Here is a 57,671-nt window from a genome sequence, read left to right as displayed (position 1 = left end):
CAAACGTCTTCGGATGGAACGATTAAATTCTTATTCCAATTATATGACGGGTATTCTATTGAAACGGTATTAATGCGACATGAATATGGAAATTCCATTTGTGTAACAACGCAAGTTGGTTGTCGTATTGGATGTACGTTCTGTGCTTCGACGCTTGGTGGACTAAAACGAAACCTAGAAGCTGGAGAAATCGTAGCGCAAGTAGTAGAAGTTCAGCGTGCGCTTGATGAAACAGAAGAACGTGTAAGTTCTCTTGTTGTTATGGGAATTGGAGAACCATTTGATAATTACGATAATTTAATGGGATTCTTACGCATCACTAACCATGAAAAAGGACTTCATATTGGTGCTAGACATATGACTGTTTCGACGAGTGGAATTATCCCGAAAATTTATAAGTTTGCTGAAGAAGAACTACAAATTAATTTTGCGATTTCATTGCATGCTCCAAACTCAGAATTACGTTCAAAATTAATGCCGATTAACCGTGCTTATAAATTACCGGATTTAATGGAAGCTATTAAATACTATGTAAATAGAACAGGGCGCCGTATTACTTTTGAATATGGATTATTTGGAGGAGAAAATGACCAAGTTGAGCACGCTGAAGAGCTTGCTGCGCTCTTAAAAGGTGTAAAATGTCATGTAAACTTAATCCCGGTAAACTACGTACCTGAACGTGATTATGTACGTACACCACGTGAGCAAATTTTCTTGTTCGAGAAAACGTTAAAAGATCGTGGAGTGAATGTAACGATTCGCCGTGAACAAGGTCATGATATTGACGCAGCCTGCGGTCAGTTGCGTGCGAAGGAGCGCAAAGAAGAGACGAGGTGACGAGATGAAAGCCGTATTTCTATCGGATAAAGGAAAAGTTCGTCAACATAATGAAGATAGTGCAGGAGTTTTTCACAATTTAGATGGAAATGTTTTAGCGGTAGTAGCAGATGGAATGGGAGGTCATCGAGCTGGTGATGTAGCTAGCTCGATGGCCATTCAATTATTCCATGATTATTGGAAGCAAACGCATAATATGAATGAACCGAAAAAAGTAGAACAATGGTTACATACTAGTGTTGGGATTATTAATGAGCGCATATATGAATACGCTCAGCAAAATGTAGAATGTAATGGTATGGGAACAACGCTTATAATAGCTGTTTGTACAACAAGTTTTGTGACGATAGGGCATATAGGAGATAGTCGTTGCTATATGGTATCAGAAGGAGAAATGACGCTTGTAACGGAAGATCATTCGCTTGTAAATGAGCTTGTGAGACATGGTGAAATTTCAAAGGAAGATGCAGAGTATCATCCGAAAAAGAATGTGTTATTAAGAGCGCTAGGAACAGAAGAAAAAGTTGGATTAGATGTTAAAACGTTGGTGCTTGAGGAAGATGATCAATTACTTCTTTGCTCTGATGGGTTATCAAACAAAGTTTCTATTGATGATATGCAACAAATTTTACAGTTAAATGAACAGCTTGAAGGTAAAGGGCAGCGTCTCATTCAATTGGCGAATGATCGCGGTGGAGAAGATAATATCACACTTGTTCTTATTGATTATGCGGGTTCGACAAACGAAAGTAGGTGAAGTGCAACGTGCTGATTGGAAAACGCTTAAATGACCGTTATAAGCTGCTGAAAATGATTGGTGGTGGCGGAATGGCCAATGTATATTTAGCTCATGATGATATACTTGGCCGAGATGTAGCGGTAAAAATATTAAGACTCGACTACTCAAATAACGAAGAGTTTATTAAACGTTTCCATCGAGAAGCGCAGTCTGTTACAACGTTGTCGCATCCAAATATTGTGAATATGTATGATGTCGGAGAAGAAGATGGTATATATTATCTTGTCATGGAATATGTACCCGGGCAAACATTGAAGCAATACATAATTGAGCGAGGTATGTTACCTATAGGAGAAGCTCTTGATATTATGGAGCAGTTAACATCCGCCATGGCACACGCCCATCATTTTGAAATTGTGCATCGTGATATAAAGCCGCACAATATTTTAATTCGAGCTGATGGAATAATAAAAGTAACAGATTTTGGAATTGCGACAGCTACAAGTGCAACAACAATTACACATACAAATTCAGTACTGGGTTCAGTCCATTATTTATCACCAGAACAGGCACGTGGCGGGATAGCAAATAAACAATCGGATATTTATTCTCTTGGAATAGTTATGTTTGAATTGTTAACAGGAAGACAACCGTTTTCTGGCGAATCTGCTGTTGCTATAGCTTTAAAACATTTACAAAGTGAAATCCCATCACCAAAAAGATGGAATGAAAATATTCCGCAAAGTGTTGAAAATATTATATTAAAGGCAACTGCAAAAGATCCTTTCCATCGATATCAATCTGCCAATGCGATGAAGCGAGATATTGAAACTGCGCTATATCCAGAGAGGATAAATGAGCAACCATTTTACATACCAGAAGATATGGAAGCGACGAAAGCGATTCCGATTATTCAACAAGAACAATTATTTGAAAATGTAAGTGATGAAACGATTGTTTTAAAAGGGAGTAAGGTGGAAGAACCGATAAGAGCAGAAGCAGCTGAGTTAGATAAGAAGAAAAAACGGAGTAACAAGTGGCTTAAAGTTTTAATTTCAACATTTTTATTTTTAGCAATAGGAATAACATTAGCGCTTACGGTTATTCCAGGATTATTTATTCCGAAAGATGTGAAAGTTCCTGATGTGGCTGGTATGAAATACACGACAGCTGTAAATACGTTAGTAGAAAAGGGCTTTGAGGTGACGGAGCCTAATATTGTATATACAGATGATGTTGAAGTTGGGGATGTAATAAAAACGGAACCTGTAGCAGGAAGAGTCGTAAAAGAAAACGCTAAAATTACTATCTATCAATCAGGTGGAAAAAAGAAAAGTAAGATGGCGAATTTCACAGGGCAAAACTTTGAGAGTGTAAAAGCTGAGTTAGAAGAAAAATATAAACAAGTTACAGTAAATTATATTGAAAATGATAAGCCGAAAGGTGAAATTGTAGAGCAAATTCCGACGCCTGATCAAATGGTTATAGAAGCGGAGCAAGAACTGAAAATCTGGGTAAGTAAAGGTCCTTATCAAATTAGACCAGGTGACTTTTCGGGGTGGACTGAAAATAGTGTAACTGGTTATTTGAATGAGAGAAAACTAACGTCAGATATAAAACGAGAGTACTCAGATTCAGTCGAAAAAGGACTTGTAATTTCGCAATTTCCAAAACCAGGTACACCATTAAAAGAGGGAGATAAAGTAACTATTATTATCTCTGATGGTCAAAAGCCTAAAGTGACTAAAACGGTAAAAGTGGACAATATCTCTATCCCATATGAGCCTGCTGTAACAGGTGAAAAAAAGCCGCAAACAATAGAAATTTATAAAGAAGACATGCAGCAAAAAATGGATAGACCGGTTGAAACGAGAACAATTACTGAATCAGCGACTATTTCTTTAGAATTTGTAATTCAAGAAGGTTCAAAGGGACACTATAAAATTGTACGAGATGGAGTAACGATTATTGATAAAGAAGTACCATATCCAACTCAATAATAGTGAAAGTCTACTTATTATTATTGCCTGTTATGCTGTCTACAAAGTGGACGGTATAGCAGGCAAAAATATATGATTCAAAAAGCTAGTAAAGTGATGCAGCTGTAAATATTTTTTTGCATTTAATGGAAGATTTAATGTATATTAGCGAAAGTATATATGGTAGGTTTTGAAATCGTTATTTGGAAAATTTAAATCCATTCATTTTTAAATTCAGCATCACCTTATACAAAAAAAGGAGAATTCTATGCCAGAAGGAAAAATTATAAAAGCTTTAAGTGGGTTTTATTACGTGCAGCATGAAGAAGGGGTTACGCAATGTCGTGGGCGAGGTGTATTTAGAAAAAATAAAATTACACCACTTGTAGGAGACCAAGTTGTTTTTCAGGCAGATAATCCAACTGAAGGTTATGTGCTTGAAGTGTTTGATCGAAAAAATGAACTTGTTAGACCTCCTATTGCTAATGTCGATCAAGCGATCCTCGTGTTCTCTGCAGTAGAACCAGATTTTAATCCTGGACTGTTAGATCGATTTTTAGTGCTGATTGAATATCATAACATTAAGCCAATTATTTGTATTAGCAAGATGGATTTAGTAGATGAAAAGATGAAAGCAACTGTTGAAGCTTATGCGAATGATTATCGTGAGATGGGTTATGATGTTTTATTTACTTCTATTAATACGTCAGAAAGTATTGATATATTAAAACCATACTTAGAAAATTGTGTTTCTGTTGTTGCGGGTCAATCTGGTGTTGGGAAATCTTCAATGCTTAATGTGCTACGTCCAGAATTAGAGCTGAAAACAAATGATATTTCCTCCCATTTAGGACGCGGGAAGCATACGACAAGACACGTAGAATTAATTGCAATTGGGAGTGGACTAGTAGCAGATACACCGGGTTTTAGTTCACTAGATTTCATTGATATAGAAGTAGAAGATCTTACATATTGTTTTCCAGAGTTGAAAGAAGCGAGCCAATACTGTAAATTTAGAGGGTGTACACATCTTTCTGAACCGAAATGTGCTGTGAAAGCTGCGGTTGAAGAAGGGAAGATTACAGAATATCGCTATAAGAACTATAAACAATTCGTAGAAGAAATTAGAGAGAGAAAGCCGAGGTATTAGTTATGATTAAAATTGCACCATCGATTTTATCAGCAGATTTTTCAAAATTAGGGGAAGAGATTAAAGATGTAGAAAAGGGCGGAGCGGATTACATTCACGTTGACGTAATGGATGGACATTTCGTACCAAATATTACGATTGGACCATTAATTGTAGAAGCTATCCGTCCAATTACATCATTACCATTAGATGTACATTTAATGATTGAAAATCCTGATAACTATATCCCGACTTTCGCACAAGCGGGAGCGGATATTATTACTGTTCACGCAGAGGCGTGTCCACATCTGCATCGTACAATTCAGTTAATTAAATCTCACGGTATTAAAGCGGGCGTTGTATTAAATCCACATACGCCAGTTTCAGTGATTGAGCATGTATTAGAAGATATAGATATGGTATTACTTATGACAGTAAACCCTGGATTTGGTGGACAGAAGTTTATCCATTCTGTATTACCGAAAATTAAACAAGTTGCAGACATGGTGAAAGAGCGCAATCTAGAAGTAGAAATTGAAGTTGATGGTGGTGTAAATGCTGAAACAGCAAGACTTTGTGTGGAAGCAGGAGCAAATGTACTTGTAGCTGGATCAGCAGTATACAATCAAAAAGACCGCGGTGAAGCAATTCGCGTAATTCGTGGGTAGTGATGAACTTTTATCCTAGTAAGGTATTCATAGGATAGGGTAAAAATATGTAAAAAGGCAATCTACCGAATGGCAGATTGCCTTTTTACAATGGAAGGGGAAGAAAAAATGATTATTCATATTTTGGCAGGAGGACCTTCGGAATATTGCGCAGATTTTGCTCGATATGAGAATGAGGAAGTAGTGTGGGCTGCGGTTGATAGGGGAGTATACCGTCTATTAAAGAAAGGGATTACCCCGGCTGTTGCGTTTGGAGATTACGATTCAGTTACTGAAGAAGAATTAGTATGGATGGGACAGCAAACGAACGAATTACATATTGTTCCGCGGGAAAAAGATCAAACGGATTTAGAAATTGCAATCAACTGGGCATTAGGACAGAAGCCGGCACTAATTCGTATTTTTGGTGCTACCGGTGGAAGACTTGATCACGGTTTGGCAAATATACAAATGCTTTTAAAAGGGTTAGAAGTAGAGATAGAAATGTGTATTGTGGACAATAAAAATGAAATAACAGTTAAAAAAGTGGGTACACATATAATTGAAGAAAATAAAAATTTTCCTTATGTATCTTTTGTACCAGTTACTGAAATAGTGGAAGGGATTACATTGTTTGGTTTTAAGTACCCTCTTACTAATAAAACAATAGAGTGGGGATCAACACTTTGTATTAGTAACGAACTCGTTGAGGAAAAAGGTACTTTTTCATTTACTTCTGGCATATTAATGTTGATAAGAAGCACTGATTGAAGAAACAATTTTGCTCCTTACATCATATAGTGACCAAGTGGAGTAATGGGGATTAGGAGGGAAACCATGAGATTTTATACAATTAAGTTACCTAAATTTCTTGGTGGAATTGTTCGTGCAATGTTAAATACCTTCAAAAAAGATTAAAAAAGCACCTATCACCGGTGCTTTTTCCATTGTTATAGTAAAAAAAGAGCCTATCGGCTCTTTTTTTTATTATTAAACACGTTCGATTTTGCCAGATTTTAATGCTCTAGCAGAAACGTAAACACGTTGAACTTTTCCGTCGATGCGTACGCGAACTTTTTGAAGGTTAGCGCCCCACTTACGTTTTGTAGCGTTCATTGCGTGAGAACGAGAGTTACCAGAACGAGCTTTTCTTCCAGTAATAGCACAAACACGAGCCATTTATATTTCCCTCCCTTGATACCTTACCATACGTAATTTTTCAATGTTAGTCTTTTATGCGATGCTAAAAACACTACTATAATTTAACACAACTAAAAAGAGAATGCAACACCGTAGAAAAAAGAAATCAAGAAAATTTACTTGACACTATATGTCAATGAAGAAAAGTTAAAATCCATAAAAATTGCTTGACATATTATAGTGGTACATGTTGTATAATAAAAATGGACTATTTTGCTCATCATAAAAAAGTGTAATTTAAAACATAAAATATGAGAGTGAAAAGAAAGAACGATGGAATTTTCTTTAAAAAGATTATATGATAGTAACTAAAGTAGTCTAGCTCACTTTCACCATTTATGAAGGGGGAAACGAGATGTCAATTGAAATTAAAACGAAGTACGGTCAAATTGATATTAGTACAGATGTAATTGCAACAATTGCTGGAGGTGCCGCGGTAGATTGCTACGGTATCGTAGGTATGGCATCAAAAAATCAGTTAAAAGATGGATTAACAGACATTTTACGAAAAGAAAACTTCACTAGAGGTGTTATTGTTCGTAAAGATGAAGATGAAGTACATATTGATATGTATATTATTGTGAGCTATGGTACGAAAATTTCAGAAGTGGCACATAATGTGCAGACGAAAGTGAAATATACATTAGATCAAACTGTAGGACTAGCAGTAGATTCTGTAAACATCTACGTACAAGGAGTTAAAGTAATAAACTTGTAATGTGCATTAAGGAGGAAAATCTGTGTCAATTCAAAAAATTGATGGAAAACGTTTATCACAAATGATCATGCAAGGAGCGAATAATTTAACAAATAATGTTCAGCTTGTTGATGCATTAAACGTATTTCCAGTTCCAGATGGCGATACCGGTACAAACATGAACTTATCTATGACTTCAGGTGCGCGTGAAGTGAAAGCAAATCCTTCACAGCATGCTGGTAAAGTCGGCGTAAGTTTAGCCAAAGGATTATTAATGGGAGCTCGTGGTAACTCTGGAGTTATTCTATCTCAGTTGTTCCGTGGTTTCTCTAAATCCATTGAACAAAAAGAAGAATTAACAACAGTTGATTTTGCTGCAGCACTAGAAGCTGGAGTAGAGGCGGCTTATAAAGCGGTTATGAAACCGATTGAAGGAACGATTTTAACGGTTGCAAGAGAAACGGGTAAATATGCAGTAACAGTTGCGAAAAAACAGCGCGACTTTGTTTTGTTTATGGAAGACGTTGTGAAAGAAGCAAACGCATCGTTAAATCGTACGCCAGATTTATTACCTGTATTAAAACAAGTTGGCGTTGTAGATAGCGGTGGTAAAGGTCTTGTAGTGGTATACGAAGGATTTTTAGCTGACTTAAAAGGAGAAACGATTTCTTCTGATGCACCGACGCAAACATCTATGAATGAGATGGTACGCGCAGAACATCACCGTAGTGTACAAAGCCAATTGAGTACAGAAGATATTAAGTATGGATATTGTACGGAGTTCATGGTGAAATTAGAGGCTGAAAAGGTGAAAGAGCATAATTTCTCTGAACAAAAATTCCGTGAAGATATTAGTGTATATGGTGATTCTCTACTAGTTGTGTCTGATGATGAAATTGTAAAAGTTCATATCCACGCAGAACATCCTGGAGACGCTATGAACTACGGGCAAAAATACGGTAGTTTAATTAAGATTAAAGTAGAAAATATGCGTGAACAGCATACTGCTTTATTAGATGAACCTGCTATGGTTCCTGAACAACCAGCTCAATCGAAAGAAAAACAACCATATGGTATCGTAACTGTGGCAATGGGGTCTGGTATTAAAACTTTATTTGAGAGCATCGGCGCAACGAAAGTTATCGAAGGTGGTCAAACGATGAATCCAAGTACGGAGGATATCGTGAAGGCAATTGAAGAAGCAAATGCTGAAAAAATCATTATTTTACCGAATAACGGAAATATTGTAATGGCAGCAGAACAAGCGGCATCAGTTGTAGATCAAGAAGTTATTGTTGTTCGTTCGAAAACAGTTCCTCAAGGTATGGCAGCAATGTTAGCATTTAACCCAGTTGGAACGTTAGAAGAGAATGAAGAAAACATGCAAGAAGCTTTATCTCATGTGAAAACAGGTCAAATTACGTATGCTGTACGTGATACGGAAATTGATGGTGTAGCAATTCAAAAAGATGACTTCATGTGTATTGCAGATGGAAAAATTGTATCTACAAATGCTGAAAAATTAGGAGCTGCGAAGCAATTACTAGAAGCGCTTATTGATGAAGATTCTGAAATCGTAACGATTCTACAAGGTGAAGATGCAACTGACGAAGAAGTAGCGGAGTTAGTTGAATTTGTAGAAGAGAAATTTGAAGATGCAGAAGTAGAAGTGCATGCTGGAAACCAACCAGTGTATTCTTTCATCTTCTCTGTAGAATAAGATAAGATTCGTTTTGAAAATAAATGGATTACTTACTTGCTAATGGATAAGAAGTAGTAATATGAAGTTTATTACTAGTTTTTATTCAAAAGGCTAGCATATTGAAGAGAGAAAAGAGCCTTGCTGCTAATAGTGAGGCTCTTTTTTACTTGTTTTATATAAGGGATTTGAGTAGTTTCTCTTAGAATGCCTATGATAGAATATATAAGGTGAAAGAGAGCGATTACAGATGCTAATTGGTACTCAAATAAAATGCAATAAAGAAAATAATGTGACGGGGTGTGAGAATCTTGAATGATGTTGTACAAGTTCCTGTTACGGATGTAAAGGGGATCGGAGGAGAAACATCTGAGTTACTACATGAGATGGGGATTTATACAGTTTCTCATCTATTAGAACATTTTCCGTACCGTTATGAAGATTATGCGATGAAAGATCTTGCTGAAGTAAAGCATGATGAACGTGTAACGGTTGAAGGGAAGGTTCATAGTGCTCCTTTGCTGCAATATTATGGTAAGAAGAAATCGCGTCTAACAGTTCGTGTTCTCGTCGGTCGTTATTTAATTACGGCGGTATGTTTTAATAGGCCTTACTATAAGCAAAAATTAACGTTAGATGAAACGGTAACGATTACTGGTAAATGGGATCAACATCGTCAAACAATTGCTGTATCAGAACTTCATTTTGGGCCAGTTGTACGTCAACAAGAAGTGGAGCCAGTTTACTCAGTAAAGGGGAAACTTACAGTAAAACAGATGCGTCGTTTTATTGCTCAAGCGTTAAAGGAATATGGAGATTCTATAGTCGAAGTGTTACCGGATGGTTTGTTAGGCCGGTATAAATTATTACCAAGATATGAAGCACTTAAGGCTTTGCATTTTCCGGTAGGACAGGAGGATTTAAAGCAAGCGCGTCGCCGTTTTGTATATGAGGAATTTTTCTTATTTCAGCTGAAAATGCAAACGCTGAGGAAAATGGAGAGGGAAAATTCAAAAGGGACGAAGAAAGAGATTCCGTCAGTAGAATTACAAGAATTTATCGATGCACTGCCGTTTCCGTTAACGGGTGCGCAGCGCCGAGTTGTAGATGAAATTTTAAAAGATATGACATCTCCTTATCGGATGAACCGACTATTACAAGGTGACGTTGGTTCTGGGAAAACAGTTGTTGCTGCGATTGGCCTTTATGCATCGAAATTAGCTCATTATCAAGGTGCTTTAATGGTTCCTACAGAAATTTTAGCTGAGCAACATTATCAGTCGCTTGCTGAAACGTTTTCGCATTTTGGTATGAAGGTGGAACTGCTAACAAGTTCTGTTAAAGGTGCGAGACGACGAGACATTTTAGCGAAGTTAGAACAAGGAGAAATAGATATTCTTGTTGGAACGCACGCTTTAATTCAAGATGAAGTTATATTTCATAGGTTGGGTCTCGTTATTACGGATGAACAGCATCGATTTGGTGTAGCGCAGCGCCGAGTTTTACGGGAGAAAGGTGAAAGTCCAGATGTATTATTTATGACAGCGACACCAATTCCGCGTACGCTTGCAATTACTGCATTTGGAGAGATGGATGTTTCAATAATCGATGAGATGCCAGCAGGGAGAAAGGTGATTGAAACATACTGGGCAAAACATGATATGTTAGATCGCGTCCTCGGTTTTGTTGAGAAGGAGATAAAAAAAGGAAGACAGGCATACGTTATTTGTCCTCTAATTGAAGAATCTGAGAAACTTGATGTGCAAAATGCTATCGACTTACATAGTATGCTGACGCATCATTACCAAGGGAAATGCCAAGTTGGATTGATGCATGGGAGATTATCGTCTCAGGAAAAAGAAGAGATAATGGGACAGTTTAGTGAAAATAAAGTGCAAATTCTTGTATCGACAACAGTTGTTGAGGTTGGTGTGAACGTACCGAATGCGACTGTGATGGTTATTTATGATGCAGAACGTTTCGGTTTATCGCAGCTTCATCAGCTTAGAGGGCGTGTCGGGCGTGGTAGTGAACAATCATATTGTTTATTAATAGCAGACCCTAAATCAGAAACAGGAAAAGAAAGAATGCGCATAATGACTGAAACAAATGATGGATTTGTATTGTCAGAAAAAGATTTAGAATTACGAGGTCCTGGAGATTTCTTTGGGAGTAAGCAAAGTGGCTTACCGGAATTTAAGGTTGCTGACATGGTACACGATTATCGAGCGTTAGAAACAGCAAGGCAAGATGCGGCGATACTAGTAGAGTCAGAAGCATTTTGGCACAATGATCAATACGCTGCCTTGCGTACGTATCTTGATGGGACAGGTGTGTTCCAAGGAGAGAAGCTCGATTAAAGGGAGTCAACAAAAAAATTGTTGCATTCTACTTTCAATGATTATATACTACTGTTAGTACCTAGTCATAAAAATGGATGGTGCGGTATGAAGAAAAGAAGAAGTAAAAAAGAAAGACAAGAATTATTACAACAAACAATCGAATCAAATCCTTTTATTACGGATGAAGATTTAGCGGAAAAATTTCAAGTGAGTATACAAACAGTACGACTGGATCGTATGGAATTGTCTATTCCTGAATTAAGAGAGAGAATTAAACATGTAGCTACAAAGCAACATGAAGAAGATGTGAAATCTTTACCGTTAGAAGAGGTTGTCGGAGAAATTATTGATATTGAATTAGATAGACATGCAATCTCTATCTTTGAAGTAAAGGTAGAACATGTATTTAAAAGAAATCAAATTGCCCGTGGGCATCATCTGTTTGCGCAAGCAAACTCACTAGCTGTTGCGGTTATTGATGAAGAATTAGCTTTAACTGCAAAGTCTACCATTCGATATATTCGCCCTGTAAAATTAGGAGAGCGTGTTGTTGCAAAAGCGCGTGTTGAAGACGTAGAGAATGATAAGGGACGGACGGTTGTCAAAGTGCGTAGCTTCGTTGGAGAAGAACTTGTTTTTACAGGCACTTTTGAAATGTATCGATCTAGTAATTATAGTGAGGAAGGTAACAACTTATGAAAATCGCAATAGATGCAATGGGCGGAGATCACGCTCCAAAGGCTGTAGTATTAGGGGCAATGAAAGCTATTAAGGAATATTCTGATTTACATATTACGTTAGTAGGGAAAGAAGAGGAAATTCGTCAATACTTAACGAGTGATGAACGAATTACTATTCTTCATACAGACGAAAAAATAGAATCGACGGAAGAACCAGTAAGAGCGGTTCGTCGAAAAAAACAAGCTTCAATGGTACTTGCGGCACAGCAAGTAAAGGATGGAGAAGCAGACGCTTGTATATCCGCAGGTAGTACAGGAGCTTTAATGGCAGCTGGATTATTTGTTGTCGGTCGTATGGAAGGAATTGAGCGACCAGCTTTATCGCCTACAATGCCAACTGTAGATGGAAAAGGTTTTGTTATGTTAGATGTTGGAGCAAATGTTGATGCAAAACCAATTCATTTATATCAATATGCAGTAATGGGATCTGTTTATGCTGAGAAGGTAAGAGGAATTGAAAATCCTCGTGTTGGACTATTAAACGTTGGAACAGAGGATGGAAAAGGAAACGAGCTTTCAAAGCAAGTATTTGCAATGCTTAAGGATGCGCCAATTAATTTCGTTGGGAACGTTGAATCGAGAGATTTATTGCAAGGTGTAGCAGATGTTGTTGTATGTGATGGTTTTACAGGGAATGTAGCGTTGAAATCATTAGAAGGAACAGCACTTGCGCTATTCTCTATGTTGAAAGAACAACTAATGAGTTCGTTTACGAGCAAATTAGCAGCGGCGGTATTAAAGCCAAAACTTATGGTATTAAAAGATAAAATGGATTATTCGGAGTATGGGGGAGCTGCATTATTTGGATTGAAAGCACCTGTCATTAAGGCTCACGGTTCTTCTAATGACCAGTCGATATTTAGTGCGATTCGTCAAACGAGAGAAATGGTAGCGAAAGAAGTAATTCCTACAATTTCAAGCGTAATGGAGAAAGAGTCACTCCAATAAGAGGAGGATTTGAAATGGGAAAAATAGCATTTCTTTTTCCGGGCCAAGGTTCACAGGCAGTTGGAATGGGTAAACAATTAGCAGAGAATAATAAAGAGGTTGCAAAAGTGTTTGCAAAAGCAGATGAGGTGTTACAAGATTCACTTTCAGAAGTGATTTTTGAAGGACCGCAGGAAAAGCTTACATTAACAACAAATGCTCAGCCTGCATTATTAACAACGAGTTTTGCTATTTTGACAGCTTTGAAAGAGTATGACATTACACCTAACTTTGTCGCTGGTCATAGTTTAGGTGAATATAGCGCTCTTGTAGCAGCTGGTGCATTAACTTTTGAAGATGCTGTATATGCTGTAAGGAAACGTGGCGAATATATGGAAGAAGCTGTTCCAGACGGGGAAGGTGCGATGGCAGCTATATTAGGTGCTGACCTAGATATGCTGAAACAAGTTACAGAAGAAGTAACAAGTGAAGGATATGCAGTGCAAATCGCTAATATGAATAGTACGAAGCAAATTGTGATTTCTGGAACGAAGCAAGGTGTAGAGGTTGCTTCTCAAAGAGCGAAAGAAAATGGTGCAAAGAGAGCAATTCCACTAAAAGTAAGTGGGCCTTTCCATTCTTCACTTATGAAGCCGGCAGCTGAGAAGTTCCAAAGTGTTTTAAATGAAATTACAATTCATGACACGAATATTCCTGTTATTGCAAATGTTACGGCGGATGTTATTACACGTGGTGCAGACATTCAAGAAAAGTTAATCGAACAGCTTTATTCGCCTGTATTATGGTACCCGTCTATTGAATGTATGGTGCAGCAGGGAGTAGATACATTTATTGAAATTGGACCTGGAAAAGTACTTGCTGGACTTATGAAGTCGATTGATTCATCAGTGAAAGCATATGCGATATATGATGAAGAGACATTAAAAGATACCATTTCAAATTTGAGAGGAGAAAACTGATGTTAAAAGGGAAGGTAGCATTAGTAACTGGCGCTTCACGTGGAATTGGTCGCGCGATTGCGATCGATTTAGCGAAACAAGGGGCAAATGTAGTAGTGAATTATGCAGGTAATGAACAAAAAGCAAATGAAGTAGTAGATAAAATTAAGAAATTAGGTTCTGATGCAATTGCGGTAAGAGCAGATGTTGCAAATGCTGATGATGTTACAAATATGGTGAAACAAACAGTAGATACATTTGGACAAGTTGATATTCTTGTAAATAATGCTGGTGTAACAAAAGATAATTTATTAATGCGTATGAAAGAAGAAGAATGGGATACAGTTATTAATACAAACTTAAAAGGTGTATTCTTATGTACAAAAGCAGTATCTCGCTATATGATGCGTCAACGTCACGGTAGAATTATAAATATCGCTTCGGTTGTTGGTGTTATAGGAAACCCAGGGCAAGCTAATTATGTTGCTGCTAAAGCGGGTGTTATTGGATTAACAAAAACATCTGCAAAAGAGTTAGCAAGTCGAAATATTACAGTGAATGCAATTGCGCCGGGCTTTATTGCGACTGATATGACAGATGTACTAGATGAGAATATTAAAGCAGAAATGTTAAAAGTTATTCCAGCTGCTCAATTTGGTGAAGCGCAAGATATCGCGAATGCTGTAACGTTTTTTGCTTCTGATCAAAGCAAATATGTTACAGGTCAAACGTTAAATGTTGATGGCGGTATGGTAATGTAATAAAAGAATCGATTTCACCTAGTTTTTTTGGTCAATATTTAATATAATATTTGAGGGGAGGTGAATGGAATGGCAGATGTTTTAGAGCGCGTAACAAAAATCATCGTTGATCGTTTAGGAGTAGAAGAGACTGAGGTAGTACCAGCTGCAAGCTTCAAGGAAGATTTAGGAGCAGACTCCCTAGATGTAGTAGAACTTGTAATGCAATTAGAAGATGAATTCGAAATGGAAATTTCTGATGAAGATGCTGAAAAGATTGCTACTGTTGGCGATGCTGTGACTTACATAGAGAGTCATCTATAATGCTTAAGTGAAGTCCCGTTTTTTAGCGGGGCTTTCTGGCTTATATCTGGAGGGACCTATGCCGTACCGAAAATATAGAGAAAAAAAATACGAAACAAAATATCGTGAAGCATTTAAAGTGTTTCAAGAAAAGATAGGTATTACGTTTACAGATGAAAAATTATTGATTCAAGCATTTACGCATTCATCGTATGTGAATGAGCATCGAAAAAAACCGCATGAAGATAACGAGCGTCTTGAATTTCTTGGAGATGCAGTATTGGAACTTACTGTATCGCAGTATCTGTTTCAAAAATATCCGACAATGAGCGAAGGAGAGTTAACAAAACTACGTGCAGCTATTGTATGTGAGCCATCTCTTGTTCGTTTTGCGAACGAATTGTCATTTGGTAGCCTTGTTTTATTAGGAAAAGGTGAAGAAATGACAGGTGGACGTGAACGACCAGCTTTATTAGCGGATGTCTTTGAAGCGTTTATTGGTGCCCTTTATCTTGATCAAGGGTTAGAAACAGTTTGGGAATTCTTAAAAGAAATTGTATATCCGAAAATTAATGAGGGTGCTTTTTCTCATGTGATGGATTATAAGAGTCAGTTACAAGAATTGATTCAGCGTGATGGTAGTGGCAATGTTGAGTATCAAATTTTGCAAGAAAAAGGACCAGCTCACAATCGAGAATTTGTGTCACGTGTTACGTTAAATAACGTAGCTTTAGGTCTTGGTAGTGGTAAGTCGAAAAAAGAAGCAGAGCAACAAGCTGCTGCAGAAGCATTGAAAAAATTAAAAGAACAACTATAAGGAATCCCCCTTTGAATGAGGGGGATTCCTTATGCATAGAATGAAACTTTCTTTTTGTTTGTGAATAAAAGGAAGGGAAATCCGTATGATAGCTCGTTTTTGTATAGATAACAGTTATAGCAACGGAGAATAGGAGGAAGGCCTTTCGTGTTTTTAAAAAGATTAGAAATAGCAGGATTTAAGTCTTTTGCTGAGCGTGTATCTGTTGATTTTGTCCCAGGTGTAACTTCTGTAGTAGGCCCTAATGGAAGCGGGAAAAGTAATATTACTGATGCGATTCGCTGGGTACTTGGTGAACAATCTGCAAAATCATTACGTGGTGCAAAGATGGAGGATATTATTTTTGCAGGCAGTGATACGAGGAGAGCGGTTAATGTTGCTGAAGTAACAATAACTTTAAATAATGAAGATCAACGTTTACCAATTGAATACAATGAGGTGTGTGTAACACGTCGTGTATCTCGTTCAGGTGATAGTGATTTTTATATTAATAAACAATCATGTAGATTGAAAGATATTATCGATTTATTTATGGACTCTGGTATGGGAAGAGAAGCTTTTTCAATTATTAGCCAGGGGAAAGTGGAAGAGATTTTAAGTAGTAAGTCAGAAGAGCGTCGAGGTGTATTTGAAGAAGCGGCAGGCGTACTGAAATACAAACTTCGCAAAAAGAAAGCTGAAGGGAAGTTAGCAGAAACACAAGAAAACTTAAATCGTGTACAAGATATAATTCATGAATTAAGTAGTCAAGTAGAACCTTTAGAAAGACAAGCTTCTATTGCGAAAGATTATCTTGAGAATAAAGAAGAATTAGAGAAAGTAGAAGCTGCGCTTATTGTACATGAAATTGAAGAATTGCATGAGAAATGGGAAGCGCTTCGAAATCAGTTTGGGCATAATAAAGACGAAGAAGCTAAAATGTCAACGGATTTACAAAAAAGTGAAGAAGAGCTTGAGGAATTACGAGGACAATTACAAGCGGTAGATGAGTCTGTAGATTCGTTGCAAGAAGTACTTCTTCTTTCTAGTAAAGAGCTAGAAAAACTAGAAGGACAGCGCGAGTTGTTAAAAGAGAGAAAGCAAAATGCTACGACGCATTGTGCGCAACTTGAGCAGTTAATTGTTGAATTAACAGAGAAAGCTAAAAGTTACGATGGTGAAATTGCGTCAAGTACAGAAGCTTTAATGCAATTTGTGAATGAAGTAAAAGAGTTAGAGCAAAAATTGCATGATAATGAGCAACTGCTTGCTACTTTTGCTGACAATTTAGAGGAACAGATTGAGAATTTAAAAGGTGACTATATTGAACTTTTAAATCAACAAGCTAGTCATCGCAATGAATTATCTATGATTGAAGAACAATCTAAACAGCAAACGTCTAAAAACGAGCGGCTGGATGAAGAGAATGCGAAATATGTAGAAATGCGTATGGAAATTACAGCGAAAAAGACGAAACTTGTAGAAAATTACGAACAAGTGAAAGAAAAAGTAGCTGGCATCCTCTCAAACATACAGAAGACAGAGGCGGCGCTCGGGAAATGTAAGACGCAGTATAGTGAAAATGAAACAAAACTGTATCAAGCATATCAATTTGTGCAACAGGCACGTTCTCGAAAAGAAATGCTTGAAGAGATGCAAGAAGATTATTCTGGCTTCTATCAAGGTGTACGTGAAGTATTGAAAGCTAGAGAAAATAGGTTGCAAGGTATCGAGGGTGCTGTTGCGGAACTGTTAACGGTACCTAAAGAATACGAAGTTGCAATGGAAATCGCTCTAGGTGCAGCGATGCAGCACATTGTTGTACAAACAGAGGAACATGCTCGTAATGCAATTGCATTTTTAAAGCAAAATAAACATGGGCGTGCAACGTTTTTACCGCAAGCTGTTATTAAAAGTAGGTCGTTATCATTTGAGCAATTACGCATTGTAAATCAACACCCATCGTTTGTAGGTGTGGCGGCAGAACTTGTGCAGTACAATAATAAATATGAAAATGTAGTTTCAAATTTATTAGGTACTGTTATTGTTGCGAAAGATTTACGCGGAGCAAATGAGTTGGCGAAACAACTGCAATACCGTTATCGCATTGTAACAATCGAAGGTGACGTAGTGAATCCTGGCGGTTCTATGACTGGTGGAGCGGTAAAACAAGCGAAATCTTCTTTATTAGGACGCCAACGTGAACTGGAAGAGTGGACTCGCAAGTTAACTGATATGGAAGAAAAAACAACGAAGTTAGAAAACTTTGTTAAAGCAGTAAAACAAGAGATTCAAGAAAAAGAAGTGAAAATACGCGAACTAAGGCAAACTGTAGAAGCAGAGCGTGTAGATGAGCAGAAATTAAGAGAAGAGATTAATCGTTTAGAATTAGAAGAACATCGTATTAATGACCGCTTGTCTATTTATGATTTAGAGATTGAAGGTTTTTTACAAGATCGAGTAAAAACACAAGGGCGTAAAGAGGCGTTAGAAGGGATTTTAACGAATCTTCAAGCTGATATCACAGAGTTAGATAGTAAAATTGTAGCTTTAACAAAACAAAAAAGTGAGCAACATTCTTCAAAAGAAAAAGTTCAAAAAGAAATGACTGAGTTAAAAGTGCTGGTAGCTGAAAAGCAACAACGCTTATCTAATCAAAAAGAAAAAGTTGAACGATTTACGAAGGAAAAAGAAGAAACGGATGCGACACTTGTAAAAACGAAAGAGGATTTAGCTTTCTTAAAACAAGAAATGACATCTAATTCAAGTGGTGAAGAGCAAATTACGAATATGATTGAGAAGAAAGCGTATGATCGTAATCAAACTTCAGAATTAATTCGCTCTCGTCGCGAACAACGTGTCTCGTTGCAAGAGAGAGTAGAACATTTAGAGCGTAATTTGAAAGAAACGACAGGTAAACATAAATATATTATTGAAATGTTGAAAGATCAAGAAGTGAAAATAAACCGACTTGATGTAGAGTTGGAAAATAGATTACAACATTTACGTGAAACATATACGATTTCATTTGAAGCGGCAAAACTAAAATATACAATGACAATGCCTGCAGAAGATGCGCGTAAGAAAGTAAAATTAATCAAATTATCCATAGAAGAGTTAGGTACAGTGAACCTAGGGGCAATTGATGAATATGAACGCGTAGCGGAGCGTCATACATTTTTACTAGAGCAGAGAGACGACCTAGAAGAAGCGAAAACGACATTGCACCAGCTTATTACCGAAATGGATGAAGAAATGAAAAAACGCTTTTTTACTACGTTTGAAGGCATTAGAATGGAGTTTCAATCGGTATTCTCTGAGTTATTTGGAGGCGGAAGAGCGGATTTAGTAATGACTAATCCAGGGGATTTACTAAATACGGGTATTGATATTGTAGCACAACCGCCAGGGAAGAAATTGCAGAACTTAGGTTTACTTTCAGGTGGAGAGCGTGCTTTAACGGCAATTGCGCTTTTATTTGGTATTTTAAAAGTGCGCCCAGTACCGTTCTGTGTACTAGATGAGGTAGAGGCCGCCCTTGATGAAGCGAATGTAGCTCGTTTTGCACAGTATTTAAAGAAATTTAGTGATGAGACGCAGTTTATTGTAATTACACATAGAAAAGGTACAATGGAAGAGTCTGATGTGTTGTACGGTGTAACAATGCAAGAATCAGGGGTATCTAAACTTGTTTCGGTTCGTTTAGATGCCGGAGAAGAACTTATTGCAAGTGAATAGGAAGGATGGGAAAGTATGAGTTTTTTTAAAAAACTAAAAGAAAAAATTTCAAAACAAACGGATACAGTTACAGAGAAATTTAAACACGGATTAGAAAAAACTAGAAATTCATTTGCGGATAAAGTGAATGATTTAGTGTATCGTTACCGTAAAGTGGACGAAGATTTCTTCGAAGAGTTAGAAGAAATCTTAATCGGTGCAGACGTTGGCGTCGCAACGGTAATGGAATTAATTGATCAATTGAAAGAAGAAGTACAACGTCGTAACATTCAAGATCCAAAAGAAGTACAAGCTGTTATTTCAGAAAAACTAGTAGGAATTTACAAAGGTGACAGCGATTTTAGTAACGAAATTAATATGCAAGAAGACCAATTAACGGTTGTTTTATTTGTTGGTGTTAACGGTGTAGGAAAAACGACGACAATTGGTAAACTGGCGCATAAGTTTAAATCAGAAGGTAAGTCAGTCTTATTGGCGGCAGGAGACACATTCCGTGCTGGGGCGATTGAACAATTAGAAGTATGGGGCGATCGCGTTGGTGTAGAAGTGATTAAACAAGGATCTGGATCTGATCCAGCGGCGGTTATGTATGACGCTGTACAAGCTGCAAAAGCACGTAAGGTAGATGTATTACTATGTGACACAGCAGGACGCTTGCAAAATAAAGTAAACTTAATGAAAGAGTTAGAGAAGGTGAAGCGTGTAATTGAGCGTGAAGTACCAGGTGCTCCTCATGAAGTATTGCTTGTTATTGATGCAACAACAGGACAAAACGGTTTAAGCCAAGCGAAAACATTCCGTGAAGCAACGAATGTAACAGGTATTGTTTTAACGAAGTTAGATGGAACTGCTAAAGGTGGTATTGTATTAGCGATTCGTAACGAAATTGATGTACCGGTGAAGTTTGTTGGATTAGGAGAGCAAATGGATGACTTGCAGCAGTTTGATCCAGAACAATATGTGTATGGTTTATTTGCGAACTTAGTAGAAACAGAAGAAGCGTAAGCGAAAGAAGCGGTATTTCCGCTTCTTTTTCTATAAAAATATATGATGTTAAGAAAAAAACTTGACACTCTTTTGGACTCCATGTAAACTAACTTATGTAAAGGGAAATCACTTAACAAAGGATGATCCAACATGCTCGAAAAAACAACGAGAATGAACTATTTATTTGATTTTTATCAATCGTTGTTAACGCAAAAACAAAGAAGTTATATGTCGCTTTATTATCTAGATGATTTATCTCTTGGTGAAATTGCGGAAGAATTTGATGTAAGTCGCCAAGCCGTGTATGATAACATTAAACGGACTGAAGCGATGCTTGAAGAATATGAAGAAAAATTAGTATTACTTCAAAAGTTTCAAGAGCGACAGCGACTTGTTGCAAAGCTAAAACAGCTAATCAGCGAAGAAGAGCATGTGAATGAAGAAATGAAACAAGTTGTTGAAGCTATCGAAAAATTAGATTAGGAGGGCGGCAATATGGCATTTGAAGGATTAGCCGACCGACTTCAACAGACAATGCAAAAAATCCGCGGCAAAGGAAAAGTTTCTGAAGCCGATGTGAAAGAAATGATGAGAGAAGTTCGTCTAGCTCTTTTAGAAGCAGATGTTAACTTTAAAGTAGTAAAAGATTTTGTGAAGCGTGTGTCTGAACGTGCTGTCGGACAAGATGTAATGAAAAGTTTGACACCTGGACAACAAGTAATTAAAGTTGTACAGGAAGAACTTACAGAACTTATGGGCGGAGAGCAAAGCAAAATTGCTGTTGCTAATAAGCCACCGACTGTTATTATGATGGTTGGTCTGCAAGGTGCGGGTAAAACAACGACGACAGGTAAGCTTGCGAATTTGCTTCGTAAAAAGCATAATCGTAAACCGATGCTTGTTGCAGCGGATATTTACCGTCCAGCAGCGATTAAACAGCTTGAAACATTAGGGAAGCAATTGGACATGCCTGTATTTTCTTTAGGAGATCAAGTAAGTCCTGTTGAAATTGCGAAACAAGCGATTGCAAAAGCAAAAGAAGATCATCATGATTATGTTTTAATCGATACAGCGGGTCGCCTGCATATTGATGAAGAACTAATGGATGAATTAGCGAAAGTTAAAGAAGTTGCGAAACCGGATGAAATTTTCCTTGTTGTCGATGCGATGACGGGACAAGACGCGGTAAATGTTGCACAAAGTTTCCATGAACAGTTAGGTTTAACAGGTGTTGTATTAACGAAATTAGATGGTGATACCCGCGGTGGTGCTGCATTATCTATTAAGGCTGTAACAAACACACCGATTAAATTTGCTGGTATGGGTGAAAAACTAGATGCAATTGAAGCGTTCCATCCAGAGCGTATGGCATCCCGTATTTTAGGGATGGGCGATGTCTTAACATTGATTGAAAAAGCGCAAGCTACAGTTGATGAAGAGAAAGCAAAAGAACTTGAGCAAAAAATGCGTACGCTTTCGTTTACGCTTGACGATTTCCTAGAACAACTTGGACAAGTGCGTCAACTTGGACCGCTTGATGAATTGTTAGGAATGCTTCCTGGTGCAAATAAAATTAAAGGGCTGAAAAATGCGCAAGTTGATGAAAAACAAATTGGGCATATTGAGGCAATTATTCGTTCTATGACTAAATTAGAACGAGAACAACCGGAAATAATCAATGCTAGTCGCAAAAAGCGCATTGCCAAAGGTAGCGGTACAACTGTACAAGAAATCAATCGTCTAATTAAGCAATTCGATGACATGAAAAAAATGATGAAGACGATGACGGGAATGCAAAAAGGCAAGAAAAAAGGACTAGGTGGATTGAAGTTTCCATTCATGTAAGGAAAAAAAGATGGCTCTGTTAAGAAAAAATACTTTACAAAGCAATAGTCTTTTTGCTAATATAATTATCTGTGTGAAATAAATTCGGAGGTGCTTTATAAATGGCAGTTAAAATTCGTTTAAAACGTATGGGAGCTAAAAAAACTCCTTTCTATCGTGTAGTTGTTGCAGATTCTCGTTCTCCTCGTGACGGACGTTTCATTGAGGAAATCGGAACTTACAATCCAGTTGCTCAACCAGCTGAAGTTAAGATCGACGAAGAAGCAGCATTAAAATGGTTAGGAAATGGTGCTAAACCATCTGATACAGTTCGTAACTTATTCTCTAACCAAGGTATCATGGAGAAATTCCACTTATCTAAACAAGGTAAGTAATTGAGGCAATGACTATGAAGAAGTTAGTCGAGACGATTGTCAAGCCTCTTGTCGATCATCCTGAAGATGTAAAAGTTACACAGGAACTTTGCAACGGAGAGATAAAGTATCGATTAACTGTACATCCTGAGGATGTTGGAAAAGTCATTGGAAAGCAAGGGAGAGTTGCGAAAGCGATTCGAATGCTCTTGTATTCAGTGGGACATCATAATGATGAAAAAGTAACACTGGAAATTCAATAAACGTAAAAAGGGCGAGGAGTTATTCCTCTCCCTTTTTTAACATTTAAATAGAGATTGCATGTTCCATCTATGAAATGGAGATGCTTAATTTATATAGAAACCAGGGGTGACATACTATTTATGACAAAGTGGTTTAACGTAGGGAAAATTGTAAATACTCATGGAGTAAGAGGAGAAATCCGTGTGATTTCTCGTACTGATTTTCCAGAAGAGCGATATAAAGTAGGAAACACGCTATACATATCGAATGAGAAAGACACAGACTATCTTCCAGTGAAGATAACTTCTCATCGCCAACATAAGACATTCGATTTATTAACATTTGAAGGATATAACAATGTAGATGAAGTAGAGAAGTTTAAAGGTTCTTTAATAAAAGTACCGGAAGAGCAGTTAGGTGAACTTGCTGAAGGTGAATACTACTATCACGAAATTATTGGTTGCAGCGTTGTAACGGAAGAAGGAGAAGCGCTAGGGACAATCAAAGAGATTCTCTCTCCTGGTGCAAATGATGTTTGGGTGATTAAACGTCCGAAGGGTCAAGATCTCTTAATTCCTTATATTGATGACGTTGTACTTCAAGTTAATATTGAAAATAAATTAGTAACCATTCATGTAATGGAAGGATTGCTATAATGAAAATTGATATTTTAACGTTGTTCCCAGACATGTTTACCGGTGTATTTGGATCTTCTATATTAAAGAAGGCACAAGAAAAGGAAGCGGTAAACCTTCGTGTTGTTAACTTTCGTGATTATACAACAAGTAAGCATAATAGCGTAGACGATTATCCTTACGGCGGAGGAGCTGGTATGGTGCTTACTCCTCAGCCTATTTTTGACGCTGTAGAAGATTTGACGAAAGAGACAGAGCGTAAGCCGAGAGTTGTCTTAATGTGTCCGCAGGGCGAAAGATTTACGCAGAAGAAAGCGGAAGAGCTTGCAGGGGAAGAACATTTGATCTTTGTATGTGGGCATTATGAAGGGTATGACGAACGAATTCGTGAGCATCTCGTAACGGATGAGATTTCTATTGGTGACTATGTATTAACGGGCGGAGAATTAGCTTCTATGGTTATTACTGATAGTGTTGTACGTCTCTTGCCAGGCGTGCTAGGGAATCATGCTTCACAAGTAGAGGATTCGTTTAGTACAGGTTTATTAGAGCATCCTCATTATACACGTCCGGCTGATTTTCGTGGTATGAAGGTACCGGATGTATTAATGTCAGGGAATCATAAAAATATTGACGAATGGCGACATAAGGAATCTTTGCGCCGTACGTATACGCGTAGACCTGATTTGTTAGATGATAGAGATCTATCTAAACAAGAGAAAAAATGGCTTGAGGAAATAAAGCGAGAGCAGTAATAACTTCATATATTTGCTATTGCAACAGGCCTAGTAATATGCTATTATAACATTTGTGCTACTGAAATCAGTAGCCGTATTAACGATGTTCCGCTGTAATTTATTAAGACTTTATAAGAGCATCTGTTTAAAGGAGAGAATTTAATATGCAACAATTAATCGCAGAAATTACAAAAGGCCAATTAAAAACTGACCTTCCTTCATTCCGTCCTGGTGACACTTTACGTGTACACGTAAAAGTTGTTGAGGGAACTCGTGAAAGAATTCAGCTTTTCGAAGGTGTTGTAATTAAACGTCGTGGTGGCGGAATTAGTGAAACATTCACAGTTCGTAAGATTTCTTACGGTGTAGGTGTTGAGCGTACATTCCCAGTTCACACGCCAAGAATCGCGAAAATCGAAGTACTTCGCCGTGGTAAAGTACGTCGTGCTAAGTTATACTACTTACGTAACCTTCGCGGTAAAAAAGCACGTATTAAAGAAATTCGATAAGACATGTATGGGAGCTTGTAAATGCACAAGCTCCCTTTTTCCAATCTATATGAAATTTTGGTATAATACGAACAGCTTACATAACCGTGGAGGGGAAATGCATGAAAAAAGAGAAGAGTTCACTTTGGGAATGGATTAAAGCAATTTTGATTGCTGTTGTATTAGCTGGTGTTATTAGACAGTTTTTCTTTGCGCCAATTCTCGTAGACGGGGTATCGATGGCACCTACTTTACATGATCGTGATCGAATGATTGTAAATAAAATTGGTTATCACATTGGAGATCCAAAACGCTTTGATATTATCGTATTTCGAGCAACAGAAGATAAAGATTACATTAAGCGCATTATAGGCCTACCGGGCGATGAAATAGAGTATCGTAATGATAAGCTGTATGTTAACGGAAAGGCTTATGAGGAGCCGTATTTAGACAAGCAGAAAAAGCAAATTGCTGACGGACCGCTTACATATGATTTTAATCTTGAAGAAATGACAGGCAAGAAAACCGTTCCAAAAGATCAATTATTTGTTTTAGGTGATAATCGTCGTTTTAGTAAAGATAGCCGTTCAATCGGTACGATTTCAATGGATCAAGTAATTGGTAAAGCTAATATGTTATATTGGCCGTTAGAAGACGCACGTATTGTGAAATAAATGAAAAAGAAGGTGGCAACATGGTAATTCAATGGTTTCCAGGGCATATGGCGAAGGCTAGACGCCAAGTAACGGAGAAATTAAAATTAATTGATGTTGTAATTGAACTTGTAGATGCTCGATTACCATTATCATCTCGAAACCCAATGATTGATGAAATCATTACACATAAGCCAAGGCTTGTTGTTTTAAATAAAGCGGATATGGCAGATGACCGTTTAACAAAACAATGGATCGCATATTTTAAAGAAAAAGGTCATATGGCAATTTCGATTAACGCGCAAGCTGGACAAGGTATGAAAGAAATTGCAGCAGCTTGTAAAGTGCTTGTTAAAGAAAAATTTGATAAAATGGTTGCAAAAGGTATTAGACCGAGAGCGATTCGTGCATTAATTGTAGGTATACCAAATGTTGGTAAATCTACATTAATTAATAAATTGGCAAAGAAAAATATTGCTAAAACAGGAGATCGTCCAGGTGTGACAACAGCTCAACAATGGATTAAAGTTGGGAAGGAAATGGAATTGTTAGATACGCCAGGTATTCTGTGGCCTAAATTTGAAGATCAATTAGTGGGTCTTCGCTTAGCGACGACGGGTGCAATTAAAGATTCAATTTTAAATTTACAAGATGTAGCTGTTTACGCATTACGTTTTATGGAGAAACATTATCCAGAACGCTTGAAAGAACGCTATAATTTAAATGAGATTCCAGAAGATATTGTGGAATTATTCGATGCAATTGGAAAAAATAGAGGCTGCTTAATGGGCGGCGGAATGATTGATTATGATAAGACATCTGAGCTTGTACTTCGTGAGCTTCGTGGTGGCAAACTTGGAAAAATGACGTTTGAAACACCGGAAGAGTTTGCAGAGCAAGTAGAAGATGTGGAAAAAATAGAAGAAGTATAAGACGTGCGTTTGTGCGTCTTTTCTTTTTGGATACGTTTAAAAAGGAGTTTGTATAAATGCAAAAAATGACGATAAAAGAAGCGGAAAATGTATTGAAAGAAATTATGAATGAAGAAGATGATCGCTTTCAACTGTTAATGAAAGATGAGCGAAAAGGCGTTCAAAAGCTCGTTTTGAAGTGGTATAAACAAAAAGAGTTAGAACAGAAAGAAAAAGAGAATTTTTTTGAAATGTCCAAGTATGAAAATGCTTTGCGTGAAAAAGGGGTCACATATATCGCGGGTATTGATGAAGTAGGGCGTGGCCCGTTGGCTGGGCCTGTTGTGACGGCAGCTGTCGTCCTTCCAGAGGATTTTTATATTCCAGGGTTAAATGACTCAAAAAAGCTGAGTGAAGCGAAACGTGAGCGTTTTTATGATGAAATAAAAGTACAAGCAATTGCAATTGGAGTAGGAATTGTATCACCGCAAGTTATTGATGACATTAATATTTACCAAGCAACGAAACAAGCAATGTTAGATGCAGTTGCAAATTTATCTTGTACACCCCAACATTTATTAATTGATGCGATGAAGCTTCCTACACCAATTCCGCAAACCTCAATTATTAAAGGTGATGCGAAAAGTATTTCTATTTCAGCTGCATCTATTATTGCGAAAGTAACGAGAGATCGTATGATGAAAGAACTGGGAGAAAAGTATCCTGAATACGGATTTGAGCAACATATGGGATATGGCACAAAGCAACATTTAGAGGCAATTGAAGTGCATGGAGTATTAGATGAACACCGAAAGTCATTCGCGCCAATTAAAGATATGATTCAAAAATAAGCTGTAAATATACAGCTTATTTTTTATTTTGGCATATAAACATTACTATTTTCGAAAAAGAATAAAGCGATTTCAGTTTTCTGACACTTTATTGTAGACAGCGTGCCAATCATCTTATACAATGGCAATGTAATGTTTTTTAAACATTAAAAAACTTTTCGAGTAAAACAGGAAAACAGGGGAGGATGGGACCATGAATATCCATGAGTACCAAGGTAAGGCAGTCCTTAGAAGCTATGGGGTTAGCGTTCCGAACGGGAAGGTTGCATTTACAGTAGAAGAAGCTGTAGAAGCAGCGAAAGAACTAGGAACAGATGTATGTGTAGTGAAAGCACAAATTCACGCTGGTGGACGCGGCAAAGCTGGCGGAGTAAAAGTTGCAAAAAATTTAGATGAAGTTCGTACATATGCAGAAAGCATTTTAGGAACTACACTTGTGACACATCAAACAGGTCCTGAAGGTAAGGAAGTAAAACGCTTACTTATCGAAGAAGGTTGCGATATTAAAAAAGAATATTATGTAGGTCTAGTTTTAGATCGTGCAACTTCTCAAGTTGTTTTAATGGCGTCTGAAGAAGGCGGAACAGAAATTGAAGAAGTAGCAGAAAAAACACCTGAAAAAATCTTTAAAGAATATATTGATCCAGCAGTAGGCTTACAAGGTTTCCAAGCACGCCGAATTGCATTTAACATCAATATTCCAAAAGAGCTTGTAGGACAAGCTGTGAAGTTTATGATGGGCTTATACCGTGCGTTTATCGAAAAAGATTGCTCTATCGCTGAGATTAACCCACTTGTTACAACAGGTGAAGGTAAAGTTATGGCATTAGATGCAAAATTAAACTTTGATTCTAATGCGTTATATCGCCATAAAGACATTTTAGAGCTTCGTGATCTTGATGAAGAGGATTCAAAAGAAATTGAAGCTTCAAAATACGATTTAAACTACATTCCTTTAGATGGAAATATCGGTTGTATGGTTAATGGTGCAGGTTTAGCGATGGCTACAATGGATATCATTAAACATTACCACGGTGACCCAGCTAACTTCTTAGATGTTGGTGGCGGTGCAACTGCTGAAAAAGTTACAGAAGCATTCAAAATTATCCTTTCTGACAAAAATGTAAAAGGTATCTTCGTTAACATTTTTGGTGGTATTATGAAGTGTGATGTTATTGCAGAAGGTGTTATTGAAGCAACGAAACAAGTAGGTCTTGAGTTACCTTTAGTTGTACGTCTTGAAGGTACAAACGTAGAACTAGGTAAGAAAATTTTAAATGAGTCTGGCTTAAATATTGTTGCAGCAGAATCTATGGCAGACGGTGCACAAAAAATTGTTTCACTAGTGGGCTAATAGAAAGCGGGGGAGAAAAATGAGCGTATTAGTTAATAAAGATACAAAAGTTATTGTTCAAGGTATTACAGGTTCTCAAGGTTTATTCCATACAAAACAAATGATTGAATACGGTACGAAAATTGTCGGTGGTGTAACACCAGGTAAAGGCGGCACTGATATTGAAGGTGTACCAGTATTTGATACAGTAGAAGATGCAGTGAAAGCAACAGGCGCAAACGCTTCAGTTGTATACGTTCCACCCGCTTTTGCGGCAGATGCAATTATGGAAGCAGTTGATGCAGAAATTGATTTAGTAGTATGTATTACTGAAGGAATTCCTGTATTAGATATGGTAAACGTAAAGAGATATATGGCTGGTAAACATACACGTTTACTTGGACCAAACTGCCCAGGTGTAATCACACCAGATGAATGTAAGATTGGTATTATGCCAGGATATATTCATAAAAAAGGTCATGTTGGTATCGTATCTCGCTCTGGTACATTAACGTATGAAGCTGTACATCAATTAACACAAGAAGGTATTGGCCAATCTACTGCTGTAGGTATCGGTGGAGACCCTGTTAACGGTACAGACTTTATTGATGCGTTAAAAGCATTTAATGAAGATGAAGAAACACATGCTGTAATTATGATTGGTGAAATCGGCGGTACAGCAGAAGAAGAGGCAGCTGAATGGGTAAAAGCTAATATGACAAAACCTGTTGTAGGCTTCATTGGTGGTCAAACAGCGCCTGCTGGCAAACGTATGGGCCATGCTGGTGCAATCATTTCTGGTGGTAAAGGAACTGCTGCTGAAAAGATTAAAACAATGGAAGCTTGTGGCATTAAAGTAGCTGAAACTCCAGCAGTTATGGGAGAAACGCTAATCTCTGTTTTAAAAGAAAAAGGTCTATTTGAGACTTGCAAAAACTATTAATCTGTTGAAAGACACCTTCTTACTTGAGGGTGTCTTTTTACACTTTTTTCTGTTTACATAATAAAAATTATGGGTAAGGAGAATCAAGATGAAAAGAGAGCGGTTATTACATCTTCATTACTTGCTAGCAGATTATTGGAAAGCGATGGAGAGGCTACTATATGTCGATCCAGAATTAAAGAACATATATAATTTTAACGAAAAACAAATGGAGCACTACACTGGAATATCCTCGAAAAAATCTTCAGAACTAGTGGAATTTCTTCAAAGTTCAAATCTTCCGCAATATATATCTTATTTAGAGAAAAACCGTATCTTTTATATAACGATATGGGATGAAAATTATCCACAATTATTACGTGAAATACAAGACCCTCCCTTCGTTTTATATGGAAAAGGAGAGAAAGATTTTCTAAATAAAGTAAATAAATTAGCAGTTGTTGGAACGAGAGAACCATCATTATATGGTCATGAGAGCTTGAAATTTATTTTACACCCTTTATTAGAAAGAGAGTGGCTTATTGTCAGTGGGTTTGCAAAAGGGATAGATACAATGTCTCATGAGATTACAGTAAGGCATCATTGTCCCACTATTGGGATATTAGGGCACGGATTGTCGTTTATGTATCCGAAAGAAAATAGACATTTATATGAAATGTGGAAGGAATATATATTGTTATTGACAGAGTATCCTCCGCACTATGCACCGAAAAAATGGTATTTTCCAAAAAGGAACCGGATTATTAGTGGTATAAGTAAAGGTGTTTTAGTTGTAGAAGCGAAATCGAGAAGTGGGACACTTATTACTGCAGACCTTGCGTTAGAGCAAAATAGAGAGGTGTTTGCGCTTCCTGGACCTATATTTATAGAGGGGGCATCGGGAACGAATCATCTTATTCAACAAGGAGCAAAATTAGTAAGAAATGCAGAAGATATCTTGGAAGAGATTTTAAATTAACCTTATATTTTTAAATTTTTATTAAACAATTATTGACAAATGGTAGATTGGCACTGTATGGTATATTCATTCTTGATTGACAAAAACAAGAGAAATCAATAAGATTAATGAAGACTTGAATCCACCTCTTAAGGAGGCACTAGCATGTCAGATTACCTCGTGATCGTGGAGTCGCCTTCTAAGGCGAAGACCATTGAGAAATATTTAGGGAAAAAATACAAAGTTGTCGCGTCTATGGGACATGTTCGCGATTTGCCAAAAAGTCAAATGGGGATAGAAGTAAAGAACAACTTCACCCCGAAGTATATTACCATTCGTGGTAAAGGTCCCGTCTTAAAAGATTTAAAATCAGCGGCGAAAAAAGCAAAGAAAGTCTATCTCGCGGCCGATCCAGACCGCGAAGGGGAAGCAATTGCTTGGCATTTAGCGAATACGTTAAATGTGGACGTTGAATCAGATTGTCGGGTTGTGTTTAATGAGATTACGAAAGATGCAATCAAAGAATCATTTAAACATCCTCGTGCAATTAATATGGATTTAGTAGATGCACAACAAGCAAGACGTATACTTGATCGTCTTGTTGGTTACAATATTAGTCCTTTATTATGGAAGAAAGTAAAAAAAGGATTAAGTGCAGGGCGTGTACAATCTGTAGCAGTTCGTTTAATCATCGAACGTGAAAAGGAAATTCAAAGCTTTGAACCTGAAGAATTCTGGACAATTAAAACAGAATTTGTAAAAGGAAAAGACACATTTGAAGCAAGCTTTTACGGTGTAGATGGGGAAAAGGTTCAATTAACGAATGAAACGCAAGTGAATGAAATAATTGAACAGATGAAAGACAATGCGTTTTCAGTTGAAAATGTAACGCGCAAAGAGCGAAAACGTAATCCTGCATTACCGTTTACAACATCTTCCTTGCAACAAGAAGCAGCACGTAAGTTAAACATGCGAGCAAAGAAAACGATGATGCTTGCACAGCAATTGTATGAAGGGATAGATCTTGGAAAACAAGGAACTGTAGGTCTTATTACGTATATGAGAACTGATTCAACACGTATCTCAGAAACAGCTCAAACAGAGGCTCGTACTTACATCACTGAAGCGTATGGTACGGAATACATAGGAACAGAAAAGAAGAAAGAAACGAAAAAGTCAAATGCACAAGATGCACATGAGGCAATTCGTCCTACTTCGGTAATGAGAAAGCCAGAGGAACTAAAAAGTTTCTTAAGTCGTGATCAACTTCGATTATATAAATTGATTTGGGAGCGATTTGTTGCAAGTCAAATGGCGTCTGCTATAATGGATACTGTGACAGCGAGACTCATTAATAACAATGTTCAGTTCCGTGCAAGTGGATCGGTTGTAAAGTTCCCAGGATTTATGAAAGTGTATGTAGAGTCGAAAGATGATGGTGCTGAAGAAAAGGATAAGATGTTGCCGCCTTTAGAAGTAGGGGAAACTGTATTTTCGAAGGATTTAGAACCGAAGCAACATTTTACACAACCTCCTCCGCGCTATACAGAGGCTCGTCTAGTAAGAACACTTGAAGAACTTGGAATTGGAAGACCGTCGACTTATGTACCTACACTTGAAACGATTCAAAAACGTGGATATGTAGGCTTGGATAATAAACGCTTCGTTCCGACTGAACTTGGTGAAATAGTAATTGAACTTATTTTAGAATTTTTCCCGGAAATTATTAACATTGAATTTACTGCCAATATGGAGCAAAGCCTTGATGAAGTGGAAGAAGGAAATGCCAATTGGGTGAAAATTGTTGATGATTTCTACGTAGGATTTGAACCGCGCTTAGAAAAAGCGGAAAAAGAAATGCGTGAAGTGGAAATTAAAGATGAGCCAGCTGGGGAAGACTGTGAATTATGCGGACATCCAATGGTCTTTAAAATGGGTAAATACGGGAAGTTTATGGCTTGTTCGAATTTCCCTGATTGTCGTAATACAAAACCGATTGTGAAAGAAATCGGTGTAACTTGTCCGAAATGTGAAGAAGGACAAATTATTGAGCGTCGTAGTAACAAAAAGAAACGCCTTTTCTATGGATGCGGTACGTATCCAGAATGTGACTTTGTATCTTGGGATAAGCCGATTGGTCGTAAATGTCCGAAGTGTGAAGGCATGCTTGTAGAGAAGAAGTTGAAAAAAGGCGTGCAAGTACAATGTATTTCGTGCGATTATGAAGAAGAACAACAAATGTGAGCGTAACTGCTCACATTTTTTTCGGGAAGAAAAGGAAAGGTGATATATATGACAACACAAGTAGTAAACGTCATTGGCGCAGGTCTTGCAGGAAGTGAAGCGGCTTACCAAATTGCAAAACGTGGTGTCCAAGTTAGATTATATGAAATGAGGCCGGTAAGGCAAACGCCAGCTCATCACACAGATAAATTTGCTGAATTAGTATGTAGTAACTCACTTCGTGCAAACACTTTAACAAATGCAGTTGGAGTTATTAAAGAGGAAATGCGTTTAATGGATTCTGTAATTATTCGTGCGGCAGATGAGTGCTCTGTACCAGCTGGAGGTGCGTTAGCTGTAGACCGTCATGAGTTCGCAGCTAAAGTAACAGAATACGTAAAAAACCATCCGAATGTAACGGTAGTGAACGAAGAGCTTACTGAAATTCCAGAAGGACCAACAATTATTGCAACAGGTCCACTTACATCTCCTGATCTTGCTGCACAATTAAAAGAACTAACAGGTGAAGATTATTTCTATTTCTACGATGCGGCAGCACCAATCGTAGAAAAAGACAGTATTGACATGAATAAAGTATATTTAAAATCGCGTTATGACAAAGGGGAAGCTGCATATTTAAATTGCCCAATGACAGAAGAAGAGTTTGACCGTTTTTATGAGGCTTTAATTGCTGCTGAGACAGTGCCTTTAAAAGAGTTTGAAAAAGAAATTTTCTTTGAAGGTTGTATGCCAGTAGAAGTTATGGCAAGTAGAGGGAGACAGACGCTAGTATTTGGACCTATGAAACCTGTTGGATTGGAAGATCCAAAAACAGGGAAAACGCCATATGCTGTTGTTCAGTTACGTCAAGATGATGCAGCAGGAACTTTATACAATATCGTAGGTTTCCAAACGCATTTAAAGTGGGGACCACAAAAAGAAGTGCTACAGTTAATACCGGGACTGGAAAATGCAGAGATTGTACGTTATGGTGTAATGCATCGTAATACGTTTATTAATTCACCTAATTTGCTTCGTCCAACATATCAATATAAACAACGTGATGATTTATTCTTCGCTGGTCAAATGACTGGAGTAGAGGGATATGTTGAATCAGCAGCATCAGGATTATTAGCAGGAATTAATGCTGCACGTCTTGTGCAAGGTGAAGAGCCAGTTGTATTACCGTCAGTAACTGCGATGGGCAGCATGGCAAATTACATTACGGCAACGAACGCTAAAAACTTCCAACCGATGAATGCGAACTTCGGTCTATTTGCACCGTTAGAGAAGAAGATCAAAAAGAAAGCGGAACGAAATGAAGCATACGCAACACGCGCTTTAGAAACAATTCAAAATTTTGTAAATATTTAGTTAAATTTCTTGCAAAGGCTACTAAGTTGTGATACGATTTAGTAGCCTTTATTGAGGTGAGTTGTGTGAATGTGAAGAAATTGTTACAATTATTCGTTGGATATTTACAAATTGAAAGAAATTATTCAAAATATACAATTGCAAGTTATCAAAATGATTTAGAACATTTTGTGCAATTTATGGAGCGAGAAGGCATATCCTCTTTTTTAGACGTTACATACGCGGATGTTCGTTTGTACTTAACGACGTTGCACGATGAAAAGTTAGCCCGTAAATCTGTCGCAAGAAAAGTATCAAGCTTACGAAGTTTATATCGTTTTTTGATGCGTGAAGGTTATCGGAAAGATAATCCGTTTGCACTTGCGTCACTCCCCAAAAAAGAATTGTCAATCCCAAAGTTTTTATATGCTGAAGAGTTAGAGGAATTATTTGAAGTTTCTGACACGGAAACGCCATTAGGTCAAAGGAATCAAGCTTTATTAGAGTTGATGTATGCGACTGGAATCCGTGTGAGTGAATGTGTCAATTTACAACTTACCGATATTGACTTTGCGGTGGGAACAATTTTAGTAATGGGAAAAGGAAAAAAACAAAGGTATATTCCGTTCGGAAGCTATGCGCAAGATTCTTTAATTACTTATATAGAGAATGGGAGAAAACAGTTAGTTAATAAGACTGACGAAGACTCTCGTATGGTGTTTTTAAATGCGAAAGGTACACCGCTAACAAGTCGTGGAGTGCGTTATGTTTTAAATGAACTCATTAAAAAGGCTTCACTGACAATGCGAATAAGTCCCCATATGTTAAGGCATACATTTGCTACACATATGTTAGATGAAGGGGCGGATTTACGTACTGTACAGGAGCTATTAGGTCATGAGAATTTGTCGACCACACAAATTTATACGCATGTCTCTAAAGAAAGATTGCGTTCTGTTTACATGAAGCATCACCCGCGGGCATAAATTGCTTTAAAAGCTATAAAAACAAATAAAGGAGTTTTTTCTATGGGGAATTTCCACGCTACAACGATATTTGCAGTTCATCATAATGGAGAATGTGCAATGGCTGGAGATGGTCAGGTGACAATGGGAAATGCTGTTGTAATGAAACATACAGCTCGTAAAGTTCGCAGACTTTTCCAAGGTAAAGTTTTAGCTGGTTTTGCAGGTTCAGTTGCTGATGCATTTACTCTTTTTGAAATGTTTGAAGGAAAATTAGAAGAGTATAATGGCAACTTGCAGCGTGCAGCTGTTGAAATGGCAAAACAATGGCGTGGCGATAAAATGTTACGTCAACTAGAAGCGATGCTCATTGTCATGGATAAAACAACTATGCTCCTTGTTTCAGGTACAGGAGAAGTGATTGAACCGGATGATGGTATTTTAGCAATTGGATCTGGTGGGAATTATGCACTTTCTGCAGGTCGTGCTTTAAAGCAATATGCAAGTGAACACTTAACAGCGAAACAAATTGCGAAAGCGAGTTTAGAGATTGCTGGCGATATTTGTGTTTATACGAATCACAACATAATTGTTGAAGAATTGTAGAATCGTAAGGGAGGCATTTTATATGCATTTACATTTTACTCCGCGCCAAATTGTGGAAAAATTAGATCAATACATCATCGGTCAAAAAGACGCAAAGAAAGCGGTTGCTGTAGCGTTGAGAAATCGATACCGTCGCAGTAAATTAGCTGAAAATTTACGTGATGAAATAGCACCTAAAAACATTTTGATGATTGGACCGACAGGTGTTGGGAAAACAGAGGTAGCACGACGAATGGCGAAACTCGTTGGAGCACCTTTTATTAAGGTTGAGGCTACAAAATTTACAGAAGTTGGATATGTGGGTAGAGATGTAGAGTCGATGGTACGTGACCTTGTGGAAACATCGGTTCGTATTGTAAAAGAAGAAATGGTAGTGAAAGTTCAAGATAAAGCAGAAGAGCAAGCGAATCAACGTCTTGTTGAAATTTTAGTGCCGAGTCCGGAGAAGCAATCTGGATTTAAAAATCCATTAGAGATGCTTTTTGGGGGCGCTCAAAATTCGAGTCAAACGTCTGATACACAAGAAGATGGTGAAATTGAAAAGAAACGTCAAGATGTGGAGAGAAAGCTTGCTGCAGGGCTTCTTGAAGACGAAATTGTATCGATTGAAGTGACTGAGCAACAGTCGTCAATGTTTGATATGTTACAAGGAACTGGCATGGAGCAAATGGGAATGAATTTCCAAGATGCGTTAGGGAGTTTTATGCCGAAAAAAACAAAAAAACGTAAACTTTCTGTAAAAGAAGCAAGAAAACTCTTGACAAATGAAGAGGCACAGCGCTTAATTGATATGGATGAAGTTACACAAGAGGCTGTTTATCGTGCTGAACAGCTCGGGATTATTTTTATCGATGAAATTGACAAAATTGCTGGTAAGCAGTCGAATAGCGTAGATGTATCACGTGAAGGTGTGCAACGTGACATTTTGCCAATTGTAGAAGGGTCGAATGTTGCGACAAAATACGGATCAGTAAAAACGGATTATATTTTATTCGTTGCAGCTGGAGCGTTCCATATGTCTAAACCGTCGGATTTAATTCCGGAATTGCAAGGGAGATTTCCGATTCGAGTAGAATTAACGAAATTATCGACAGACGATTTTGTTAAAATATTAATCGAGCCTGACAATGCGTTAATTAAACAATATATGGCATTATTAGCGACTGAAGGTATAGAAATTGAATTTTCAGACGAAGCTATTCGTAAGATTGCTGAGATTGCTTATCAAGTTAATCAGGATACAGATAATATTGGAGCAAGAAGACTTCATACGATTATGGAGAAGCTCCTTGAAGATTTATCGTTTGAAGCATCTGAAATTACGTTAGAGAAAATAACGATAACCCCTCAATACGTTGAGGAGAAATTAGCAACAATTGCTAAAAATAAAGATGTGAGCCAGTTTATTTTGTAATAGTGTCATCAGGTGACTCGCCCTAGTTTCCAAGTGATGAAAAAATATGTGAGTAACATGTAGGAGGAACTTTTGAAATGGAATTATTAGCAAAAACGAGAAAATTAAATGCGTTATTACAGAGCGCAGCAGGGAAGCCTGTAAACTTTAGAGAAATGTCTGACACAATGTGTGAAGTAATCGAAGCAAACGTATTCGTAGTTAGCCGTCGTGGTAAATTACTAGGTTATGCAATTCACCAACAAATCGAAAACGAACGCATGAAGCAAATGCTTGCAGAACGTCAATTCCCAGAAGAATATACACAAAGCTTATTCAACATTACAGAAACATCTTCAAACTTGGATGTGAACAGTGCTTACACAGCATTCCCAGTAGAAAACAGAGAACTATTTGGTCAAGGTTTAACTACAATCGTACCAATCGTTGGTGGTGGTGAGCGTCTAGGTACATTAGTATTAGCTCGTCTAGGTCAAGAGTTCTTAGATGACGATTTAATCCTTGCTGAGTACAGCTCAACTGTTGTAGGTATGGAAATCTTACGTGAAAAAGCAGAAGAAATCGAAGAGGAAGCACGTAGTAAAGCTGTTGTTCAAATGGCGATCAGCTCATTATCTTACAGTGAGTTAGAAGCAATTGAGCACATCTTCGAAGAATTAAATGGAACAGAAGGTTTACTTGTTGCAAGTAAAATTGCTGATCGCGTAGGAATTACTCGCTCTGTAATCGTAAATGCACTACGTAAATTAGAAAGTGCTGGTGTTATTGAGTCTCGCTCTTTAGGTATGAAAGGAACATACATTAAAGTGCTAAACGACAAGTTTCTACAGGAACTTGCTAAATTAAAAACAAACTAATTTATAAAAAACTCTCCTCGATTGAGGAGAGTTTTTTTGTGCAATGGATTGATGGTGCTTGTGAAAAGTGGCATAAGCGTGTTTTCTGGGAAAACTATTAATTGTATTTTGCTTTTTTGCTTAAAAGAAATGAAGGTTGGTAATACTAGAATTCGAGTATGAACAAAGAAAGTTTTACATTGTTCGCATTTTCGACTTGATTGTAATATTTCAGTATGATATAGTAAGCAGTGGTGTCAGTACAAAGTACACACGTTTACTGATTTAAGTGTTGGTGCTACGTTTGTAGTTTCGCTTAGAGATGAAGTAAACGGAGGATATCAAAAACCATTTAGGAGGAACTATATTATGTCAGTAATTTCTATGAAGCAATTGCTTGAAGCTGGTGTTCATTTCGGACATCAAACTCGTCGTTGGAACCCAAAAATGAAGCGTTACATTTTCACAGAGCGTAACGGTATCTACATCATCGACTTACAAAAAACTGTGAAAAAAGTTGAGGAAGCTTACAGAACGATGCGTGACATCGCTGCTGAAGGTGGAGACATTTTATTCGTAGGTACTAAAAAACAAGCACAAGAAGCTATTAAAGAAGAAGCAACTCGTGCGGGTATGTACTTCGTTAACCAACGTTGGTTAGGTGGAACTTTAACAAACTTCCAAACAATCCAAAAGCGTATCAAGCGTCTTAAAGACATCGAAAGAATGCAAGAAGATGGTACTTTCGAAGTACTACCTAAGAAAGAAGTTGTTCAACTTAAAAAAGAGTTAGAGCGTCTTGAGAAATTCTTAGGCGGTATTAAAGATATGAAAGGTCTTCCAAGTGCATTATTCGTAGTAGACCCTCGTAAAGAGCGTATTGCAGTTGCTGAAGCACGCAAATTACACATTCCAATCATCGGTATCGTTGATACAAACTGTGATCCAGACGAAATCGATCACGTTATCCCAGCAAACGATGATGCAATTCGTGCTGTAAAACTTCTTACATCTAAAATGGCAGACGCGATCCTTGAAGCAAAACAAGGTGAAGAAACTGTTACTGCGTAACAAAGTTGGAAAGGTGATAAGGGGTTCGGCCTTTTATCACCTTTTTTAAGGTATAAACACCTTTATAAAAAGTATAAATACATATTTTAGGAGGATAAAAAGTATGGCAATCACTGCTCAAATGGTAAAAGAATTACGTGAAAAAACTGGCGCAGGTATGATGGACTGCAAAAAAGCTTTAACAGAAACTAACGGCGACATGGAGAAGGCAATTGACTTCTTACGTGAAAAAGGTATTGCGAAAGCTGCTAAAAAAGCAGACCGCATTGCTGCTGAAGGTTTAACTTTCATCGAAACAAACGGTAACGACGCTTTAATCTTAGAATTAAACTCTGAAACTGATTTCGTTGCGAAAAACGAAGGTTTCCAAGCATTAATTAAAGAACTAGCTGCTCACTTATTAGCTAACAAACCTGCTAACGTTGAAGAAGCTATGACTCAAACAATTGAAGGCGGCAAAACAGTAGAAGAGCACATCAACGAAGCAATCGCTAAAATTGGTGAAAAACTTACACTTCGTCGTTTCGAAATCGTATCAAAAACTGATGCAGATGCATTCGGCGCTTACCTACACATGGGTGGACGTATTGGTGTATTAACAGTTCTTGAAGGTTCTACTGATGAAGCAGCTGCTAAAGATGTAGCAATGCACATTGCAGCAGTTAACCCTAAATACATCGACCGCGATGCTGTAACAGCTGAAGAAGTTGAGCATGAGCGTCAAGTATTAACACAACAAGCATTAAACGAAGGCAAGCCTGAAAAAATCGTTGCAAAAATGGTTGAAGGCCGTCTAGGCAAATTCTTCGAAGAGATTTGCTTACTTGACCAAGCATTCGTTAAAAACCCTGATATGAAAGTTCGTCAGTTCGTTGAGTCTAAAGGCGGAACATTAAAAGGATTCGTTCGCTACGCTGTTGGCGAAGGTATCGAAAAACGTGAAGACAACTTTGCTGAAGAAGTAATGAACCAAGTAAAAGGTAGTAACTAATACAGATTAGGGAACACATTGTGTTCCCTTTTTTAAAATAAAGATGTAAGCAATTGGAGGTTCATTATGAGTAAACCGAAATATAATCGTGTCGTTTTAAAGTTAAGTGGAGAAGCTTTAGCTGGAGAGCAAGGATTTGGAATTAATCCAACTGTTATTAAGTCAGTTGCAGAACAAGTAAAAGAAATTGCAGAACTTGATGTAGAGGTTGCTGTTGTTGTTGGTGGCGGTAACATTTGGCGTGGGAAAATTGGAAGTGAAATGGGCATGGATCGTGCAGGAGCAGATTACATGGGCATGTTAGCTACAGTTATGAATTCATTAGCTCTTCAAGATAGCTTGGAGAATATTGGAATCCAAACTCGTGTACAAACTTCAATTGAGATGCGTCAAGTGGCAGAGCCTTACATTCGCCGTAAAGCAGTTCGTCACTTAGAGAAAAAACGTGTTGTTATCTTTGCAGCAGGTACAGGTAATCCATACTTCTCTACAGATACAACAGCAGCATTACGTGCAGCGGAAATCGAAGCAGACGTTATTTTAATGGCGAAAAATAATGTGGATGGCGTATATAGCGCAGATCCATCTATTGACCCAACGGCTACGAAATACGAAACGCTTACTTACTTAGATGTATTAAAAGAAGGTTTAGGTGTAATGGATTCTACAGCTTCTTCTCTATGTATGGATAATGATATTCCATTAATTGTATTCTCAGTTATGGAAAAAGGTAATATTAAACGTGCCGTTTTAGGCGAAAATATTGGAACAGTTGTAAGGGGGAAATAAATATGGGACAACAAGTATTGAAGTCTTCAAATGAAAAAATGGAAAAAGCAGTTGCTGCTTATTCTCGTGAATTAGCAACAGTTCGCGCTGGTCGTGCAAGCTCGTCTGTATTAGATAAGGTACAAGTTGATTACTATGGTGCACCAACACCAGTTGTGCAATTAGCGAACATTACAGTTCCAGAAGCACGTTTACTTGTAATTCAACCTTATGATAAAACTTCTATCGGTGATATCGAAAAAGCAATTTTAAAAGCAGATTTAGGCTTAAACCCTTCTAATGATGGAACTGTAATTCGTATTGCATTCCCTGCATTAACAGAAGAGCGTCGTCGTGATCTTGTTAAAGTTGTGAAAAAATATGCTGAAGAAGCAAAAGTTGCTGTTCGTAACGTACGTCGTGACGGAAATGATGATCTTAAGAAGCTTGAAAAAGCTGGCGAGATTACAGAAGATGATTTAAGAGGATATACTGAAGATATCCAAAAAGAAACAGATAAATATATTGCAAAAGTTGACGAAATCGCAAAAAACAAAGAAAAAGAAATCATGGAAGTGTAATAGCGATAACTTCGCAAATATGACCCTCTTCTTAAGGGGGTCTTTTTACACTTTTAGGCATACGTCTGCTTGTTGGAGGGTATGAATGATGTTTAAAAACTTTCCTTTTTTTAAAGGTAAAAAGGACACATCGTTTGATCATCTCGTTGAAGAAGTGAAAAAAGGATATATCCCAGAACATATTGCCATCATTATGGATGGGAATGGAAGATGGGCAAAGAGGAGAGCAATGCCTCGTATTGCGGGACATCATGAAGGTATGCAAGTTGTAAAGAAAATTACAAAATTTGCAAGTAAACTTAATGTGAAAGTGTTAACTCTCTATGCTTTTTCAACTGAGAACTGGAAAAGACCGAAAAAGGAAGTTGATTATTTAATGAAGCTTCCAGAAGAATTTCTAGGTACATTTTTACCAGAATTGATTGAAGAAAACGTACAAGTCCGAGTAATAGGGCAAAAAGATCGTCTTCCTACGCATACACGCAGAGCGATGGAGAAAGCCATGGAAGATACGAAAGAGAATACGGGATTAATTCTTAATTTCGCGTTAAACTATGGAAGTCGAGATGAAATCGTTTCTGCTGTGCAACATATGATGAAAGATAACGAGGAAGGAAAAATTCGTTCTGAAGAGGTAAGTGAAGAAATGCTTTCTTCCTACTTAATGACGAGTTCTTTACCTGATCCAGAGTTGTTAATCCGAACAAGCGGAGAGCTACGTATTAGTAATTTCATGTTATGGCAAATTGCGTATTCGGAGTTTTGGTTTACAGACGTGTATTGGCCAGACTTCAAAGAAGAACATTTGCTAAATGCAATTACTGACTTTCAACATAGAGGGCGCAGATTCGGAGGCGTGTAGAAAGAGAGGGTTTGGTAGTGAAACAGAGAATTATTACTGGAGTGGTTGCTGCCGCGCTATTCATTCCCATCGTAATATACGGTGGCGTGCCTTTTACGGTTTTAGTGTATGCACTTGCTTCTATAGGTTTATATGAATTAATTCGTATGAATAAGCTTACGCTTATTTCAGTACCGACAGTTTTAGCTGCAGTATTATTGTGGATTCTTTTAATTCCAAGTAGTGCATCAGAACTGTTTACATGGATTGGATTAGGTAAATTGGAAATCACATTTGTGATTGTTTTATTACTTTTATCATATACAGTCCTTTCTAAGAATACATTTACTTTTGATAATGCTTCATTTTTACTGATGGCAACGACATATGTGGCAATGGGATTCTTATATTTAAATGAAACGAGAATATTAGGAATTAAATATGTGTTTTGCGCATTATTTATTATATGGGCTACTGATTCAGGCGCATATTTCGTAGGAAAAGCATTAGGCAAGAGAAAATTGTGGCCAGAAATTAGTCCAAATAAAACGATTGAAGGTTCATTAGGCGGCATCGTTTGCGGAATTATCGTGGCACTTGTTTACAACGCGTTCTTCCCAGTTGAATCGAATGTAGTAATTTTAATTGTGCTGACAATTATCATTTCTATTTTTGGACAAATTGGTGATTTAGTACAATCTGCTTTTAAACGTCATTATGGCGTAAAGGATTCAGGTACAATTTTACCTGGACATGGTGGTATATTAGATCGAACAGATAGTTGGTTATTCGTTTTACCAATTCTCTACTTCTTATTACAATACAATTAATAAATGAACGAGGGGTTGGAGTCATGAAAAACATTAGTTTATTAGGTGCGAGCGGATCAATTGGTACACAAACTTTAGATGTATTACGCTCGCACCCAGACCAATTCCGTCTCGTTGCTTTTTCTGTAGGGAAAAATATTGACTACGCAGTAAAGGTAATTCAAGAATTTTCTCCGCAAATCGTCTCTGTGCAAAGAGAGGAAGATGTTTTAAAATTACAAGCTGTTTCTGGTAATACAAAAATTGTATATGGTAGTGAAGGGCTTTTAGAAGTAGCATTACATCCAGATGCGGAGATTGTAGTAAATGCTGTTGTAGGTAGCGTAGGGTTGTTACCAACACTTCGTGCAATTGAGGCGAAAAAAACAATTGGAATTGCAAATAAAGAAACGTTAGTAACTGCAGGACATCTTGTAATGGAAGCAGCACGAAAACATAATGTTTCGTTACTTCCAGTAGATAGTGAACATTCAGCTATTTTTCAATGCTTGAATGGTGAAAATGAGAAAAGAATTTCTCGTCTTATTATAACGGCTTCTGGTGGAAGTTTCCGTGATAAAACGAGGGATGAATTGCATCATGTGACCGTAGAAGATGCGCTTCGACATCCAAACTGGTCAATGGGTTCGAAAATTACAATTGATTCTGCTACAATGATGAATAAGGGACTAGAAGTAATTGAAGCACATTGGCTTTTTGGTATCCCTTACGAGCAAATCGATGTTGTTTTACATAAAGAAAGTATTATCCATTCTATGGTTGAATTTGAAGATCGTAGTGTAATGGCGCAGCTTGGTTCACCTGATATGCGAGTACCAATTCAATACGCACTTACATATCCTGATAGATTGCCTCTTTCAGACACAAAACAGTTAAACTTATGGGAAATAGGGACGTTGCATTTTGAGAAAATGGACCAAGAAAGATTCCGTTGTCTACGTTTTGCGTATGAAGCTGGAAAAGCAGGTGGAAGTATGCCAGCTGTAATGAACGCAGCGAATGAAGTAGCTGTTGAAGCCTTTTTACAAAAGAGAATTGGTTTCTTAACAGTAGAAGACCTCATTGAAAAAGCAATGAACCATCACAATGTCATTGCACGTCCGAGCTTAGAGGAAATTCTGGAAATTGATGCAGCCACAAGACGGTTTGTGATGGAACAAATTTAGCAAAGGTGGTTATGGAATTGAATACAGCGATTGCCTTTATATTAATTTTCGGTGCACTCGTATTTTTCCATGAGCTAGGACATCTATATTTCGCAAAAAGAGCAGGTATTTTATGCCGCGAGTTTGCGATTGGTTTTGGTCCGAAAATATTCTCATTTGAAAAGAATGAAACGGTGTATACGATTCGATTACTGCCCCTTGGTGGCTATGTAAGAATGGCTGGCGAGGATGCGGACACAGTTGAGTTAAAGCCTGGGAAAAAGGTTGGCCTTGTATTAAATGAAAAAGACGAAGTTGTGAAATTAGTTTTTGATGGATATGAAAAGTATCCAAATGTTCGTGTCATTGAAGTCGAACAAGCTGATTTGGAGCACAATCTAACAATTTCGGGCTATGAGGAGTACGAGGAAGAGCTTCAAACGTTCCGAGTGAATGAAAAAGCTCGTATTATTACTGCGGGGGAAGAAATTCAAATTGCTCCGTATAATAGACAATTTGGTTCAAAAAAATTAGGGCAACGCGCTTTAACAATCTTTGCGGGTCCTGCAATGAACTTCATTTTAGCATTTGTTATTTTTGTGATTCTTGGATTTGTACAAGGGGTTCCTATTGACAAACCAATGGTCGGAAAAGTGATGGATAATAGTGCAGCACAGCAAGCTGGATTGAAAGAGAATGATACAATTCAAGCGATTGATGGAAAAAACACAAGTACATGGAAAGATGTTGTTGACATTGTACGTGAAAATCCGGATAAAGAAATTACGTTACAAGTAAAGCGTGATAATGAACAGTTTAATGTGAAAGTAACGCCAACACTCGATAAAGAAGGAAAAGACGAAGTTGGTAGAATTGGTGTTTATTCCCCTGTAGAGAAAACAGTAATGGGTTCTATTAAATCAGGATTTGAACAAACATACCAATGGACGAAACTAATTTTTGAATCTCTTGTGAAATTAGTAACTGGTCAATTTTCTATTAATGAGTTGTCAGGTCCAGTAGGAATTTATAATCTAACAGATCAAGTTGTAGATTATGGATTTACGCGTGTACTAAGTTTAGCGGCAGTTTTAAGTATTAATCTTGGTTTATTCAATTTATTACCAGTTCCTGCTTTAGACGGTGGCCGTTTATTCTTCTTCTTAATTGAGGCGTTACGAGGAAAACCAATTGACCGTCAAAAAGAAGGAATGGTTCACTTTATTGGTTTTGCATTATTAATGTTATTAATGTTAGTTGTAACATGGAATGACATTCGTAAGTTTTTCTTGTAAAATAGAATGAAACTTATAATGAAATAGAGCCCGTAGAATAAAATCCCTCACCTAATTCGAGGTGAGGGGTTTTACTGCGTGTAAGAGTAAAATGAAGAGGTGCAAATAAATGAAACAAAGTATGGTATTCAGTCCTACATTACGTGAAGTTCCAGCTGATGCTGAAATTAAGAGTCATCAATTATTACTTCGCGCAGGTTTTATGCGTCAAAATGCTTCTGGTATTTATAGTTTTCTACCATTTGGGTTAAAAGTATTACACAAAGTAGAACGTATCGTTCGAGAAGAAATGGAGCGCGCAGGAGCTGTGGAATTATTGATGCCAGCTATGCAAGCTGCAGAATTATGGCAAGAATCAGGTCGTTGGTATTCTTACGGATCTGAATTAATGCGTATGAAAGATCGTAACGCTCGTGAGTTTGCTTTAGGAGCGACGCATGAAGAAGTAATTACTGATCTTGTACGTGATGAAATAAAATCATATAAAAAATTACCGTTAACATTATATCAAATTCAAACGAAATTCCGCGATGAACAAAGACCTCGTTTCGGTTTATTACGTGGAAGAGAGTTTCTAATGAAAGATGCATACTCTTTCCATGCTACACAAGAGAGCTTAGATGAAGTATACGATCGCTTATACAAAGCATATTCTAACATTTTTGCTCGTTGTGGTTTGAACTTCCGTGCAGTTATTGCTGATTCTGGAGCAATGGGCGGAAAAGATACACATGAATTCATGGTATTATCTGATGTTGGTGAAGATACAATTGCATACTCTGATACATCTGATTATGCAGCGAACATTGAAATGGCTCCTGTTGTAGCTACGTATACGAAGAGTGACGAAGCGGAAATGGCACTTGAAAAGGTTGCAACGCCAGATCAAAAAGCGATTGAAGAAGTATCTGCATTCTTAAACATTGAAGCTGACAAGTGTATTAAGTCTATGGTATTTAAAGTAGATGAGAAATTAGTAGTTGTACTTGTTCGTGGTGATCACGAAGTAAACGATGTAAAAGTGAAAAATGTATACGGCGCTTCAGTTGTTGAGCTTGCTTCTCATGAGGAAGTAAAAGAATTATTAAATTGTGAAGTTGGTTCATTAGGACCGATTGGTGTAACAGGTGATATCGAAATTATCGCTGACCATGCTGTAGCATCAATTGTCAATGGATGTTCAGGAGCGAACGAAGAAGGATTCCATTATGTAAATGTAAATCCAGAACGTGACTTTAAAGTAAGTCAGTATACAGATTTACGCTTTATTCAAGAAGGAGACCAATCTCCAGACGGAAACGGAACAATTCTTTTTGCACGTGGAATTGAAGTTGGTCATGTATTCAAATTAGGAACTCGTTATAGTGAAGCAATGAACGCAACATTCCTAGATGAAAATGGGAAAACACAACCACTTATTATGGGTTGTTACGGTATCGGTGTATCTCGTACAGTGGCAGCAATTGCAGAGCAGTTTAATGATGAGAACGGCTTAGTTTGGCCGAAAGCTGTAGCACCGTTCCATGTGCATGTAATTCCAGTAAATATGAAATCTGATGCACAACGTGAAATGGGTGAAAACATCTACAACTCATTACAAGAAAAAGGCTATGAAGTGTTATTAGACGATCGTGCAGAACGTGCAGGTGTTAAATTTGCAGATGCAGATTTATTCGGCCTTCCAGTTCGCGTTACAATTGGTAAAAAAGCAGACGAAGGTATTGTAGAAGTGAAAGTACGTGCTACAGGTGAGTCTGAAGAAGTAAAAGTAGAAGAACTTCAAACATATATTGCAAATATTTTAAAATAAGAAGAGGTACCTCGTAATGGGGTACCTTCTCTTTCTTTGTAAACGTATTTTGTAAAAGAAGAAGTGAGAAATCTTTCTTTGTAGTACGTTTCAATTTATAATAGCAAATGGAAGGAGAGTGCTTATGTCTTTAACAAATGAACAACAAGAGCGATTTCAAATTTTGCTCCAGCAGTTGCAAATACCAGACGACCTTATAAATCAATATTTACAAGGCGGTGGTATTGAAAGGCTCGTTATTGATAAAGCGAATAAAAGTTGGCATTTTGATTTACAAGTGCCACGTATTTTGCCTACAGAATTATATGAATTGCTAGAAACAAAGCTTAAGCAATCATTTTCTCATATTGCAAGAACAACATTTGCATTAGAAACAGAGAATAAACAATTTACAGAAGAAGAAGTGAGGGCGTATTGGCCGCTTTGTACGGAACGAATTACATTTTCACCTATGTTTGCTTACTTAAAGAAACAGCTTCCGCAGGTGAATGGAGTGAAGTTGCTAATAAATGTGAATAATGAGCTGGAGTCTACTGCTTTAAAGAAAAACGTTGCGAAACCAGTAGGGGATCAATACGAAGCTTTTGGATTTCCACGTTTCCAGTTAGACACACATATACAGCAAAATGCAGAAGAAATGCAAAAGTTTCGTGAGCAAACGCAGCAAGAAGACCGCGAGCGTGTTATACAAGCTATGGAAGAAATGGCGAAGAAGCAAGCTGAAGAAAGTAGCGTTGTGTATGAAGGACCGATTACACTCGGGTATCTTATTAAGCCAGATGAAGAGATTACACCGATGCGAGAAATTCAAGATGAAGAAAGAAGAAAAACGGTTCAAGGATATGTCTTCCATGTAGAGACAAAAGAGCTTCGTAGTGGACGTACGTTATTAACTTTAAAAATAACGGATTATACGGATTCTATTATGATCAAAATGTTCTCGCGTGACAAAGAAGATATTCCAATGCTGCAATCCTTGAAAAAAGGAATGTGGGTGAAAGCCCGTGGTTCAGTTCAAAACGATACATTTGTTCGAGATTTAGTAATGATTGCGAATGATATTAATGAAATAACAGGTCCGTCTCGTAAAGATAAAGCGCCAGAAGGCGAAAAGCGTGTAGAACTTCATCTTCACACTCCCATGAGCCAAATGGATGCTGTTACTCCTGTTTCTAGGCTTGTTGCCCAAGCTGGTAAATGGGGACATGAAGCTATTGCGGTTACAGACCATGCTGTGGCTCAGTCGTTCCCGGAGGCATATTCTGCGGGGAAAAAGGCTGGAGTTAAAGTTATATACGGTGTAGAAGCGAATTTAGTTAATGATGGTGTACCGATAGCGTATAACGAAGCGCATCGTTTACTTGCGGAGGAAACGTATGTTGTTTTCGACGTTGAGACGACAGGTTTATCAGCTGTATACGATACAGTCATTGAGTTGGCTGCCGTAAAAGTAAAGGGTGGCGAAATCATTGATCGTTTTGAATCTTTTGCAAACCCACATCAACCATTATCAGCGACGATTATTGAATTAACAGGTATTACAGATGATATGTTAACTAATGCACCAGAAGTGGACGAAGTGTTTAAAAAGTTTGAGGAATGGATGGGTGACCATACACTTGTTGCCCATAACGCAAGCTTCGATATGGGATTTATTAACGTAGGTTTTAAAAAGGCTGGGTTAGAAAAAACGAATAACCCTGTTATTGATACGTTAGAACTTGCACGATTCTTATTCCCAGAAATGAAAAATCACCGATTAAATACGATGTGTAAAAAACTTGATATTGAATTAACGCAACATCACCGTGCGATTTATGATACAGAAGCGACGGGATATTTACTTGTGAAAATGTTGAAAGACGTAATTGAAAAGGGATTTGAATATCACGATCAATTAAATGATAGCATGGGGCAAGGGGATGCGTATAAGCGTGGCCGTCCAAGCCATCTGACGTTACTTGCCACATCAGATGTTGGATTGAAAAATTTATATAAACTTGTTTCATATTCTCACCTTAATTACTTTTACCGTGTACCACGAGTACCGAGGTCACTATTAAAAAAATATCGTGAAGGAATTTTAGTAGGAACGGCTTGTGATAAAGGTGAAGTGTTTGAGGCAATGATGCAAAAAGCTCCTGAAGAGGTAGAAGAAATTGCACAGTTTTATGATTACATTGAAGTAATGCCTCCAGAGGTGTTGCGTCATTTAGTAGAGCGTGAACTCGTTCGAGATGAGGGACAATTAAAAACAATTATCTCTAACTTAGTAAAACTAGGCGAGACGTTAGATAAACCAGTTGTTGCTACAGGGAACGTGCATTACTTAGATCCAGAAGATGCAATGTATCGTAAAATTTTAGTCAGTTCGCAGGGCGGAGCCAATCCGTTAAATCGACATTCATTACCGCCAGTACATTTCCGTACAACTGATGAAATGCTAGAGTGTTTTTCATTTTTAGGTGAAGACAAAGCGAAAGAAGTTGTTGTGACGAATACACAAAAGGTTGCGTCATTAATTGGTGATGTTCGTCCAGTAAAAGATGATCTATATACACCGAAAATTGAGGGTGCCGATGATGAAACACGTGATATGAGTTATAAAATGGCACGCAGTATATATGGTGAAGAACTACCAGAAATTGTAGAGGCTCGTTTAGAAAAAGAATTGAAAAGTATTATTGGACATGGATTTGCCGTTATCTATTTAATCTCACATAAGCTTGTGAAAAAGTCGTTAGTCGACGGATATCTAGTAGGTTCGCGTGGTTCGGTAGGTTCGTCGTTCGTTGCAACGATGATGGAAATTACAGAAGTAAACCCATTACCACCACACTATGTCTGTCCAAAGTGCAAGCAATCTGAATTCTTTAATGATGGTTCCGTAGGCTCTGGTTTCGACTTACCAGATAAAGATTGTCCGACATGTAATGTGGCATATGTGAAAGATGGACATGATATTCCATTCGAAACGTTCCTTGGATTTAAAGGAGATAAGGTACCCGATATCGATTTGAACTTCTCCGGGGAATACCAACCACGTGCCCATAACTATACGAAAGTACTGTTCGGTGAAGACTATGTATACCGTGCTGGAACGATTGGTACAGTTGCGGAAAAAACCGCTTATGGATATGTAAAAGGTTATGCAAATGATCACAATTTAACAATTCGAAATGCAGAGATTGATCGCTTAGTAGCGGGATGTACAGGGGTAAAACGTACAACTGGACAGCATCCAGGTGGTATTATCGTTGTGCCAGATTACATGGATATCTTTGATTTCTCACCAATACAGTTTCCTGCTGATTCAATTGGTGCTGAGTGGAGAACAACGCATTTTGACTTCCACTCGATTCATGATAATTTATTGAAACTTGATATACTGGGACACGATGATCCGACCGTTATTCGTATGTTACAAGATCTAAGTGGTATTGATCCGAAAACAATCCCAACGGATGATCCAGAAGTAATGAAAATTTTCTCTGGTCCAGAAACGTTAGGGGTAACGGAAGAACAAATTAACTGTAAAACAGGTACACTTGGTATCCCGGAATTCGGTACGAAGTTCGTAAGACAGATGTTAGAAGAGACAAAACCAACGACATTCTCAGAATTGGTCCAAATTTCTGGGCTGTCACATGGTACTGACGTATGGCTTGGTAATGCAAATGAGTTAATTTATAACGGTACATGTACGCTGAGTGAAGTTATCGGTTGTCGTGATGACATCATGGTATATTTAATCTATCAAGGTTTAGATCCATCATTAGCCTTCAAAATCATGGAGTCGGTTCGTAAAGGTAAAGGTGTACCAGAAGAATGGGAAGATGACATGAAAGGTAATAATGTGCCAGGTTGGTATATTGATTCATGTAAGAAGATTAAATACATGTTCCCTAAAGCCCATGCGGCTGCTTACGTACTTATGGCTGTGCGTATCGCATACTTTAAAGTACATTTTGCACTTTTATTCTATGCGGCATATTTTACAGTCCGTGCAGATGATTTTGATGTAGAGGCGATGGCGAAAGGTTCAGCATCCATACGTGTAAAAATTGATGAAATTGCTCAAAAAGGATTGGATGCAGCGCCGAAAGAGAAGAGTTTATTAACAGTACTAGAAATGACACTGGAAATGTGTGAGCGTGGATATTCATTCCAAAAGGTCGATTTATACCGCTCGCATGCAACTGAGTTTATTATTGATGGGGATACTTTAATTCCTCCATTTAATGCAGTGCCTGGTCTTGGTACGAACGCAGCCTTAAGTATTGTGGAAGCGCGCAAAAATGGAGACTTCTTATCAAAAGAAGACTTACAGCAGCGAAGTAAGGTTTCGAAAACAATTATTGAGTATTTAGATAGCCAAGGTTGTTTAGGAGATTTGCCAGATCAAAACCAATTATCACTGTTCTAATAGGTAGGAAAAGTCTTTGCAAATCAATATTTGCTATGGTATACTATAAACCGAGATAACCATGTCATGTATATTTTGTGAAAAAGAGAGTGGGGAAACCCACTCTTTCGTGTTACTATCTACATTTTATTCATGTAGATAGTAAAGACATTTCTGTCGTATATACATATTTTGTTACAAGTTTTACTTCTTAAATTTGGTAATACTAAGACAGATATTCCCTGCTTAACGGCAGGGGCTTTTGTTAGCTAACGAGAAAGAATAAGATAGACCGTCTTTGTGAACGGGATCTTTTCTTGTAAATGGTACATGGCGGCAGGAAGGAGGCTGTTTATGGATAAGAAAGTCACAGAAGTTGTAGAAGCATTTGCGCAGCCAATCGTTGAAGAGTTAAATCTTGAACTTGTAGATGTAGAGTATGTGAAAGAAGGACAAGACTGGTTCTTACGCGTATTCATCGATTCTGAAAAGGGAGTCGACATTGAAGAATGCGGTGCGGTAAGTGAACGTTTAAGCGAAGCTTTAGATAAAGAGGATCCAATTCCTCACCTTTACTTTTTGGATGTATCATCTCCTGGAGCAGAACGCCCATTAAAGAAAGAGAAAGACTTCCAGCAAGCGGTAGGAAAACAAGTGGCAATTAAAACATATGAGCCAATTGATGGCGAAAAGATGTTTGAAGGAAAGTTACTTTCCTACGACGGTACTACAATTACACTACTATTAACAATTAAAACACGTAAAAAAGAAATCCAAATTCCAATGGATAAAGTTGCAAATGCGCGACTTGCTGTTACGTTTTAGTAAGAAGGGGGATCTTCATGAGCACTGAGTTGTTAGATGCTTTGCTCGTATTAGAGTCAGAAAAAGGTATTAGTAAAGATATTATTATTGATGCGATTGAAGCAGCATTAATCTCTGCTTATAAACGCAATTTTAACCAAGCACAAAACGTTCGTGTGAGCTTTAACCCAGAAGTGGGAACAATTCAAGTTTTAGCACGTAAGGACGTTGTTGATAATGTGTTTGATCCACGTCTTGAAATCTCTGTAGAAGAGGCAAGACAAATTAATCCAAACTACCAAGATGGCGACGTACTAGAAATTGAAGTAACGCCAAAAGATTTTGGTCGTATTGCAGCGCAAACTGCAAAACAAGTTGTAACACAACGAGTTCGTGAAGCAGAACGTGGTGTTATTTACTCAGAATTTAGTGATCGTGAAGAAGACATTATGGTTGGTATTGTACAACGCCAAGATGCTCGTTTCATCTACGTAAGCTTAGGCAAAGTAGAAGCTTTATTACCTGTAAGTGAGCAAATGCCAAATGAGCAATATAAGCCACATGATCGTATTCGCGTATTTATTACAAAAGTAGAAAAGACAACAAAAGGACCACAAATTTACGTATCACGTACACATCCTGGTCTTTTAAAACGTTTATTCGAAATGGAAGTTCCAGAAATTTATGATGGAACTGTAGAAATTCGCTCTGTAGCGCGCGAAGCAGGAGATCGTTCTAAAATCTCTGTGCATGCAGAAAACATTGATGTTGATCCAGTTGGTTCTTGCGTAGGACCGAAAGGACAACGTGTACAACGTGTTGTAGATGAACTAAAAGGTGAAAAGATTGACATCGTTCGCTGGTCAAATGACCCAGTTGAATATGTTGCAAATGCTTTAAGCCCATCACAAGTTGTTAAAGTACTTGTAGATGAAGATGAAAAAGCAACAACTGTTGTTGTTCCAGACCACCAGCTATCGTTAGCTATCGGTAAGCGTGGACAAAATGCACGTCTTGCAGCTAAATTAACAGGCTGGAAAATTGATATTAAAAGTGAGTCTGATGCGAAACAACTTGGAATTGTTACAGAAGAAGATAGCGTAATCGCATTCGGATTCGATTCAGTTGAAGACGAAATCCAATAGAGGTGATGAGTATGAGCAATCGAAAAGTTCCGTTACGAAAATGTATTGCGACGCAAGAGATGAAATCAAAACGAGAGCTGGTTCGCATTGTTCGTTCCAAAGAGGGCGAAGTGTCTATTGATTTATCTGGAAAAAAATCAGGACGAGGTGCATATTTGTCAAAAGATAAAGAATGCATTATACAAGCCCAAAAGAAAAACATTTTGGAACATCATCTAAAAGCGAAAATCGACAGTTCTCTGTACGAAGAGCTTCTTGAGCTTGTTGAGAAGGAGTCGAAATAAGTGTCCGATTGGAAATCGTTTTTAGGACTAGCAAATCGCGCTCGAAAAATCATTTCGGGTGAAGAACTCGTTTTAAAAGAAGTACGAAGTGGTAAAGCAAAGCTCGTATTGCTTTCTGAAGATGCGTCAGCGAACACTACTAAACGTATCACTGATAAAACGACGTACTACAACGTACCAATGAAAAAAGTCGAAAATCGACAACAATTAGGGCATGCGATTGGGAGAGACGAGCGAGTCGTTGTAGCTGTGTTAGATGAAGGCTTTGCGAAAAAGCTACGTAGCATGCTCGATACAAATTACCGGGGGTGAAGGTATGAGTAAAATTCGAGTACATGAATATGCAAAAAAAAATAATATCTCAAGTAAAGATCTTATGACAAAACTTAAAGAGATGAATATCGAGGTTTCGAATCATATGACAATGTTAGAAGACGAAGTAGTAAATAAATTAGATAATGAATATAACACTGGAGCGGAAAAACCTTCTGTTGCAGATGAGTTTGAAGTAGAAGAGAAAGTTGTTCGCAGTAAAAAGAACAGCAATAAGAAAAAGAAAAAAGGCAAAGGAAATGAAGACAAACGTCAAGATAACTTTGCTGGAAGACAACAAACACAAATAGTAGAAACACCAGATAAAATTACTTTCTCTGGAAGCCTTACAGTAGGTGAACTTGCTAAAAAGTTAAGCAAAGAGCCATCTGAAATTATTAAAAAGCTCTTCATGCTAGGAATTATGGCGACAATTAACCAAGATTTAGATAAAGATACAATTGAGTTAATCGCTACTGATTACGGTATTGAAGTAGAAGAAGAAATAGTGGTAAGTGAAACTGAGTTTGAAACATTCATGGATGAGCAAGATGATGAAGAAAACTTAAAAGAGCGTCCAGCTGTTGTTACGATTATGGGACACGTTGACCATGGTAAAACAACATTACTTGACTCTATTCGTAATTCAAAAGTAACTGCTGGCGAAGCTGGTGGAATTACTCAGCATATTGGTGCATACCAAGTTGAAGTAAATGATAAGAAAATTACATTCTTAGATACGCCTGGTCACGCGGCATTTACAACAATGCGTGCTCGTGGTGCGCAAGTAACTGATATTACAATCCTTGTTGTTGCAGCTGATGACGGTGTTATGCCACAAACAGTTGAAGCGATTAGCCATGCAAAAGCAGCTGGAGTACCAATTATTGTTGCTGTGAATAAAATGGATAAACCAGCGGCGAATCCTGATCGTGTAATGCAAGAATTAACAGAATATGAATTAGTTCCAGAAGCTTGGGGCGGAGACACAATTTTCGTACCAATTTCTGCAATTCAAGGCGAAGGCATTGACAACTTGCTAGAGATGATCCTTCTTGTAAGTGAAGTAGAAGAATATAAAGCAAACCCAAATCGTTATGCAACGGGTACTGTAATTGAAGCACAGCTTGATAAAGGTAAAGGAACTATCGCGACATTATTAGTTCAAAACGGTACGCTTCGAGTTGGAGATCCAATTGTTGTTGGAACTTCATTCGGACGTGTTCGTGCAATGGTAAGTGATATTGGTCGTCGTGTAAAAGTTGCTGGTCCATCAACTCCTGTTGAAATTACAGGTTTAAATGAAGTACCACAGGCTGGAGATCGTTTCATGGCATTCGCTGATGAGAAGAAAGCTCGTCAAATCGGTGAATCACGTGCACAAGAAGCGTTAGTTGCACAACGTGGTGAGAAATCTAAATTAAGCCTTGAAGATTTATTCCAACAAATCCAAGAGAGCGATGTAAAAGAAATCAACTTAATCGTAAAAGCAGACGTACAAGGTTCTGTTGAAGCGATGGCAGCATCACTTCGTAAAATTGATGTTGAAGGCGTAAAAGTTAAAATCATTCACACTGGTGTAGGTGCGATTACAGAATCTGATATTATTTTAGCTTCTGCATCTAATGCAATTGTAATTGGATTTAACGTACGTCCGGATGTGAACGCGAAGCGTACAGCTGAATTAGAGAACGTTGATGTTCGCTTACACCGCATTATCTACAAAGTAATCGAAGAAATTGAATTAGCAATGCAAGGTATGCTTGATCCAGAATTCGAAGAAAAAGTAATCGGTCAAGCGGAAGTTCGTCAAACATTCAAGGTAACAAAAGTTGGAACAATTGCAGGTTGTTACGTAATTGACGGTAAAATTACACGCGATAGTGGCGTTCGTATTATCCGCGATGGTATAGTAATTTTCGAAGGACAACTTGATACGTTAAAACGTTTCAAAGACGACGTAAAAGAAGTTGCACAAAACTATGAGTGTGGTATTACAATTGAGAGATATAATGACCTTAAAGAAGGGGACATCATTGAAGCATACGTTATGGAAGAAGTGAAGCGATGATTGTCGCTTCACTCTCATTCGAGTGTATGATTTACGATGTACATTCTTTAAAAGAGAAACGGGCAATTTTGCAACGAGTGCTAACTCGTGTGAAACAGCGCTATAATGTAGCTGTTTCTGAAGTTGGGCATCAAGATGTATGGCAACGTACAGAAATTGCGATTGTTTCCGTATCCTCAAATCGTGTTATCTGTGAAAAAGAAATGAATCGTGTACTGGAGTACATCGATTCATTTCCTGAAATTGAACGTACGATAACACAATTGGAATGGTATTGAATGAGGTGAAGAGTTATGAAATTACGTGCAAACCGTGTAGGCGAGCAAATGAAAAAAGAATTAGGCGACATCATTAGTCGTAAAATTAAAGACCCACGTATCGGATTTGTTACAGTAACAGATGTACAAGTGAGTGGTGATTTACAAATTGCCAAAGTATATATTTCTGTTTTAGGTGACGAAGAACAGAAAGAAAATACGTTAAAAGGTTTAGCGAAGGCAAAAGGCTTTATTCGTTCAGAAATTGGCCAACGTATTCGTCTTCGTAAAACACCGGAAATTACCTTTGAGTTTGATGAGTCTATCGGATATGGTCATCGAATTGATACACTTTTACATGAAATTAATAAAGACGGTAAACGTGAAGAATAATGGATAGACATTTGTCTATCCATTTTTTCAATGCAAAATAAGTTTTGGATATTTACTACGAAAGAATTATGATGAGGTGAACATATATGGAAGGTGTAGTATTATTACATAAGCCAAAAAGCATGACATCACATGATTGTGTATTTAAATTAAGAAAGGTATTGAGAGAAAAGAGAATTGGTCATACGGGAACATTAGACCCAGATGTAACAGGAGTATTACCAATTTGCGTCGGAAGAGCAACAAAAATTGCACAATTTTTAACAAGTGAAACGAAAACATATGAAGGTGAAGTAACATTAGGATTTTCAACGACAACTGAAGATGCTTCTGGTGAGGTTGTTGAAACGAAAAATGTCGATCGTGCTATTACTCGTAAGGAAATAGAAAAAGTTCTTGCTGAATTAACAGGCACGATTGAACAAATGCCACCAATGTTCTCGGCTGTAAAAGTAAACGGGAAAAAATTATACGAATATGCAAGAGCAGGACAAGATGTGGAACGTCCAGTTCGTACAATTACGATTCATGAGTTCGTATTACTTGATGATCGTGAAGTTTTTGAAGGAGAAAATATTTCATTCCGTTTCCGTGTAACGTGTAGTAAAGGAACATATGTAAGAACGTTAGCGGTAATGATCGGGGAGAAACTTGGTTTCCCATCACATATGTCTCACCTTGTAAGAACGGCATCTGGTGAATTTTTATTAGAAGATTGCATATCATTTGAAGAAATTGAAGAAAACGTGCAAAATGGAACAGTAGAGTCTATCTTCATTTCAATTGATGAAGCATTAAGTAAGTTTCCAAAAATGGTTGTAGATGAAAAGCAAGCAGAGAAAATTAAGAATGGTATGTTCTTAAAGAATGAATTAGAAATAAC

56 protein-coding genes (2 of these 56 cut by a window edge) are annotated in these 57,671 nt (G+C 37.6%); 55 read left to right on the top strand and 1 reads right to left on the bottom strand.

The features are described from left to right. From rlmN to spoVM, 7 genes are all read left to right on the top strand, one after another. On the top strand, positions 1-837 hold the 3' portion of the coding sequence (rlmN, locus tag ACYFX0_RS03875) for a dual-specificity RNA methyltransferase RlmN (RefSeq protein ID WP_000450548.1). The gene continues 252 nt to the left of window position 1, outside the view; only the last 837 of its 1,089 coding nucleotides appear in the window; its start codon lies off the left edge, out of view; it ends in the stop codon at positions 835-837. 4 nt (positions 838-841) lie between these two features. Continuing rightward, positions 842-1,594: a Stp1/IreP family PP2C-type Ser/Thr phosphatase gene (locus tag ACYFX0_RS03870; RefSeq protein WP_000648709.1), complete on the top strand. Its 753-nt coding sequence runs from the start codon at positions 842-844 to the stop codon at positions 1,592-1,594. Between the two features lie 8 nt (positions 1,595-1,602). Continuing rightward, a complete protein-coding gene (gene pknB / locus ACYFX0_RS03865; RefSeq protein WP_000904750.1) occupies positions 1,603-3,576 on the top strand; it encodes a Stk1 family PASTA domain-containing Ser/Thr kinase in 1,974 nt (657 codons plus the stop codon). 247 nt (positions 3,577-3,823) lie between these two features. Continuing rightward, positions 3,824-4,705: a ribosome small subunit-dependent GTPase A gene (rsgA, locus tag ACYFX0_RS03860; RefSeq protein WP_001113932.1), complete on the top strand. Its 882-nt coding sequence runs from the start codon at positions 3,824-3,826 to the stop codon at positions 4,703-4,705. Positions 4,706-4,707: 2 nt separating this feature from the next. After that, entirely contained in the window at positions 4,708-5,352 is a 645-nt protein-coding gene (gene rpe, locus ACYFX0_RS03855) for a ribulose-phosphate 3-epimerase (protein ID WP_000589970.1), read from the top strand. Positions 5,353-5,421: 69 nt separating this feature from the next. Continuing rightward, positions 5,422-6,102 carry a thiamine diphosphokinase gene (locus ACYFX0_RS03850; RefSeq protein ID WP_000752665.1) on the top strand — a complete coding sequence of 227 codons (681 nt, stop codon included), beginning with the start codon at positions 5,422-5,424 and terminating at the stop codon, positions 6,100-6,102. Between the two features lie 66 nt (positions 6,103-6,168). Continuing rightward, on the top strand, positions 6,169-6,249 hold the full coding sequence (spoVM, locus tag ACYFX0_RS03845; protein ID WP_001213599.1) for a stage V sporulation protein SpoVM: 81 nt from the start codon (positions 6,169-6,171) through the stop codon (positions 6,247-6,249). Between the two features lie 72 nt (positions 6,250-6,321). Here the strand turns inward: spoVM and rpmB are convergent, their stop codons facing one another. Further along, a complete protein-coding gene (gene rpmB / locus ACYFX0_RS03840; protein ID WP_000124776.1) occupies positions 6,322-6,510 on the bottom strand; it encodes a 50S ribosomal protein L28 in 189 nt (62 codons plus the stop codon). A 376-nt stretch (positions 6,511-6,886) separates the two neighbouring features. Between rpmB and ACYFX0_RS03835 the strand changes: the two genes are divergently transcribed. From ACYFX0_RS03835 to truB, 48 genes are all read left to right on the top strand, one after another. Next, entirely contained in the window at positions 6,887-7,249 is a 363-nt protein-coding gene (locus tag ACYFX0_RS03835) for an Asp23/Gls24 family envelope stress response protein (protein ID WP_000021109.1), read from the top strand. Positions 7,250-7,271: 22 nt separating this feature from the next. Beyond that, a complete protein-coding gene (locus ACYFX0_RS03830; RefSeq protein ID WP_460269906.1) occupies positions 7,272-8,948 on the top strand; it encodes a DAK2 domain-containing protein in 1,677 nt (558 codons plus the stop codon). Between the two features lie 290 nt (positions 8,949-9,238). Beyond that, entirely contained in the window at positions 9,239-11,287 is a 2,049-nt protein-coding gene (gene recG, locus ACYFX0_RS03825) for an ATP-dependent DNA helicase RecG (protein WP_001000822.1), read from the top strand. Between the two features lie 87 nt (positions 11,288-11,374). After that, positions 11,375-11,968 carry a transcription factor FapR gene (gene fapR / locus ACYFX0_RS03820; RefSeq protein ID WP_000747349.1) on the top strand — a complete coding sequence of 198 codons (594 nt, stop codon included), beginning with the start codon at positions 11,375-11,377 and terminating at the stop codon, positions 11,966-11,968. Continuing rightward, complete coding sequence (plsX, locus tag ACYFX0_RS03815) at positions 11,965-12,957, top strand: phosphate acyltransferase PlsX (protein WP_000684100.1); 993 nt, start codon at positions 11,965-11,967, stop codon at positions 12,955-12,957. Before fapR ends, plsX begins: the two co-directional genes overlap by 4 nt. A 14-nt stretch (positions 12,958-12,971) precedes the next feature. Next, positions 12,972-13,916 (top strand): ACP S-malonyltransferase, encoded by a 945-nt coding sequence (gene fabD, locus ACYFX0_RS03810; protein ID WP_000515908.1) that lies wholly within the window; start codon positions 12,972-12,974, stop codon positions 13,914-13,916. Continuing rightward, complete coding sequence (gene fabG / locus ACYFX0_RS03805; protein WP_460269904.1) at positions 13,916-14,656, top strand: 3-oxoacyl-[acyl-carrier-protein] reductase; 741 nt, start codon at positions 13,916-13,918, stop codon at positions 14,654-14,656. The genes fabD and fabG overlap by 1 nt, the downstream gene beginning before the upstream one ends. Before the next feature lie 69 nt (positions 14,657-14,725). Further along, positions 14,726-14,959, top strand: coding sequence for an acyl carrier protein (acpP, locus tag ACYFX0_RS03800; RefSeq protein ID WP_000786062.1), 234 nt, complete (start codon positions 14,726-14,728; stop codon positions 14,957-14,959). Between the two features lie 58 nt (positions 14,960-15,017). Further along, positions 15,018-15,755 carry a ribonuclease III gene (gene rncS / locus ACYFX0_RS03795; RefSeq protein WP_001146875.1) on the top strand — a complete coding sequence of 246 codons (738 nt, stop codon included), beginning with the start codon at positions 15,018-15,020 and terminating at the stop codon, positions 15,753-15,755. Between the two features lie 147 nt (positions 15,756-15,902). Then, positions 15,903-19,472 (top strand): chromosome segregation protein SMC, encoded by a 3,570-nt coding sequence (gene smc / locus ACYFX0_RS03790; protein ID WP_106103218.1) that lies wholly within the window; start codon positions 15,903-15,905, stop codon positions 19,470-19,472. A 15-nt stretch (positions 19,473-19,487) separates the two neighbouring features. Then, complete coding sequence (gene ftsY / locus ACYFX0_RS03785; protein WP_000007640.1) at positions 19,488-20,477, top strand: signal recognition particle-docking protein FtsY; 990 nt, start codon at positions 19,488-19,490, stop codon at positions 20,475-20,477. A gap of 132 nt (positions 20,478-20,609) precedes the next feature. Further along, positions 20,610-20,942: a putative DNA-binding protein gene (locus tag ACYFX0_RS03780; RefSeq protein ID WP_000891062.1), complete on the top strand. Its 333-nt coding sequence runs from the start codon at positions 20,610-20,612 to the stop codon at positions 20,940-20,942. A gap of 12 nt (positions 20,943-20,954) precedes the next feature. Next, positions 20,955-22,304, top strand: a complete 1,350-nt coding sequence (gene ffh, locus ACYFX0_RS03775) for a signal recognition particle protein (RefSeq protein WP_000863460.1) — start codon at positions 20,955-20,957, stop codon at positions 22,302-22,304. Positions 22,305-22,405: 101 nt separating this feature from the next. Then, a complete protein-coding gene (gene rpsP / locus ACYFX0_RS03770; protein WP_000268748.1) occupies positions 22,406-22,678 on the top strand; it encodes a 30S ribosomal protein S16 in 273 nt (90 codons plus the stop codon). Positions 22,679-22,692: 14 nt separating this feature from the next. Further along, the gene (locus tag ACYFX0_RS03765; protein WP_000737393.1) at positions 22,693-22,920 is read left to right on the top strand and encodes a KH domain-containing protein; all 228 of its coding nucleotides are present in this window, start codon (positions 22,693-22,695) and stop codon (positions 22,918-22,920) included. A 120-nt stretch (positions 22,921-23,040) separates the two neighbouring features. Then, positions 23,041-23,556 (top strand): ribosome maturation factor RimM, encoded by a 516-nt coding sequence (gene rimM / locus ACYFX0_RS03760; RefSeq protein ID WP_097822646.1) that lies wholly within the window; start codon positions 23,041-23,043, stop codon positions 23,554-23,556. Beyond that, entirely contained in the window at positions 23,556-24,290 is a 735-nt protein-coding gene (trmD, locus tag ACYFX0_RS03755) for a tRNA (guanosine(37)-N1)-methyltransferase TrmD (RefSeq protein ID WP_000686901.1), read from the top strand. The genes rimM and trmD overlap by 1 nt, the downstream gene beginning before the upstream one ends. Positions 24,291-24,436: 146 nt before the next feature. Next, positions 24,437-24,781, top strand: coding sequence for a 50S ribosomal protein L19 (rplS, locus tag ACYFX0_RS03750; protein WP_001186516.1), 345 nt, complete (start codon positions 24,437-24,439; stop codon positions 24,779-24,781). Between the two features lie 101 nt (positions 24,782-24,882). Further along, entirely contained in the window at positions 24,883-25,434 is a 552-nt protein-coding gene (gene lepB, locus ACYFX0_RS03745) for a signal peptidase I (RefSeq protein ID WP_000711853.1), read from the top strand. A 20-nt stretch (positions 25,435-25,454) separates the two neighbouring features. After that, complete coding sequence (gene ylqF, locus ACYFX0_RS03740) at positions 25,455-26,345, top strand: ribosome biogenesis GTPase YlqF (protein WP_000236702.1); 891 nt, start codon at positions 25,455-25,457, stop codon at positions 26,343-26,345. Positions 26,346-26,401: 56 nt separating this feature from the next. Next, positions 26,402-27,175: a ribonuclease HII gene (locus ACYFX0_RS03735; protein ID WP_001171121.1), complete on the top strand. Its 774-nt coding sequence runs from the start codon at positions 26,402-26,404 to the stop codon at positions 27,173-27,175. Positions 27,176-27,368: 193 nt separating this feature from the next. Continuing rightward, positions 27,369-28,529 carry an ADP-forming succinate--CoA ligase subunit beta gene (gene sucC / locus ACYFX0_RS03730; RefSeq protein WP_001020791.1) on the top strand — a complete coding sequence of 387 codons (1,161 nt, stop codon included), beginning with the start codon at positions 27,369-27,371 and terminating at the stop codon, positions 28,527-28,529. 19 nt (positions 28,530-28,548) lie between these two features. Continuing rightward, positions 28,549-29,451: a succinate--CoA ligase subunit alpha gene (gene sucD / locus ACYFX0_RS03725; RefSeq protein ID WP_000115178.1), complete on the top strand. Its 903-nt coding sequence runs from the start codon at positions 28,549-28,551 to the stop codon at positions 29,449-29,451. A gap of 88 nt (positions 29,452-29,539) precedes the next feature. After that, positions 29,540-30,409: a DNA-processing protein DprA gene (dprA, locus tag ACYFX0_RS03720; RefSeq protein ID WP_106081596.1), complete on the top strand. Its 870-nt coding sequence runs from the start codon at positions 29,540-29,542 to the stop codon at positions 30,407-30,409. A 144-nt stretch (positions 30,410-30,553) separates the two neighbouring features. Then, complete coding sequence (gene topA / locus ACYFX0_RS03715) at positions 30,554-32,632, top strand: type I DNA topoisomerase (protein WP_001286957.1); 2,079 nt, start codon at positions 30,554-30,556, stop codon at positions 32,630-32,632. 48 nt (positions 32,633-32,680) lie between these two features. Continuing rightward, the gene (trmFO, locus tag ACYFX0_RS03710; protein WP_000213006.1) at positions 32,681-33,985 is read left to right on the top strand and encodes an FADH(2)-oxidizing methylenetetrahydrofolate--tRNA-(uracil(54)-C(5))-methyltransferase TrmFO; all 1,305 of its coding nucleotides are present in this window, start codon (positions 32,681-32,683) and stop codon (positions 33,983-33,985) included. A gap of 65 nt (positions 33,986-34,050) precedes the next feature. Next, on the top strand, positions 34,051-34,950 hold the full coding sequence (xerC, locus tag ACYFX0_RS03705; RefSeq protein WP_001101244.1) for a tyrosine recombinase XerC: 900 nt from the start codon (positions 34,051-34,053) through the stop codon (positions 34,948-34,950). Positions 34,951-34,992: 42 nt separating this feature from the next. Next, positions 34,993-35,535 carry an ATP-dependent protease proteolytic subunit HslV gene (gene hslV / locus ACYFX0_RS03700; protein WP_000526274.1) on the top strand — a complete coding sequence of 181 codons (543 nt, stop codon included), beginning with the start codon at positions 34,993-34,995 and terminating at the stop codon, positions 35,533-35,535. Between the two features lie 22 nt (positions 35,536-35,557). Beyond that, positions 35,558-36,949, top strand: coding sequence for an ATP-dependent protease ATPase subunit HslU (gene hslU, locus ACYFX0_RS03695; RefSeq protein WP_000550084.1), 1,392 nt, complete (start codon positions 35,558-35,560; stop codon positions 36,947-36,949). Positions 36,950-37,026: 77 nt separating this feature from the next. Beyond that, positions 37,027-37,806, top strand: coding sequence for a GTP-sensing pleiotropic transcriptional regulator CodY (gene codY, locus ACYFX0_RS03690; RefSeq protein WP_000421290.1), 780 nt, complete (start codon positions 37,027-37,029; stop codon positions 37,804-37,806). A gap of 348 nt (positions 37,807-38,154) precedes the next feature. Then, complete coding sequence (rpsB, locus tag ACYFX0_RS03685) at positions 38,155-38,856, top strand: 30S ribosomal protein S2 (RefSeq protein WP_000111485.1); 702 nt, start codon at positions 38,155-38,157, stop codon at positions 38,854-38,856. A 103-nt stretch (positions 38,857-38,959) separates the two neighbouring features. Next, the gene (tsf, locus tag ACYFX0_RS03680; protein WP_001018576.1) at positions 38,960-39,847 is read left to right on the top strand and encodes a translation elongation factor Ts; all 888 of its coding nucleotides are present in this window, start codon (positions 38,960-38,962) and stop codon (positions 39,845-39,847) included. Between the two features lie 66 nt (positions 39,848-39,913). Continuing rightward, positions 39,914-40,636: a UMP kinase gene (pyrH, locus tag ACYFX0_RS03675; protein ID WP_000042669.1), complete on the top strand. Its 723-nt coding sequence runs from the start codon at positions 39,914-39,916 to the stop codon at positions 40,634-40,636. 2 nt (positions 40,637-40,638) lie between these two features. After that, positions 40,639-41,196 (top strand): ribosome recycling factor, encoded by a 558-nt coding sequence (frr, locus tag ACYFX0_RS03670; protein WP_000531505.1) that lies wholly within the window; start codon positions 40,639-40,641, stop codon positions 41,194-41,196. Positions 41,197-41,281: 85 nt separating this feature from the next. After that, positions 41,282-42,058: an isoprenyl transferase gene (gene uppS / locus ACYFX0_RS03665; RefSeq protein ID WP_000971296.1), complete on the top strand. Its 777-nt coding sequence runs from the start codon at positions 41,282-41,284 to the stop codon at positions 42,056-42,058. A gap of 17 nt (positions 42,059-42,075) precedes the next feature. Then, the gene (cdsA, locus tag ACYFX0_RS03660; protein ID WP_000813589.1) at positions 42,076-42,867 is read left to right on the top strand and encodes a phosphatidate cytidylyltransferase; all 792 of its coding nucleotides are present in this window, start codon (positions 42,076-42,078) and stop codon (positions 42,865-42,867) included. Positions 42,868-42,890: 23 nt separating this feature from the next. After that, a complete protein-coding gene (gene dxr, locus ACYFX0_RS03655; protein ID WP_000790358.1) occupies positions 42,891-44,033 on the top strand; it encodes a 1-deoxy-D-xylulose-5-phosphate reductoisomerase in 1,143 nt (380 codons plus the stop codon). A gap of 17 nt (positions 44,034-44,050) precedes the next feature. After that, on the top strand, positions 44,051-45,307 hold the full coding sequence (gene rseP, locus ACYFX0_RS03650) for an RIP metalloprotease RseP (protein WP_001090241.1): 1,257 nt from the start codon (positions 44,051-44,053) through the stop codon (positions 45,305-45,307). Between the two features lie 109 nt (positions 45,308-45,416). Beyond that, positions 45,417-47,117 (top strand): proline--tRNA ligase, encoded by a 1,701-nt coding sequence (locus ACYFX0_RS03645; protein WP_106081598.1) that lies wholly within the window; start codon positions 45,417-45,419, stop codon positions 47,115-47,117. 124 nt (positions 47,118-47,241) lie between these two features. Next, entirely contained in the window at positions 47,242-51,543 is a 4,302-nt protein-coding gene (locus ACYFX0_RS03640) for a PolC-type DNA polymerase III (protein WP_106081599.1), read from the top strand. Between the two features lie 333 nt (positions 51,544-51,876). Further along, positions 51,877-52,347, top strand: a complete 471-nt coding sequence (gene rimP, locus ACYFX0_RS03635; RefSeq protein WP_000359095.1) for a ribosome maturation factor RimP — start codon at positions 51,877-51,879, stop codon at positions 52,345-52,347. Between the two features lie 17 nt (positions 52,348-52,364). Further along, complete coding sequence (gene nusA / locus ACYFX0_RS03630) at positions 52,365-53,471, top strand: transcription termination factor NusA (protein WP_000102599.1); 1,107 nt, start codon at positions 52,365-52,367, stop codon at positions 53,469-53,471. A gap of 11 nt (positions 53,472-53,482) precedes the next feature. Then, positions 53,483-53,755 carry an RNase P modulator RnpM gene (rnpM, locus tag ACYFX0_RS03625; protein ID WP_000071123.1) on the top strand — a complete coding sequence of 91 codons (273 nt, stop codon included), beginning with the start codon at positions 53,483-53,485 and terminating at the stop codon, positions 53,753-53,755. Continuing rightward, positions 53,756-54,067: a YlxQ family RNA-binding protein gene (locus tag ACYFX0_RS03620; RefSeq protein ID WP_001286522.1), complete on the top strand. Its 312-nt coding sequence runs from the start codon at positions 53,756-53,758 to the stop codon at positions 54,065-54,067. It begins immediately after the preceding gene. A gap of 4 nt (positions 54,068-54,071) precedes the next feature. After that, a complete protein-coding gene (infB, locus tag ACYFX0_RS03615) occupies positions 54,072-56,138 on the top strand; it encodes a translation initiation factor IF-2 (protein ID WP_000036346.1) in 2,067 nt (688 codons plus the stop codon). Then, positions 56,135-56,416, top strand: coding sequence for a DUF503 domain-containing protein (locus tag ACYFX0_RS03610; RefSeq protein ID WP_000634349.1), 282 nt, complete (start codon positions 56,135-56,137; stop codon positions 56,414-56,416). Before infB ends, ACYFX0_RS03610 begins: the two co-directional genes overlap by 4 nt. Before the next feature lie 15 nt (positions 56,417-56,431). After that, entirely contained in the window at positions 56,432-56,788 is a 357-nt protein-coding gene (gene rbfA, locus ACYFX0_RS03605) for a 30S ribosome-binding factor RbfA (protein WP_000776437.1), read from the top strand. Positions 56,789-56,874: 86 nt separating this feature from the next. After that, positions 56,875-57,671: the 5' portion of a tRNA pseudouridine(55) synthase TruB gene (truB, locus tag ACYFX0_RS03600; protein WP_460269892.1), read on the top strand. Its footprint extends 127 nt past the window's final position; the window shows 797 of its 924 coding nt (coding positions 1-797); the start codon lies at positions 56,875-56,877; the stop codon falls past the right edge of the window.

The organism is Bacillus sp. NEAU-Y102 (genome assembly GCF_054788175.1).
Note: the sequence above shows the minus strand (reverse complement) of the source record. Positions and strands in the feature narration are given on the sequence as shown.

Bases quoted from the DNA above. Each gene is read 5' to 3' on its own strand.
- ftsY (WP_000007640.1), top strand. From the start codon at position 19,488: ATGAGTTTTTTTAAAAAACTAAAAGAAAAAATTTCAAAACAAACGGAT.
- tsf (WP_001018576.1), top strand. From the start codon at position 38,960: ATGGCAATCACTGCTCAAATGGTAAAAGAATTACGTGAAAAAACTGGC.
- sucC (WP_001020791.1), top strand. From the start codon at position 27,369: ATGAATATCCATGAGTACCAAGGTAAGGCAGTCCTTAGAAGCTATGGG.
- ACYFX0_RS03870 (WP_000648709.1), top strand. From the start codon at position 842: ATGAAAGCCGTATTTCTATCGGATAAAGGAAAAGTTCGTCAACATAAT.
- ffh (WP_000863460.1), top strand. From the start codon at position 20,955: ATGGCATTTGAAGGATTAGCCGACCGACTTCAACAGACAATGCAAAAA.
- acpP (WP_000786062.1), top strand. From the start codon at position 14,726: ATGGCAGATGTTTTAGAGCGCGTAACAAAAATCATCGTTGATCGTTTA.
- trmFO (WP_000213006.1), top strand. From the start codon at position 32,681: ATGACAACACAAGTAGTAAACGTCATTGGCGCAGGTCTTGCAGGAAGT.
- rpe (WP_000589970.1), top strand. From the start codon at position 4,708: ATGATTAAAATTGCACCATCGATTTTATCAGCAGATTTTTCAAAATTA.
- rpsB (WP_000111485.1), top strand. From the start codon at position 38,155: ATGTCAGTAATTTCTATGAAGCAATTGCTTGAAGCTGGTGTTCATTTC.
- lepB (WP_000711853.1), top strand. From the start codon at position 24,883: ATGAAAAAAGAGAAGAGTTCACTTTGGGAATGGATTAAAGCAATTTTG.
- uppS (WP_000971296.1), top strand. From the start codon at position 41,282: ATGATGTTTAAAAACTTTCCTTTTTTTAAAGGTAAAAAGGACACATCG.
- rpmB (WP_000124776.1), bottom strand. From the start codon at position 6,510: ATGGCTCGTGTTTGTGCTATTACTGGAAGAAAAGCTCGTTCTGGTAAC.
- rimP (WP_000359095.1), top strand. From the start codon at position 51,877: ATGGATAAGAAAGTCACAGAAGTTGTAGAAGCATTTGCGCAGCCAATC.
- ACYFX0_RS03640 (WP_106081599.1), top strand. From the start codon at position 47,242: ATGTCTTTAACAAATGAACAACAAGAGCGATTTCAAATTTTGCTCCAG.
- sucD (WP_000115178.1), top strand. From the start codon at position 28,549: ATGAGCGTATTAGTTAATAAAGATACAAAAGTTATTGTTCAAGGTATT.
- ACYFX0_RS03765 (WP_000737393.1), top strand. From the start codon at position 22,693: ATGAAGAAGTTAGTCGAGACGATTGTCAAGCCTCTTGTCGATCATCCT.
- rnpM (WP_000071123.1), top strand. From the start codon at position 53,483: ATGAGCAATCGAAAAGTTCCGTTACGAAAATGTATTGCGACGCAAGAG.
- spoVM (WP_001213599.1), top strand. From the start codon at position 6,169: ATGAGATTTTATACAATTAAGTTACCTAAATTTCTTGGTGGAATTGTT.
- ACYFX0_RS03850 (WP_000752665.1), top strand. From the start codon at position 5,422: ATGGCAGATTGCCTTTTTACAATGGAAGGGGAAGAAAAAATGATTATT.
- fabG (WP_460269904.1), top strand. From the start codon at position 13,916: ATGTTAAAAGGGAAGGTAGCATTAGTAACTGGCGCTTCACGTGGAATT.
- rimM (WP_097822646.1), top strand. From the start codon at position 23,041: ATGACAAAGTGGTTTAACGTAGGGAAAATTGTAAATACTCATGGAGTA.
- fabD (WP_000515908.1), top strand. From the start codon at position 12,972: ATGGGAAAAATAGCATTTCTTTTTCCGGGCCAAGGTTCACAGGCAGTT.
- rncS (WP_001146875.1), top strand. From the start codon at position 15,018: ATGCCGTACCGAAAATATAGAGAAAAAAAATACGAAACAAAATATCGT.
- infB (WP_000036346.1), top strand. From the start codon at position 54,072: ATGAGTAAAATTCGAGTACATGAATATGCAAAAAAAAATAATATCTCA.
- topA (WP_001286957.1), top strand. From the start codon at position 30,554: ATGTCAGATTACCTCGTGATCGTGGAGTCGCCTTCTAAGGCGAAGACC.
- codY (WP_000421290.1), top strand. From the start codon at position 37,027: ATGGAATTATTAGCAAAAACGAGAAAATTAAATGCGTTATTACAGAGC.
- ACYFX0_RS03610 (WP_000634349.1), top strand. From the start codon at position 56,135: ATGATTGTCGCTTCACTCTCATTCGAGTGTATGATTTACGATGTACAT.
- rpsP (WP_000268748.1), top strand. From the start codon at position 22,406: ATGGCAGTTAAAATTCGTTTAAAACGTATGGGAGCTAAAAAAACTCCT.
- ACYFX0_RS03735 (WP_001171121.1), top strand. From the start codon at position 26,402: ATGCAAAAAATGACGATAAAAGAAGCGGAAAATGTATTGAAAGAAATT.
- fapR (WP_000747349.1), top strand. From the start codon at position 11,375: ATGAAGAAAAGAAGAAGTAAAAAAGAAAGACAAGAATTATTACAACAA.
- dxr (WP_000790358.1), top strand. From the start codon at position 42,891: ATGAAAAACATTAGTTTATTAGGTGCGAGCGGATCAATTGGTACACAA.
- ACYFX0_RS03780 (WP_000891062.1), top strand. From the start codon at position 20,610: ATGCTCGAAAAAACAACGAGAATGAACTATTTATTTGATTTTTATCAA.
- rsgA (WP_001113932.1), top strand. From the start codon at position 3,824: ATGCCAGAAGGAAAAATTATAAAAGCTTTAAGTGGGTTTTATTACGTG.
- trmD (WP_000686901.1), top strand. From the start codon at position 23,556: ATGAAAATTGATATTTTAACGTTGTTCCCAGACATGTTTACCGGTGTA.
- plsX (WP_000684100.1), top strand. From the start codon at position 11,965: ATGAAAATCGCAATAGATGCAATGGGCGGAGATCACGCTCCAAAGGCT.
- ylqF (WP_000236702.1), top strand. From the start codon at position 25,455: ATGGTAATTCAATGGTTTCCAGGGCATATGGCGAAGGCTAGACGCCAA.
- rplS (WP_001186516.1), top strand. From the start codon at position 24,437: ATGCAACAATTAATCGCAGAAATTACAAAAGGCCAATTAAAAACTGAC.
- dprA (WP_106081596.1), top strand. From the start codon at position 29,540: ATGAAAAGAGAGCGGTTATTACATCTTCATTACTTGCTAGCAGATTAT.
- frr (WP_000531505.1), top strand. From the start codon at position 40,639: ATGGGACAACAAGTATTGAAGTCTTCAAATGAAAAAATGGAAAAAGCA.
- hslU (WP_000550084.1), top strand. From the start codon at position 35,558: ATGCATTTACATTTTACTCCGCGCCAAATTGTGGAAAAATTAGATCAA.
- hslV (WP_000526274.1), top strand. From the start codon at position 34,993: ATGGGGAATTTCCACGCTACAACGATATTTGCAGTTCATCATAATGGA.
- rbfA (WP_000776437.1), top strand. From the start codon at position 56,432: ATGAAATTACGTGCAAACCGTGTAGGCGAGCAAATGAAAAAAGAATTA.
- nusA (WP_000102599.1), top strand. From the start codon at position 52,365: ATGAGCACTGAGTTGTTAGATGCTTTGCTCGTATTAGAGTCAGAAAAA.
- ACYFX0_RS03645 (WP_106081598.1), top strand. From the start codon at position 45,417: ATGAAACAAAGTATGGTATTCAGTCCTACATTACGTGAAGTTCCAGCT.
- ACYFX0_RS03835 (WP_000021109.1), top strand. From the start codon at position 6,887: ATGTCAATTGAAATTAAAACGAAGTACGGTCAAATTGATATTAGTACA.
- pyrH (WP_000042669.1), top strand. From the start codon at position 39,914: ATGAGTAAACCGAAATATAATCGTGTCGTTTTAAAGTTAAGTGGAGAA.